52 protein-coding genes and 1 pseudogene (2 of these 53 cut by a window edge) are annotated in these 56,243 nt (G+C 71.2%); 25 read left to right on the top strand and 28 right to left on the bottom strand.

Translation table 11 applies throughout. The features are described 5' to 3' along the window. From SROS_RS38465 to SROS_RS38450, 4 genes are all read left to right on the top strand, one after another. Window positions 1-810: the 3' portion of a polysaccharide deacetylase family protein gene (locus SROS_RS38465; RefSeq protein WP_012894366.1), read on the top strand. Its footprint begins 54 nt before the window's first position; 810 of the gene's 864 nt are visible here — the last part of the coding sequence; its start codon lies beyond the left edge, outside the window; it ends in the stop codon at window positions 808-810. Window positions 811-847: 37 nt separating this feature from the next. Next, complete coding sequence (locus SROS_RS38460) at window positions 848-1,483, top strand: DUF2461 domain-containing protein (protein ID WP_012894365.1); 636 nt, start codon at window positions 848-850, stop codon at window positions 1,481-1,483. 103 nt (window positions 1,484-1,586) lie between these two features. Next, window positions 1,587-2,108: an RNA polymerase sigma factor gene (locus tag SROS_RS38455; protein ID WP_012894364.1), complete on the top strand. Its 522-nt coding sequence runs from the start codon at window positions 1,587-1,589 to the stop codon at window positions 2,106-2,108. Further along, entirely contained in the window at window positions 2,105-2,572 is a 468-nt protein-coding gene (locus SROS_RS38450; RefSeq protein ID WP_245564437.1) for a hypothetical protein, read from the top strand. Before SROS_RS38455 ends, SROS_RS38450 begins: the two co-directional genes overlap by 4 nt. Window positions 2,573-2,644: 72 nt before the next feature. On the opposite strand, the gene SROS_RS52465 is transcribed toward SROS_RS38450, so the two are convergent. The 4 genes from SROS_RS52465 to typA all read right to left on the bottom strand — a co-directional run bounded on the left by SROS_RS52465 (window position 2,645) and on the right by typA (window position 7,624). Continuing rightward, the gene (locus SROS_RS52465) at window positions 2,645-4,138 is read right to left on the bottom strand and encodes a YncE family protein (RefSeq protein ID WP_012894362.1); all 1,494 of its coding nucleotides are present in this window, start codon (window positions 4,136-4,138) and stop codon (window positions 2,645-2,647) included. A gap of 176 nt (window positions 4,139-4,314) precedes the next feature. Next, entirely contained in the window at window positions 4,315-4,557 is a 243-nt protein-coding gene (locus SROS_RS38440) for a DUF397 domain-containing protein (RefSeq protein ID WP_012894361.1), read from the bottom strand. 291 nt (window positions 4,558-4,848) lie between these two features. Continuing rightward, window positions 4,849-5,529, bottom strand: coding sequence for a superoxide dismutase family protein (locus SROS_RS38435; protein ID WP_012894360.1), 681 nt, complete (start codon window positions 5,527-5,529; stop codon window positions 4,849-4,851). A 241-nt stretch (window positions 5,530-5,770) separates the two neighbouring features. Next, window positions 5,771-7,624 carry a translational GTPase TypA gene (gene typA / locus SROS_RS38430; protein WP_012894359.1) on the bottom strand — a complete coding sequence of 618 codons (1,854 nt, stop codon included), beginning with the start codon at window positions 7,622-7,624 and terminating at the stop codon, window positions 5,771-5,773. Between the two features lie 342 nt (window positions 7,625-7,966). Between typA and SROS_RS38425 the strand changes: the two genes are divergently transcribed. The 4 genes from SROS_RS38425 to SROS_RS38410 all read left to right on the top strand — a co-directional run bounded on the left by SROS_RS38425 (window position 7,967) and on the right by SROS_RS38410 (window position 13,070). Continuing rightward, complete coding sequence (locus SROS_RS38425) at window positions 7,967-8,773, top strand: AMP-binding protein (RefSeq protein WP_169369473.1); 807 nt, start codon at window positions 7,967-7,969, stop codon at window positions 8,771-8,773. A gap of 81 nt (window positions 8,774-8,854) precedes the next feature. Then, entirely contained in the window at window positions 8,855-9,646 is a 792-nt protein-coding gene (locus SROS_RS38420) for an alpha/beta hydrolase (protein ID WP_012894357.1), read from the top strand. 69 nt (window positions 9,647-9,715) lie between these two features. After that, window positions 9,716-11,761, top strand: a complete 2,046-nt coding sequence (pta, locus tag SROS_RS38415; RefSeq protein WP_012894356.1) for a phosphate acetyltransferase — start codon at window positions 9,716-9,718, stop codon at window positions 11,759-11,761. Window positions 11,762-11,879: 118 nt separating this feature from the next. Then, window positions 11,880-13,070: an acetate/propionate family kinase gene (locus SROS_RS38410; protein ID WP_086012439.1), complete on the top strand. Its 1,191-nt coding sequence runs from the start codon at window positions 11,880-11,882 to the stop codon at window positions 13,068-13,070. A gap of 222 nt (window positions 13,071-13,292) precedes the next feature. Here the strand turns inward: SROS_RS38410 and SROS_RS38405 are convergent, their stop codons facing one another. Further along, window positions 13,293-14,726: an aldehyde dehydrogenase gene (locus SROS_RS38405; RefSeq protein ID WP_012894354.1), complete on the bottom strand. Its 1,434-nt coding sequence runs from the start codon at window positions 14,724-14,726 to the stop codon at window positions 13,293-13,295. 339 nt (window positions 14,727-15,065) lie between these two features. Here SROS_RS38405 and SROS_RS38400 point away from each other — a divergent pair, with 339 nt between their 5' ends. Continuing rightward, window positions 15,066-15,977: a coiled-coil domain-containing protein gene (locus SROS_RS38400; RefSeq protein ID WP_012894353.1), complete on the top strand. Its 912-nt coding sequence runs from the start codon at window positions 15,066-15,068 to the stop codon at window positions 15,975-15,977. Between the two features lie 150 nt (window positions 15,978-16,127). Here SROS_RS38400 and SROS_RS38395 read toward each other — a convergent pair whose 3' ends face one another. The 4 genes from SROS_RS38395 to SROS_RS38385 all read right to left on the bottom strand — a co-directional run bounded on the left by SROS_RS38395 (window position 16,128) and on the right by SROS_RS38385 (window position 19,493). Further along, window positions 16,128-17,300, bottom strand: a complete 1,173-nt coding sequence (locus SROS_RS38395) for a CU044_5270 family protein (RefSeq protein WP_012894352.1) — start codon at window positions 17,298-17,300, stop codon at window positions 16,128-16,130. After that, on the bottom strand, window positions 17,297-17,830 hold the full coding sequence (locus SROS_RS38390; protein ID WP_012894351.1) for an RNA polymerase sigma factor: 534 nt from the start codon (window positions 17,828-17,830) through the stop codon (window positions 17,297-17,299). Before SROS_RS38390 ends, SROS_RS38395 begins: the two co-directional genes overlap by 4 nt. A gap of 693 nt (window positions 17,831-18,523) precedes the next feature. Continuing rightward, window positions 18,524-18,655 (bottom strand): hypothetical protein, encoded by a 132-nt coding sequence (locus SROS_RS54090; RefSeq protein ID WP_012894350.1) that lies wholly within the window; start codon window positions 18,653-18,655, stop codon window positions 18,524-18,526. An 85-nt stretch (window positions 18,656-18,740) separates the two neighbouring features. Beyond that, window positions 18,741-19,493, bottom strand: a complete 753-nt coding sequence (locus tag SROS_RS38385; protein ID WP_245564433.1) for a hypothetical protein — start codon at window positions 19,491-19,493, stop codon at window positions 18,741-18,743. Between the two features lie 269 nt (window positions 19,494-19,762). On the opposite strand from SROS_RS38385, the gene SROS_RS46555 reads away from it, so the two are divergent. Next, the gene (locus SROS_RS46555) at window positions 19,763-20,239 is read left to right on the top strand and encodes a hypothetical protein (RefSeq protein WP_148269341.1); all 477 of its coding nucleotides are present in this window, start codon (window positions 19,763-19,765) and stop codon (window positions 20,237-20,239) included. An 855-nt stretch (window positions 20,240-21,094) separates the two neighbouring features. After that, window positions 21,095-21,733: a hypothetical protein gene (locus SROS_RS38375; protein ID WP_012894346.1), complete on the top strand. Its 639-nt coding sequence runs from the start codon at window positions 21,095-21,097 to the stop codon at window positions 21,731-21,733. 1,188 nt (window positions 21,734-22,921) lie between these two features. Here the strand turns inward: SROS_RS38375 and SROS_RS38365 are convergent. Beyond that, window positions 22,922-23,506 (bottom strand): TetR/AcrR family transcriptional regulator, encoded by a 585-nt coding sequence (locus SROS_RS38365; RefSeq protein ID WP_012894344.1) that lies wholly within the window; start codon window positions 23,504-23,506, stop codon window positions 22,922-22,924. A gap of 147 nt (window positions 23,507-23,653) precedes the next feature. On the opposite strand from SROS_RS38365, the gene SROS_RS38360 reads away from it, so the two are divergent. The 3 genes from SROS_RS38360 (at window position 23,654) to SROS_RS38350 (ending at window position 25,899) form a co-directional block, all read left to right on the top strand. Next, entirely contained in the window at window positions 23,654-24,469 is an 816-nt protein-coding gene (locus tag SROS_RS38360) for an NAD(P)H-binding protein (protein ID WP_012894343.1), read from the top strand. 137 nt (window positions 24,470-24,606) lie between these two features. Then, window positions 24,607-24,993: a pyridoxamine 5'-phosphate oxidase family protein gene (locus SROS_RS38355; RefSeq protein WP_043657796.1), complete on the top strand. Its 387-nt coding sequence runs from the start codon at window positions 24,607-24,609 to the stop codon at window positions 24,991-24,993. A gap of 27 nt (window positions 24,994-25,020) precedes the next feature. Beyond that, entirely contained in the window at window positions 25,021-25,899 is an 879-nt protein-coding gene (locus tag SROS_RS38350; RefSeq protein WP_012894341.1) for a haloalkane dehalogenase, read from the top strand. A gap of 76 nt (window positions 25,900-25,975) precedes the next feature. On the opposite strand, the gene SROS_RS38345 is transcribed toward SROS_RS38350, so the two are convergent. Together SROS_RS38345 and SROS_RS38340 are read right to left on the bottom strand one after the other, a co-directional pair. Next, window positions 25,976-26,494, bottom strand: coding sequence for an NUDIX hydrolase (locus tag SROS_RS38345; protein ID WP_012894340.1), 519 nt, complete (start codon window positions 26,492-26,494; stop codon window positions 25,976-25,978). After that, window positions 26,491-26,850: a MerR family transcriptional regulator gene (locus SROS_RS38340; protein WP_012894339.1), complete on the bottom strand. Its 360-nt coding sequence runs from the start codon at window positions 26,848-26,850 to the stop codon at window positions 26,491-26,493. The genes SROS_RS38345 and SROS_RS38340 overlap by 4 nt, the downstream gene beginning before the upstream one ends. Before the next feature lie 59 nt (window positions 26,851-26,909). On the opposite strand from SROS_RS38340, the pseudogene SROS_RS38335 reads away from it, so the two are divergent. Next, window positions 26,910-27,117 (top strand): annotated as a pseudogene (locus tag SROS_RS38335) (putative quinol monooxygenase); the annotation flags it as partial. Window positions 27,118-27,618: 501 nt separating this feature from the next. After that, entirely contained in the window at window positions 27,619-28,431 is an 813-nt protein-coding gene (locus tag SROS_RS38330) for an aldo/keto reductase (protein ID WP_012894338.1), read from the top strand. Window positions 28,432-28,468: 37 nt separating this feature from the next. On the opposite strand, the gene SROS_RS38325 is transcribed toward SROS_RS38330, so the two are convergent. Further along, on the bottom strand, window positions 28,469-29,782 hold the full coding sequence (locus SROS_RS38325; protein WP_012894337.1) for a GH1 family beta-glucosidase: 1,314 nt from the start codon (window positions 29,780-29,782) through the stop codon (window positions 28,469-28,471). Window positions 29,783-29,853: 71 nt separating this feature from the next. Between SROS_RS38325 and SROS_RS38320 the strand changes: the two genes are divergently transcribed. Beyond that, the gene (locus SROS_RS38320) at window positions 29,854-30,510 is read left to right on the top strand and encodes a TetR/AcrR family transcriptional regulator (RefSeq protein ID WP_012894336.1); all 657 of its coding nucleotides are present in this window, start codon (window positions 29,854-29,856) and stop codon (window positions 30,508-30,510) included. Between the two features lie 113 nt (window positions 30,511-30,623). On the opposite strand, the gene SROS_RS51445 is transcribed toward SROS_RS38320, so the two are convergent. Together SROS_RS51445 and SROS_RS38315 are read right to left on the bottom strand one after the other, a co-directional pair. After that, the gene (locus SROS_RS51445; RefSeq protein WP_012894335.1) at window positions 30,624-30,773 is read right to left on the bottom strand and encodes a hypothetical protein; all 150 of its coding nucleotides are present in this window, start codon (window positions 30,771-30,773) and stop codon (window positions 30,624-30,626) included. Next, a complete protein-coding gene (locus tag SROS_RS38315; RefSeq protein WP_148269339.1) occupies window positions 30,770-31,708 on the bottom strand; it encodes an aldo/keto reductase in 939 nt (312 codons plus the stop codon). Before SROS_RS38315 ends, SROS_RS51445 begins: the two co-directional genes overlap by 4 nt. Before the next feature lie 91 nt (window positions 31,709-31,799). Here SROS_RS38315 and SROS_RS38310 point away from each other — a divergent pair, with 91 nt between their 5' ends. Further along, a complete protein-coding gene (locus SROS_RS38310) occupies window positions 31,800-32,162 on the top strand; it encodes a MerR family transcriptional regulator (RefSeq protein ID WP_043657790.1) in 363 nt (120 codons plus the stop codon). Window positions 32,163-32,261: 99 nt separating this feature from the next. Continuing rightward, window positions 32,262-33,725 carry a peptidoglycan D,D-transpeptidase FtsI family protein gene (locus tag SROS_RS38305; RefSeq protein WP_012894332.1) on the top strand — a complete coding sequence of 488 codons (1,464 nt, stop codon included), beginning with the start codon at window positions 32,262-32,264 and terminating at the stop codon, window positions 33,723-33,725. 130 nt (window positions 33,726-33,855) lie between these two features. Here the strand turns inward: SROS_RS38305 and SROS_RS38300 are convergent, their stop codons facing one another. From SROS_RS38300 to SROS_RS38290, 3 genes are all read right to left on the bottom strand, one after another. After that, the gene (locus SROS_RS38300; protein ID WP_012894331.1) at window positions 33,856-35,757 is read right to left on the bottom strand and encodes an ABC transporter ATP-binding protein; all 1,902 of its coding nucleotides are present in this window, start codon (window positions 35,755-35,757) and stop codon (window positions 33,856-33,858) included. A gap of 157 nt (window positions 35,758-35,914) precedes the next feature. After that, on the bottom strand, window positions 35,915-36,499 hold the full coding sequence (locus SROS_RS38295) for an HD domain-containing protein (protein WP_012894330.1): 585 nt from the start codon (window positions 36,497-36,499) through the stop codon (window positions 35,915-35,917). A gap of 192 nt (window positions 36,500-36,691) precedes the next feature. Next, entirely contained in the window at window positions 36,692-37,141 is a 450-nt protein-coding gene (locus SROS_RS38290) for a hypothetical protein (protein WP_148269338.1), read from the bottom strand. Between the two features lie 126 nt (window positions 37,142-37,267). Between SROS_RS38290 and SROS_RS38285 the strand changes: the two genes are divergently transcribed. After that, window positions 37,268-39,742 (top strand): ATP-binding protein, encoded by a 2,475-nt coding sequence (locus tag SROS_RS38285; RefSeq protein WP_012894328.1) that lies wholly within the window; start codon window positions 37,268-37,270, stop codon window positions 39,740-39,742. A 410-nt stretch (window positions 39,743-40,152) separates the two neighbouring features. Then, on the top strand, window positions 40,153-40,926 hold the full coding sequence (locus SROS_RS46550; protein WP_012894327.1) for an AMP-binding protein: 774 nt from the start codon (window positions 40,153-40,155) through the stop codon (window positions 40,924-40,926). 131 nt (window positions 40,927-41,057) lie between these two features. On the opposite strand, the gene SROS_RS38275 is transcribed toward SROS_RS46550, so the two are convergent. Continuing rightward, window positions 41,058-42,779, bottom strand: a complete 1,722-nt coding sequence (locus SROS_RS38275; RefSeq protein WP_012894326.1) for an RICIN domain-containing protein — start codon at window positions 42,777-42,779, stop codon at window positions 41,058-41,060. 706 nt (window positions 42,780-43,485) lie between these two features. Between SROS_RS38275 and SROS_RS38270 the strand changes: the two genes are divergently transcribed. The 3 genes from SROS_RS38270 to SROS_RS38260 are packed head-to-tail and all read left to right on the top strand — an operon-like array spanning window position 43,486 to window position 46,626. Further along, window positions 43,486-44,772 (top strand): ABC transporter substrate-binding protein, encoded by a 1,287-nt coding sequence (locus SROS_RS38270; protein WP_012894325.1) that lies wholly within the window; start codon window positions 43,486-43,488, stop codon window positions 44,770-44,772. 52 nt (window positions 44,773-44,824) lie between these two features. Further along, on the top strand, window positions 44,825-45,712 hold the full coding sequence (locus tag SROS_RS38265; protein WP_012894324.1) for a carbohydrate ABC transporter permease: 888 nt from the start codon (window positions 44,825-44,827) through the stop codon (window positions 45,710-45,712). Continuing rightward, a complete protein-coding gene (locus SROS_RS38260) occupies window positions 45,709-46,626 on the top strand; it encodes a carbohydrate ABC transporter permease (RefSeq protein WP_012894323.1) in 918 nt (305 codons plus the stop codon). The genes SROS_RS38265 and SROS_RS38260 overlap by 4 nt, the downstream gene beginning before the upstream one ends. 105 nt (window positions 46,627-46,731) lie before the next feature. On the opposite strand, the gene SROS_RS38255 is transcribed toward SROS_RS38260, so the two are convergent. Then, entirely contained in the window at window positions 46,732-47,718 is a 987-nt protein-coding gene (locus SROS_RS38255; RefSeq protein ID WP_012894322.1) for an ArsR/SmtB family transcription factor, read from the bottom strand. Between the two features lie 66 nt (window positions 47,719-47,784). Between SROS_RS38255 and SROS_RS38250 the strand changes: the two genes are divergently transcribed. Further along, window positions 47,785-48,975 carry an MFS transporter gene (locus SROS_RS38250; RefSeq protein ID WP_012894321.1) on the top strand — a complete coding sequence of 397 codons (1,191 nt, stop codon included), beginning with the start codon at window positions 47,785-47,787 and terminating at the stop codon, window positions 48,973-48,975. Window positions 48,976-49,048: 73 nt separating this feature from the next. Here the strand turns inward: SROS_RS38250 and SROS_RS38245 are convergent, their stop codons facing one another. The 8 genes from SROS_RS38245 to SROS_RS38210 all read right to left on the bottom strand — a co-directional run. Then, complete coding sequence (locus SROS_RS38245) at window positions 49,049-50,008, bottom strand: LacI family DNA-binding transcriptional regulator (protein ID WP_043653781.1); 960 nt, start codon at window positions 50,006-50,008, stop codon at window positions 49,049-49,051. Window positions 50,009-50,095: 87 nt separating this feature from the next. Further along, the gene (locus tag SROS_RS38240) at window positions 50,096-50,899 is read right to left on the bottom strand and encodes an IclR family transcriptional regulator domain-containing protein (RefSeq protein ID WP_012894319.1); all 804 of its coding nucleotides are present in this window, start codon (window positions 50,897-50,899) and stop codon (window positions 50,096-50,098) included. Beyond that, window positions 50,883-51,281 (bottom strand): 4-carboxymuconolactone decarboxylase, encoded by a 399-nt coding sequence (gene pcaC, locus SROS_RS38235; protein WP_012894318.1) that lies wholly within the window; start codon window positions 51,279-51,281, stop codon window positions 50,883-50,885. Before pcaC ends, SROS_RS38240 begins: the two co-directional genes overlap by 17 nt. Before the next feature lie 52 nt (window positions 51,282-51,333). Next, on the bottom strand, window positions 51,334-52,692 hold the full coding sequence (gene pcaB, locus SROS_RS38230; RefSeq protein WP_012894317.1) for a 3-carboxy-cis,cis-muconate cycloisomerase: 1,359 nt from the start codon (window positions 52,690-52,692) through the stop codon (window positions 51,334-51,336). A 64-nt stretch (window positions 52,693-52,756) separates the two neighbouring features. Further along, window positions 52,757-53,932: a thiolase family protein gene (locus SROS_RS38225; protein ID WP_012894316.1), complete on the bottom strand. Its 1,176-nt coding sequence runs from the start codon at window positions 53,930-53,932 to the stop codon at window positions 52,757-52,759. Between the two features lie 58 nt (window positions 53,933-53,990). Further along, a complete protein-coding gene (locus tag SROS_RS38220; protein WP_043657779.1) occupies window positions 53,991-54,719 on the bottom strand; it encodes a CoA-transferase subunit beta in 729 nt (242 codons plus the stop codon). A 23-nt stretch (window positions 54,720-54,742) separates the two neighbouring features. After that, a complete protein-coding gene (locus SROS_RS38215; RefSeq protein ID WP_012894314.1) occupies window positions 54,743-55,564 on the bottom strand; it encodes a CoA transferase subunit A in 822 nt (273 codons plus the stop codon). A 156-nt stretch (window positions 55,565-55,720) separates the two neighbouring features. Beyond that, window positions 55,721-56,243: the 3' end of a Cmx/CmrA family chloramphenicol efflux MFS transporter gene (locus SROS_RS38210; RefSeq protein WP_012894313.1), read on the bottom strand. It continues 707 nt past the right edge of the window; only the last 523 of its 1,230 coding nucleotides appear in the window; its start codon lies off the right edge, out of view; it ends in the stop codon at window positions 55,721-55,723.

The raw sequence follows: 56,243 nt of genomic DNA, 5'->3' as shown, positions 1-56,243 counted from the left end.
GCGCCGGCCGCCCACCTGAGGTCCGAGGGGGTGCCGGTCTCCGTCGCCCCCGCCGCTCCCGAGCCGCCCGCGGCCCGGCGGCGGCCCCCGCCGATCGATCCCGAGAAGCTGGCCGAGAAGCTGGCCGCGATCCAGCCGCAGTGGCCGGTGGACAGATACCCCCTCCCGCCCGCCGCGCGCCACATCGACTGCAGGCGGGTCAAGTGCGTGGCACTGACCTACGACGACGGGCCCGGCGGATACACCGGGCAGCTGCTCGACATCCTCGCCCGGCACCACGCCAGGGCGACCTTCTTCGTGATCGGCCAGAAGGTGGCGGAGGACGGCCCGCACACCCTCCGCCGGATGGTGACCGAAGGACACGAGATAGGCAACCACACCTGGAGCCACACCCAGCTCACCGCGCTGTCGGACGCGGGGATCAAAGGCGAGCTGGGCCGTGCCCAGGGAATCGTCCACCACGTGACCGGGCGCTGGATGACCCTCATGCGCCCGCCGTACGGGGCCACCGGCAGGCGGGTCGCCGACGAGGCCCGCCGCAGGGGGCTCGCCCAGATCCTGTGGGACGTCGACACCCTGGACTGGCGCGACCGTGACAGCCTGATCGTCACGCAGCGCGCGGTCGCGGTCACGCCGGGGTCCGTCGTGCTCATGCACGACATCCACAGCACCACGGTCGAGGCCGCCACCCAGGTGCTGGACATGCTCGCCCTCCAGGGCTACACGTTCGTGACGGTCTCCGAGCTGTACGGCAAGACGCTCATCCCGGGCAAGGTGTATGCCGGGGAGGCGCGGTCCGCCGGGGGGTGACGGATTGTTGTCGGTCCCCGGTGGGAGCATGGGGGCCATGAGTTTCAGCGGTTTCCCCGACGAGGCCTTCCTGTTCTACGAGGGCCTGGAGGCGGACAACTCCAAGACCTACTGGACCCGCCACAAGCAGGTCTACGACGACATGGTCAAGGCGCCCATGGCCGCGCTGGGCGAGGAACTGTCCACCGAGTTCGGCCGGGTGCACCTGTTCCGCCCGCATCGCGACGTCCGCTTCGCCAAGGACAAGTCGCCCTACAAGACTCACCAGGGCGCCTACGCCGCCACCGCCGAGGCCATCGGTTACTACGTCCAGCTCGACGCCTCGGGGCTGCACGCCGGGGCGGGCCTCTACTCGGCCCAGGGCGACCAGCTCGCCCGCTACCGCCAGGCGGTCGACGAGGAGCTCAGCGGCGTCCCGCTGGAGAAGATCGTGGCCGGGCTCGCCGCGGCAGGCTACGGGATCGACGGCGACCGGCTGAAGACCCGCCCCCGCGGCGTCCCGGAGGGCCACCCCCGCCTCGATCTGCTCCGCCACAGGTCCCTGCACGCCGGCCTCCGTTTCGCCCCCGAGCCGTGGGTGCACACCCCCGAGGTCCTCGACCGCGTCCGCGCGGTCTGGCGCGACCTCACCCCGCTCGTCGAGTGGCTCACCGTCCATCTCCCGGCGGACTAGCCCCCCTCCCGCGAGCCCTGCCCGCGCCGGCCGATCGACCGGAGATCGCGGGACCGTGAACCCGGCAGGCCCGCCTCCCGACTGTGCTGGGTGAGGAGGCAGGGTGACTGACGAGCTACTTGTGATCCGCTGCCAGCTCGGCGAGCGCGAGGCGCTCACGGAGCTGGTCCGGGCCTGGCACGACCCGATATGGACCTACGTACGGCGCATGCTCGGGTCGGCGGAGGCCGACGACGTGAGCCAGGAGGTCTGGCTGGCCGTACTCCGCGGGCTCCCCCGGCTCAAGGAACCCGGCAGGTTCGCGCCGTGGCTTTTCACGATCGCCCGGCGCGCGGTGGCCAACAGGCTGCGGGAGGAGTACGGCAGGCCGGAGGCGGCGGCCGAGGGCGAGCCGGTGGCGCAGGACGCGGCGACCGCCCTCGTGGACCGCGCCGAGCTGGTCGCGGGGCTGTCCGGGCTGCCGGTCCGCGAGCGGGAGATCCTCGTGCTGTTCTACCTGGAGGACCTCTCGGTGGAGGACTGCGCCGAGATCTGCGCCGTGCCGGTCGGCACCGTCAAGTCACGCCTGTCCCGCGCGCGGCGCATGTTGCGCGACCACCTGACGGAGAAGGGATACCGACGTTGAACTCCAACGACATGATCGGCAGGCTGTCCGGGCCGCTGTCGCCGCGCAATCGGATCGGCGCCGTCGTGGCGCTGCTCGGCGGGCTTGTCGGCGCGGTGGGCGTGGGTCTGCTGTGGGCCACGGAGCCGGAGCTGCCGGGCCGTACGCACCTGGGCTTCGGAGCGCTCGTCGCCCTCTGCCTTGCCTGGACCGCCTACGGCGCCTGGACGGTGACGTGCAGGACACCGCTGTTCGCCCTCGACCGGGTGATCGCCGGCTGGCTGGCGGTGACCGCGACGGGCCTGCTGACGGCGGCCGCGATCGCGATCGCCGCCGTCAGGGGGACGTGGGTGGGCCTGGCGGGTGTCGCCGTCGCCGTGACGCTGGCCACGGCGGCCGTCGCCATCCTGGTACGGGCCCGTGCCCGGCGCGCCGCGCTGCTGCGCCGCAGGCGCGAGCTCGAAGACCGGGGGGATCCGTCGTGAGCGAGGCCGCTCCGGGCTGTGCGTCCCGGGGCCCGCGCGCGGCCGGCGTTCACGCCCCGGCGCAGCCGTACCTCACCGGAAGACCCCCGTGTGGCCGAGCGAGTAGCGTCCGGGCTGGGGGTAGACGGCCAGGCCGTGCGGGCCGGCGCCGACGTCGATCTTGCGGATGAGACGGCCGTCGCCGGTGTCGAACACGTAGACGACCCCGTCGTGGCGTCCCGACAGCCACAGGCGGCTGCCGTCGGCGGAGACCCCGCCCATGTCCGGTGAGCCGCCGCCGGGGACGCGCCAGGTGTCGACCGGGCGGCGGAGCGCGAAGGAGACGACGGTGACCGATCCGGCGCCGCTGTTGGACACGTACAGCACCTTCGAGTCCCGGCTGACGTGGAGCCCGTGAGCGCCCCGGCCGGTCCTGATGAAACCCGTGACGCGGAGCTTCCCGGCGTCGACCAGCCACACGCCGTGCTTGGCCATGTCGGCGACGTAGAAGGTGGTGCCGTCGGGGGAGAGCTTGACGTCCTGCGGCATGGTGGTGTTCCGCGTGGCGCCGTGACGCGTGGATCCGGGCGGCACGGTGGTGTTCCACGTGGATCCGGGCGGCGCGGTGGTGTTCCGCGTGAGGTCATGCCCCGTGGAGCCGTGCTGGATGAAGCCGTGTCGCGTGGAGCCGTGCTGGACGGAGCCGTGTCGCGTGGAGCCGTGCTTCACGCGGTGCGGCACGCCGCTGGCCCGCGTGCCGCGATGCCGGGTGCCGCCGTGCCGGATGTCCCTGCGCCGTGTGGTGCCGTCCGCCAGGTCGACGACCGCGCGGACCTTCCGGGCCCGCATGTCGACGGCCACCAGCCGCCCGGAGAGCTCGCAGCTGGCCAGCATGATCTTCCCGTCGGCGGTGAAGTCCGCGTGGTTGACCCCCTTGCAGGGCATGTGCAGCGATCGCCGGAGCCGCATGGTGCGCGGACTGAGGAAATCGAGCCGGTTCTCCCGCTCGGCCATCACCAGGGCGTTGCGGCCGTCCGGGGTGAAATACAGGTTGTAGGGGTCGTCGACGGACACCGGCCTGCCGGGCCGGCCGGTCATGGGGTCGATCGGAGTCAGGGAGTCGCCGCCGTCGTTGTTGACCCAGAGCGTCTTCAGATCCCACGACGGGACGACGTGCTGCGGCCGCCGGCCGACCTTGAGAGTACGGAGCACCCGGTAGGTGCGTGGGTCGATCACGGTGACGGTGTCGCTCCCGCTGTTGGGCACGTAGACCCGCTCGGGGAACTCCGCCACGGCGGGGCTGAGCATGCCGGGCCGGTCGTGGGCGTAGACGTCCGTCGGTGTGGTCCGGGGAGCGGCGCCGGGGAGAGCAGGGCGGGCGGAGGCGTCGCCCGGTGCGGCCGATCCGTCGGCCGGGGCGCTCGCCACGCCGCCGGGCGGCACCCCGCCGCCGGTCGCGGAGACCCGGCCGGGCGGGAGCGAGCCCGGTGCCGGCCCGCCCCCGCAGGCGGACAGGGCGCATGCCGCCAACCCGATCAGGAGGACGAGCACGACGTGCCGTTGCCGCCTACTTCTCAGCCGCTGCATGGCCCGCTCCTTCGGTCCGACTCCGGCCCCGGCCGGCTACGGAAACGCTAGGAGCAGTCGGGTCAGCAAATGCTCAACCCATGGTTAGCATGGTGTTCGCCTTTCCCGCCCCTCGCGATCAGACCGCCTTTCTCATGCTGAAACCGGACGGTCTTGGAGGAAATCGGGGGTTATGGTCAGGTCGGCTCTGGAAGGTCGAATTCGGATGCCTTGACGCCGCCGAGGAATGCTTTCCATTCGGCCAGGTCGAAGTAGAGGACGGGGCCGGAGGGGTCCTTGCTGTCACGGACGGCATGGGTGGCGTCCTGCTTGTGATCCGGCCGATAGGACGCGCTTCCGAGCTCGGCCACCTCGACGCAGTCGCCGCCGTTGCTGCTGCTGAAACTCGATTTCCGCCACGTGAGATTGCTCAGGTCCATCGCTCCTCTGCCATTCTCTAGATGAAGGCCGTTGACATGCTGAGCGGTAATGCCTCGACGCCGGCGGCCCCGAATAGCCGCACTGCTTCCGCGATCTCCGACAGGTCACTGGTGATGAGACCGTGAACGGCCGTACCTGGATACGCTACCTCGGTAACCATTTCAAAGAGGCCGGAAACCGCATTTACCTCGGCTCGGCCTGGCCTGGGCGGATCTGCCCGTCGTGAAGCCGGACGTCGACGGGCCCGGACGCCTCCGGGAACGCGCCGGTAGTGGTTGTGGGCGGTACGGCTAGCCCCTGGTGATCACACCGCAGGCGATGCGGGCACCCGAGTCGCCCGTCTTGAGCGTATCGGCGTCCGGGCCTGTCCGGCCGTCCTTGAGGCCGTAGCGCTTGGGGACGTTGGCCTGGTTGTCCGGCCGCGAGTGGACGATGATGGAGCTGCCGTCCCCGTCGAAGAGCTGCCGCACCCGGAAGCGGTCGGTCACGACGGTGGCTCTGCCGACGCCGTCCTTACTGACCAGGAGACTGGGCAGGTCACCGGAGTGGTTGGGGTGCGGGTCCGAGCCGAGGTTGAAGTGGACGCCCGCGCTGAAGAACGGGCTGCCGGTGGCGGGATCGGTCGACTTGGGATCGCAGACGCCCTTGTTGTGGAAGTGGATGCCGTGATAGCCGGGGGGCAGACCTCGGACGACGACCCTGATCCTGGACTTGCCGTTGTTCCTGGCGTCGATGCGCAGCAGGCCGACCGAGTCGCCCTTGGCGTCCTTGATGGTGGCACTGGCTGAGGCGCCCGCCGGACCGGACGGGCTCGCCGGGGCTGACGGGCTGGACGGGCTCGTTGGGACAGACGGGCTCGCCGGGACGGACGGGCTCGGCGCGGGCGTCGGGGAGGCCGCGGCGGCCGCGTCGACACCTGTCGCCCCCGCCCCGAGCACGAGGGCCAGTGCCAGATGAGACCTGCGAAGCATGAGAGTCCCCCTACGGTTCGTATCCCCCGTCACGGAGGAGAGGCGTGGATGGTTCTCCTTCTTCGAGTATCAGACGGCGGGCCTGCCGTACGGACGGGCGGGGTGGCCTACGGCGCCGGAGCGGGGGAGGCGGATGCCGGGGAGGGCGCCGGAGACGGCGAAGGCGCCGGACCGTGACGGTCCGGCGCCTTCGCCGTGCGGCTTCCCCGCGGAGGACCCTGTACGGCCTCCCCGCGGAAGATCAGTTACTGCGCTTGGCCCGGGCGGCGGTGCGGCCACGGGTCGAGGCGTCCAGGACGACCTTGCGGATGCGCACGGTCTCCGGGGTGATCTCCACGCACTCGTCCTCGCGGATGAACTCCAGCGCCTGCTCCAGCGAGAGCTGGCGCGGCGGGATCAGGGTCTCCGTCACGTCCGCCGTGGAGGAGCGCATGTTGGTGAGCTTCTTCTCCTTGGTGATGTTCACGTCCATGTCGTCGGAGCGCGAGTTCTCACCGATGATCATGCCCTCGTAGACCTCGGTGGTCGGCGTGACGAACAGGATGCCGCGCTCCTGCAGGTTCGTCATCGCGAAGGCGGTGACCGGGCCGGAGCGGTCGGCCACCAGCGAGCCGTTGTTGCGGGTGCGCAGCTCGCCGAACCACGGCTCGTAGGCCTCGAAGACGTGGTGCACCAGGCCGGTGCCGCGGGTCTCGGTCAGGAACTCGGTCCGGAAGCCGATCAGGCCGCGGGCCGGGACCACGAACTCCATCCGGATCCAGCCGGTGCCGTGGTTGGTCATGTGCTCCATGCGGCCCTTGCGGACGGCCAGGAGCTGGGTGACGGCCCCGAGGTAGTCTTCCGGGCAGTCGACGGTCAGCCGCTCGACCGGCTCGTGCACCTTGCCGTCGATGGTCTTGGTGACGACCTGCGGCTTGCCGACGGTCAGCTCGTAGCCCTCGCGGCGCATCTGCTCGACCAGGATGGCCAGCGCCAGCTCGCCACGGCCCTGGACCTCCCAGGCGTCGGGACGGTCGGTCGGCAGGACGCGCAGCGACACGTTGCCGATGAGCTCCTTGTCGAGCCGGTCCTTGACCATGCGGGCGGTGACCTTGGAGCCCTTGACCCTGCCGACCAGCGGCGAGGTGTTGGTGCCGATGGTCATCGAGATGGCGGGCTCGTCCACCGTGATCAGCGGCAGCGGGCGCGGGTCCTCGGGGTCGGCCAGGGTCTCGCCGATCATGATGTCCGGGATTCCGGCGATCGCGATGATGTCGCCGGGGCCGGCCTGCTCGGCGGGCTTGCGCTCCAGGGCCTCGGTCATCAGCAGCTCGGTGATCTTCACCTTCTGGATGCTGCCGTCGGTGCGGCACCAGGCGACCTGCTGGCCCTTCTTGATGGTGCCCTGGTGGACGCGGCAGAGCGCGATCCGGCCCAGGTAGGACGAGGCGTCCAGGTTGGTGACGTGCGCCTGCAGCGGGGCGGTCGGGTCGTAGACCGGAGCCGGGATCGTCTCCTTGATGACCTGGAACAGCGGCTCCAGGTCCTCGGAGTCGGGCATGCCGGCGTCCTCGGGGCGGTTCAGCGAGGCGCGACCGGCCTTGGCCGAGGCGTAGACGATCGGGAAGTCGATCTGCTCCTCGGTGGCGTCCAGGTCCATGAAGAGCTCGTAGACCTCGTCCACGACCTCCTTGATCCGGGCGTCGGGGCGGTCCACCTTGTTGATGCACAGGATGACGGGCATCTTGGCGGCGAACGCCTTGCGCAGCACGAACCGGGTCTGCGGCAGCGGGCCTTCGGAGGCGTCCACCAGCAGCACGACGCCGTCCACCATCGACAGGCCGCGCTCGACCTCGCCGCCGAAGTCGGCGTGACCCGGGGTGTCGATGATGTTGAGGGTCATGTCACCGTGCTTGACGGCGGTGTTCTTCGCGAGAATGGTGATGCCCTTCTCGCGCTCGAGGTCGTTGGAGTCCATGACACGGTCGTCCACGTCCTGGTTGGCCCGGAAGGCTCCGGACTGCCAGAGCATGGCATCCACGAGAGTGGTCTTGCCGTGGTCGACGTGCGCGATGATCGCGATGTTCCGCAGGTCATCGCGGCTGTTCAAAGGCATGATGGAATCTCACTCTGTGATCGTGGAGGCTGGCCGCGGACGGTGCGGCCTTCCCATTTTAGTTGATCCGCACAATCACTCTCACGTGTCCGCCTCACGAAGTACGCCAATTCACCTCCGAGACACTCTTTCGGCGGGTGATTCGCGACTGTTCCCCTGTGGGCGGAACTGCCGGTATCCACCTGCGCGGGCCTCCGCGCGGATCACGCGGGACTCCTGAGATCTCCGGGGCGGGTCTGGCGATGAGGGCCGCCATGACCGCGGAGGGCCCGCCGTGAATGGTCAGCTCTCTGCATATTCCTGGCCATGCGCGCGGGCGCCGGAGTCCCTATCTTCGGAGCCATGCCGACATGGACCGAAGTGGTGTTGCGGGCCTCCGGGCACCGCGGTTGCCGGCCCGCGGTCACGGACGTGCGCACGGGAGACGTCCTCACCTACGACATGCTCGCCAAGCAGGTGGGCCACGCGGCGGCGGCGCTGCGCGCCCGCGGCCTCCTGCCGGGAGAGCCCGTGATCGTCCACCTTCCGCCCGGCCACGACTACCCCCTCGCCCTGCACGCGGCCGCCGCGGCCGGCGCGCTGGTGATCCCGCTCGCGGCCGACATGGATCGCGACGCCTTCTACGAGCGCCTGTCGTCCAGCCGCGCGCGCATGATGATCACGGATGCGACGCTGGCGGAACGGGCGGCGGAGGCCGTCGGCGACTCCCGCATCCGGCGGATCCTCACCTTCGCCGAGGTGGCGGAGACCGTCTGCCCCGACGGCGTGGACGACCCGTCCGGGCCGGGCCCGGACGCGCCCGCGCTCACCTTCGACGGCAGGCGCGGGCTCAGTCACGCCCACGTGGTCGCCGAGCTGGGACGGCTGGTCCCGGAGGCGATGATCAGGGAGCGCGACTTCGTTCTCGTCGGCACCTGCGAGCCGCGCGAGCAGGCCGCCGTCTTCGACCTGGCGCTGATGGGCGGGGCGCACATCGTGGCAGCCCCGGGAGCGACCGCCGGCGAGTGCCGGAGGCTGATCGAGGAGTACGGCATCACCGTCGCCGCCGTGCCGCAGGGGATGGTCAGGGAGCCGGCCGAGAGCCAGTGGCTGCGCGTCCCCGTCTCGGTCTACGGGCACACCATGGACCTGGTCATGCCCAGGCGCTGACCGGCGCGGCCTTCCGTCCGGACCCGGTCATGCCCAGGTGCTGACCGGCGCCGCCGATCAGCACCGTCCTAAGCTCGGGGCATGTCTTTAGCGCCATCGTTCGCCGCGACGCTCGTGACCGAGGACGACGTCCGGATCGACGCCGCGCACACCCCCTCCCGCGGGCCGGACGATCTGGGGATCGTGCTGGCGCACGGGTTCACCGGATCGCTGCGGGAACGCCCCACGCGGCGGATCGCCCATGTGCTCAGCGGGTTCGGCGGGGTGATCTCGTTCGACTTCCGGGGGCACGGCCGGTCGGGGGGAGAGTCGACCGTGGGAGACCTGGAGATCCTGGATCTGGACGCGGCGGTGCGCCACGCGCGGGCGATCGGCTACTCCAGGGTCGCCGCCGTCGGGTTCTCGATGGGCGCGGCGGTGGCCGTACGGCATGCGGGGTGGCACGGGCGGGACGGGGGTCCGGACGGGCGAGGTCCCCGGCGGGGCGGGCCGGACGCGGTGGTCGCGGTCAGCGCGCCCGCGCGGTGGTACTACCGGGGGACCCGGCCCATGCGCCAGGTGCACTGGGCGATCGAGCAGCCGCTGGGGCGGTGGGCCGCGCGGGTGGGCAAGAGGACGCGGATCAGGAAGGGCGTGTGGGACCCGGTGCCGTCGGCGCCCCACGAGGCGGCCGCGCACATCGCTCCGACGCCGTTGCTGGTCGTGCACGGCGACGCGGACGGCTTCTTCCCGCTCGACCACGCCCACCAGATCTACGAGGCCGCCCGGGAGCCGAAGGAGCTGTGGATCGAGCCCGGATACGGCCACGCGGAGTCGGCGGCCACGCCGGGGCTGATCCGCCGGATCGGGGAATGGGCCGTCGTCAACACCTGATCCCCCGTAGGTGTTTACTCCTACTGACGAGGCATGACAGAGGATGTGTCGACACGAGGGGTAATGCGCATGCGGAGCATCTACGTGGCCGGTCTCGGGCGTGGTGACGGCAGGCAGATCGTCGAGCTCGGCCTGATGGAGCTGCTCACCCGTCACGTGGATCGGGTCGGGGTGTTCCGGCCGATCACGGGGGAGGGTGACGACCGCACGCTCGAACTGCTCAACGCCAGATACCGCCCGGCGGCCTCGGCGATCGGGGTCACGGCCGAGGACGCCGCGGAGATCTACGCGCAGCGGGGCAACGAGGAGCTCATCGCCCGGCTGGTCGCCCGCTTCCACACGCTGGAGCGGGAGTGCGACGCGCTGCTGGTGCTGGGCAGCTCCTTCGACACCGACGACCTCCCGCGCGAGCTGGCCCTCAACGCCCGCCTCGCCGCCGAGTTCGGCGCGCCGGTCATCGTGGTGGTGGGGGCGCACGGCGAGCAGGCGGCCGAGATCGCGATGGAGATGCGCACCGGCTACCAGGTCTTCTCGGACCTGGGCAGCACGGTGCTGGCGGTGATCGCCAATCGGGTGCCGCGGGGGATGGTCGTCGAGCCCGAGCTGCCGGTGCCCTGCTACGTCATTCCCGAGCATCCATCGGTGTCGGCGCCGACCGTCGGCCAGGTGCTGCAGGCCGTGGACGCCAAGCAGATCCAGGGGGACGAGGACGGGCTGCGCAGGGACGTGCTCGGATTCGTGTTCGGCGGGGCCACGCTCCCGGTGTTCCTGGAGCACCTGGTCGACGGAGCCCTGGTGATCACGCCGGGCGACCGGGCGGACCTGCTGCTGGTCTCGGTGGCGGCCGAGACGGCGGGTACGGCGAGGCCGTCCGGCGTGGTCCTGACGGTGGGGCAGGAGCCCACGGAGGCCGTCAGGGCCCTCACCGCCCGCCTGGCCCCCGGCATGCCGGTGCTGTCGGCCACGGCGGACAGCTTCACCGTGGCCACCACCCTGGGCGGGCTGGAGGGGCGGCTCACCGCCGACAACCCGCGCAAGATCGAGACGGCCATCGGCCACTTCGAGAGCCACGTGGACACCGCCGACCTGGCCGACCGGATCGAGCTGGCCCGCTCCGACCGGGTCACCCCGATGATGTTCGAGCACACCCTGCTGGAGCGGGCGCGGGCCGACCGGCGGCACATCGTGCTGCCGGAGGGCGAGGAGGACCGGATCCTCCGGGCCGCCGACATCCTCCTGCGGCGCGGCATCGTGGACCTCACCCTGCTGGGGCGGGAGGAGGTGATCCGGCGGCGGATCGGCGACCTCGGGCTCGACCTGGCCGGGGTGACCGTCGTCGACCCGCTGACCTCGCCGCTGCGCGACTCCTACGCCGAGGAGTACGCCGCGCTCCGGGCGCACAAGGGGATGACCCTTGAGCGGGCCATGGACGTGGTCACCGACGTCAACTTCTTCGGCACGATGATGTTGCACCGAGGCGTCGTGGACGGCGTGGTCTCCGGCGCCGCGCACACCACCGCCGCCACGATCCTGCCCGCGTTCCAGATCATCAAGACGGTCCCGGGCACCTCGATCGTCTCCTCGGTGTTCTTCATGTGCCTGGCCGACCGGGTGCTCGTCTACGGCGACTGCGCGATCAACCCCGATCCGGACGCCGAGCAGCTCGCCGACATCGCCATCTCCTCGGCCCGTACGGCGGAGCGGTTCGGCATCGAACCGCGGATCGCGATGCTGTCGTACTCCACCGGCCACTCCGGCAGCGGCGTCGACGTGGACAAGGTCCGCGCCGCCACCGCCCTGGTCATGGAGCGGGCGCCGGACCTGCTGGTCGAGGGGCCCATCCAGTACGACGCGGCGGTGGACGCCAGGGTCGCCGACGCCAAGCTGCCCGGCTCCCGGGTCGCGGGCCGGGCGACCGTGCTGATCTTCCCCGACCTGAACACCGGCAACAACACCTACAAAGCCGTGCAGCGTTCCGCCGGGGCCGTCGCGGTCGGGCCGGTTCTGCAGGGGCTCCGCGGACCGGTCAACGACCTGTCGCGAGGCGCGCTGGTCACCGACATCGTGAGCACCGTCGCCATCACCGCCGTCCAGGCGCAGGAGGCCGCCCGATGAACGAGCTGTCAGCGCCGCGCGGCATGGCGGGGCGGCGTCCCGGGCGCCACCGGGAGGACGGGCCGACCGGCCGGGGACGTCCGGCCGGTCGGTGGGACGGTACGGCGGGCCGCCGGAGATGTTCGGCGGGTCACTCGGAAGGCTCGGCGAGCCGTCAGGGCGGGGAGGCGTGTTGAGTCGCGTACTGGTGCTCAACAGCGGATCCTCTTCCGTGAAGTACCGGCTTCTGTCCGGTGACGAACGGCTCGCGTCCGGGACGGTCGAGCGGATCGGCGAGGACTCGTCCCCGGTCCCCGACCACGAGGCGGCCCTGAAGGTCGTCGCGGCCGAGCTCGCCGACAGGGGCCTCGGACTCGACTCCTCCGAGCTGACCGCGATCGGGCACCGGGTGGTGCACGGCGGCAAGACCTTCACCGAGCCCACGCTGATCACCGACGAGGTGATCAGGAAGATCGAGGAGCTCGTCCCGCTCGCCCCCCTGCACAACCCGGCCAACCTGACGGGCATCGAGGTCGCCCGCCGGCTCCGTCCCGACCTGCCGCAGGTCGCGGTCTTCGACACCGCCTTCCACTCCACGATCTCCCCGGCCGCCGCGACCTACGCCATCGACCGCGAGGTGGCCGAGCGGCTGAGCATCCGCCGCTACGGCTTCCACGGCACCTCGCACGCCTACGTCTCCCGCGAGGCCGCCCGCGCGGTGGACAGGCCGCTGGGCAACGTGATCGTGCTGCATCTCGGCAACGGGGCGAGCGCCTCGGCGGTGTCGGCCGGGCGGTGCGTGGACACCTCCATGGGCATGACCCCGCTGGAGGGCCTCGTCATGGGGACCCGGAGCGGAGATCTGGACCCGGCGATCGTGCTGTACCTAGGCCGGACGGGAGGGATGTCCCTGGAGGAGATCGACGTGCTGCTCAACCGGCGCGGCGGGATGCTCGGCCTCTGCGGCGACAACGACATGCGCGCGGTGCAGGAGCGGCTGGCCGCCGGCGACCCGGACGCCGAGCTCGCCTTCTCGGTCTACTGCCACCGCCTGCGCAAATACGTCGGCGCCTACTACGCGGTGCTCGGCACGGTGGACGTGATCGCGTTCACCGGGGGTGTGGGAGAGAACTCGCCGCTGGTCAGGGAGACCGCGCTGGCCGGTCTGGAGGCGCTCGGCATCGCTGTGGACCCGGTGCGCAACCGGCGCGGGGACCGGCTGATCTCGCCCGACGACGCGGCCGTGAAGGTTGCGGTGATCCCGACGGACGAGGAGCTGGAGATCGCCCGCCAAACTCTTGAGGTTATTTCGCGAACCAATCGCGGATAAACGTCGTCTACCTACAGCGGATGGATGAAATCCGCCGGGAGAAGTCCACGGGACACGAACCGCCGCCTAGCGGTGGTCGTGGGACATACTTCCTGTAGTTAGGCGGTTGCCCAGCGTCGCGGGGGCGTGCTGGGCAGTCCGTCCGCTGTCGTGCTTGTACGGCTCCGCGGAGCCGTACAAGCACGTCTCGGGGGTCTGCGGCCCGACGGTCCGGAAGGATCGTCAGCCCAGGCGGGCGATCGACTTGTACTCCAGGTAGGCCGACAGGCCCTCGGGGCCGAGTTCGCGGCCGAGGCCGCTGCTCTTGAAGCCGCCGAACGGGGAGCTGGACTCGATCATGTAGAGGTTGACCCCGTAGGTGCCGGCGCGCACCTGGCGGGCGATGTCCATGCCGTGCTCGGTGTCGGCGGTCCACACCGTCCCGGCCAGTCCGTAGTCGTTGTCGTTGGCGATGCGGACCGCGTCGGCCTCGTCCTCGTAGGGGATCACCGCCAGGACCGGGCCGAAGATCTCCTCGCGGGCGATGCGCATCTCGTTGGTGGCCCCGGCGAAGACGGTCGGAGCGACATACCAGCCCCGGTCGTAGGGGCGGTCCAGGCCGCCGACGACCGGCTTGGCGCCCTCGTCGATGCCGATCCTGATGTAGTCCTGGACCCGCTCCTGCTGTCGCTTGGCGACCAGCGGGCCGATGCCGGTGGCGGGGTCGGCGGGGTCGCCGACCGGCATGCCGCGGACCATCGTGGCGACCGCGTCCACGACCTCGTCGTAGCGGTTGCGCGAGGCCAGGATGCGTGTCTGGGCGACACAGGCCTGGCCGTTGTTCATCAGGGAGGCGATCGACAGGAAACCCATCGCGGAGGGCAGGTCGCAGTCGTCCAGGATGATCGCGGCCGACTTGCCGCCGAGCTCCAGGGTGCACCGCTTGAGCTGCTCGCCGCAGATCGCGGCGATGCGGCGGCCGGCCGCGGTGGAGCCGGTGAAGGCGACCTTGTCCACGCCGGGGTGGGAGACCAGGTGCTCGCCCGCCTCGCGGCCGGCGGCGACGATGTTGACGACGCCGTCGGGGATGCCCGCCTCCTTGACCATCTCGGCCAGCAGGTAGGAGTCGAGCGGGGTCTCGGGGGCGGGCTTCACCACGATCGTGCAGCCGGCGACGAGGGCGGGGGCGAGCTTGATCATGATGACGAACTGCGGGACGTTCCACGGGACCACGGCGGCGACCACGCCGACCGGCTCGCGGCGGACGGTCACCGGGCCGAAGGTGCCCGGCCGCTCCTCCTCGACGGGGAAGGTCCTGCCGAGCTCGGCGTAGTACTGCAGCATGCCGAGCGGCTGAGGGGCCTGCGCCATCTGCGAGAAGGTGATGGGGGAGCCCATCTCCAGCGTGATGATCTCGGCCATCTCGGACTGGCGGGCCGCGTAGATCTCGGCGAGCCTGCCGACCACGGCGGCGCGTTCCGCCATCGTCATCCGGGGCCAGGGGCCCTGGTCGAAGGCCTGGCGCGCGGCGGCCACCGCGCGGTCCATGTCGGCGGGGGTGCCGTCGGGGACGCGGCCGACGACCTCCTCGGTGTGGGGCGAGACGACGTCGATGGTCCCGGTGCCCGCGGGGGCCACCCAGTCGCCCCCGATGAACAGCGTGTCGTGCTGGCGCATGATGTGTTGCCTCCTGGTGGGCGGGCCGGAGTCAATATCTGAGCTAGTGCTTGCTTGGATAGTGTCGTCCGCCGAGGAGGGCTTCACAAGGCCCCGCACCGATGAGACCGAATCATGTTCTGTCGGCGATGGCAAGGGGCCGTCCTGTGCGAGGATTCCTCCGGTGGATCTCCCATGACGGCGGTGCCGCGGCCCGTGCGGCGGCATTTGTTTAAAGCACCGCAGACTGGTAGATAGTTCGTCAATGGTGCGTGGTTTCCGCCGTTCCGGTGGCGGGCACCAAGATCGTCTTCTATAGTTTCGCTCCGTCCATGAGGGGGCTCTGGAGGTGAGCGAAGCGTGAGAGCGACTCGCGCGGCCACGCTGGGCGCCGTGCTCGCCGCGCTGCTCCTGACCCCTGTCATGGCCGGAGCCGCCGTCCAGCGCGCCGCCAAACCCGACCCCGAGGCCGAGCTCCGCAAGCTCACCCGCGAGGCGAGCCAGCTCAACAAGAACTACCGCGGTCAGGTGCAGAGCCTGGAGGAGACCCGGGTCCAGGCCAGCAAGGCCGCCGCCAACGCCAAGAGCCTGAAGCGGGCTCTGGCCACCGCGCAGGTCGACGTCGTCCGGTTCGCCCAGACCGCCTACATGGGTGGCACGCTGGACAGCACCAACCTGCTGAGCTTCGAGGGCGACGCCACCACCGTCCTCAACCAGGCCGCCACCATGTCCTACCTGGCCAGCCAGCGCGCCACCCAGCTCAACCGGATCCAGGAGCTGATCAAGAAAGCCAAGGTCGCGGAGAAGGCGGCGGAGACGAAGGTCGTCAAGCTCAAGAACGACATCGCGGCCCTGAAGAAGGACCGGGTCCGGATCGAGGGACTCCTGGCCAAGTACGGCTTCCAGACCCCCTCCGGCAGCGGCGGCCTGACCGCCCGCACGGTCGCCATGCGCAACATGGTGCTGCAGGCCTTCCCGATGCCCTACAGCTACGGCTGCCTGCGCCCCGGCGACCCGGGTGACCACGGCAGCGGCCGGGCCTGCGACTTCATGATGAGCACCGGCGGCCGGGTCCCGACCGCCGAGGCCAAGGAGCGCGGCGACCGCCTCGCCCAGTGGGCCATCACCAACGGCCCCCGGCTCGGGGTCATGTACATCATCTGGCAGCAGAAGTACTACGACGTCCGGACCGGCGCCGGCTGGAAGATGATGTCCAACCGCGGCGGCAACACCGCCAACCACATCGACCACGTCCACATCTCGATGTTCTAGCTGCCAGGCCGCTGACCTTTGGCGATCTCGTTGCGGAAGGCTGTCGGGGCGCAGGGCCGTTCAGGCTTGGCGGGTGATCACCCTTCCGTCGCCGGGGCGCGAGCCCGGGCCCGGTGCCGCACACCGGGCCCGGGCCGGGGACGGAGGGGGTCAATCGCGCTTGGCGGGCAGCGACGGTTCGGCATCGGTCCAGCCCGTCTGCTGGTAGGCCGTGAAACTGGTGGTTTTCGCGGTACGGCCGCCGCTGAGCTCGACAGTGGTCGTCCACCACTGTGCGAGCGGCAGGCCCGTCGTGGGGTCGATCACCCGCACGGCCTCATAGGCGTTCTCACGCCCGGAGCCGGGGGCCACCCGGTAGCCGAACGCCTCGCCCATGCGGCCCAGTGGATCCTTCACCCTGCCCAGGGACTTCAGCTCGGGCATGGTGGCCAGGATGCGGTAGGCGGAGGCGCGGACGGCGGGTGAGACGGGCAGACCGAAGACGATCTGCGTGCAGGCTTCCTGCAAGGCCGGCTCCGGCCTCCGCGAGTCCTGCCCGGAGCCGCCCTTCGCCTGGGTGGTGAGGCGCTGTTCGAGATAGGCGCGCAGCTCCCGCTCGCCGCTCGGAATACGGCGGATCTCGTCCCAGGTGAGGGGTCCCTTGCCCAGCGACCCGCCCGAGCCCTTCCACCCGCCGCGCAGCCGCGAGGCCACCTTCTCCTCCGCCTCGGCCCGCAGCACCTCCGACGAGTTGACTCCGACGTATCCGGTCATGTCCACCGGGTACTTCCACCGGGTCGGCGAGCCCGCCTTCCGCCAGGCGGCCTGGTCCTCAGGGGTGAGCGGTTTCGCGCCAAGGGATTGCGTGATCCACCAGCTCTGCGCCCCGGGGCGACGCGCCAGCCATTGGTCTTTGGAGAAGAGCCGTCTGATGACGTAGCCGCGATCCGGCGAGATCGCGTCCATGCCCCAAGTCGTGGTGGTACGCCAGTAGGCGCCCGACACGGGAGCCTTCGTGGCAGCGGTAACGGCCGTGGCGGCGGCCAGCAGCATATGGCGCGCCGACGGCTGCGCGCCGGGCGAGGCCGCCGGCGGAGGGGCCGGCCGCTGCTCACCCGGCGCCGTCACCATGGTGACCACCAGAACCGTGGCGGCCACGCTCGCCGCCGAAGCCAGCCACGGCACCGGCCCGCGCAGCCATGTGGCGCGTGGTCTGTCGCCACGCCCCGGCGGCTCGGACATGATCGATGCCAGCAGCGTCTGGGCCCCCGCTCCAGACGCCTGCCCGGCCGGCTCGCCGCTCAGGTCGTCGTCATGCACTCTGGCGAGATCATCCAGGTTCACAGTGCGGTCCTCTCGAAGAGCGGAAGGTCGATCCCCGCGCTGTCCAGGGCGCGCGCGAATCGCTTGCGCGCCCGGTGCAGCCGGACACGTACGGCGTTGCGGGTGATACCGAGCGTGCGCGCCACCTGCTCGGTGTCGAGCTTCTCCCAGGCGACCAGCGACAGCAGCTCCCTGTCGTCGTCGTGCAGGCTCCTGAAGACCTGGCCGAGCTGCGTGTACTCGGCCGGTGGCGGCCCTGCCAGCGCGGGGGAAGCGGTGATCTGCTCGCGCAGCGCGGCGGTGCGCCGCTCATGCCGTCGTTCGCCGCGGCGGTGGTTGGCGAGAGCCTTGCGGGCCACGCCGTACAGCCAGAGCCTGGCCTCGTCTCCCGGCGGGATCTCGTTGATCCGCCGCCATGCGATGGCGAACGTCTCGGCCACCACGTCGGCCGCGTCGTCGGGATCCTGGCACCGGCGCAGGACGTACCCGAGTATGGGGCGATAGGCATGTTCGTATATCTGCACGAACCGGCCGTGGGGATCGAATCCCATCCGGCCTCCTCACATGAATCATCGGTCCCCCATCCATGTCCGGAATATCGGAAGCATTACCGATCGCCGACCAGTTCCTGATGATCTCCTGAGGACCTCGTCAGGGCCCTCAGCCGCAAAGCCACCCCAGGAGCTCGGCTGTCAAGCGGCGCGGGGTCTGGTGTGGTGTGGCGGTTGCTCCGTCGTGGAGCGGGCCGGTCTTGAGGCATCCTGCTCGTGTCCGGGGGACTGGCGAGAGAGCGACCGTACGCGGGGTCCACCGCGGTGCCGACGATCAACGCCGGTGTCAAGGACGGCGCAGCCGACAGCGGTTCGGAGAGGTAGCCGGCTGTACGGCTCGCCTCCACGAGGCCCCGGCGGCCGGTCGTGCATGTGTTGTCAGTGGCAACCCGCGTACCACTCCATAATGCTCGCGAGCCCTTCCCCAGTGCGTATACGAGCACAGGAGAGAGTCGAACCGCTCGTCTCCAGGGCGCGGCTGAAGCACGCCCGCCAAAGGTTCGAAACCGAGTGCGCGGTAATCGGGGTCCTTCTTGCGATGCACCGCCACCCGGAAGACCGTCGCGTTCATCACCCCGTCAACGGGGATGTCCAACGGGCAGGAGCCATCCACCGCATCCGGGAGCCGGTCGAGCTCCTGCTGCGAGGGCAGCGCATCGCCCAGGTATCCCCTCATCCGGATCGACGAGCGCGTCACCGACGCCCGTCCAGCACCCGGCGGGCGGCCTCCTCGTCATCGACCCCGTCTTCGATCAACTCCCGGTAGGTGTCCCGTACATCGCACGCCGTATCGTCCGAGAACAGCGCAACTCCCCACGCGCTCATGAGAGACCTCCGGCACCCTTCCGAATCGGCTCAGGACAAGCTACAAGATCGTCGGTGGCACACCTTGGACGGGAGGTGCTTCGGGTCAGGCTCCGGCCGTGGGGTCCGATAGCGGTTCAGCGCTGCTGGTGTGAAGGGTAAGGCCGCCACCGTTCGCGGGCCGGAACCCCAGTCCATGAAGTTCGGGATCGTCGATCGCGGTGACCACGCGCAGGGCGCCGGCCTCGGCCACCTGGCAGACCGTGAGACGCACCAGCGCATCGCGTACCTCTGATGGGATGTCGGGCCGGATGTGCACCAGGTCGAGACGGGCGGTGGTGCGCTGCCTGTCCTCCCAGGATGCGGCTGCATGACCGACAAAAGGTCTCCCGCGGGCGTTGTCGACGTAGGCCTGAAGCCAGCAGGCCAGCTTCGCCTCGACGATCAGTTGTCTGGGAATGGCGACATCCATCCCCGCCTTGGCCAACCAGTAGCCGGCCTCGGACGCAAGCGTAGAAACCGATGCCGAAGGCGATCCATAAGCCCTCTTCCGATCGTCCCTCTGCAACAGCGAGAGCACGACGTCGTCGAGTGGAACCGAACTGATGGAGAACCCGGCGGGGCAGACATCTGGAGCATCGCGGGTGTCCAACAGGACGTACCCATCTCGGATCGTCCGGCGGCTTCGACGGACGAGCCCGGTCTGGAGTTCCTCATCCAGGCGAGCCGCGACGTCTGCGGCCCATTCATCCGCCGAGGTGACTGGCAGGCCAGTCCAGGGACTCTTCGGTGCCGTCGGGAACTCGACCTTGATGGCGTATATGTTCGGATCTCGCCGCCAGCGGAAGATCGCTAACATGCTGTCGGGCTCCGCCACGACATCGACGGCGGAATATCCGTCCGTCACAGCGCTCGCACGTAGCAAGCACGACCTGACCGCTCTGAGGACCTCCTGCCGGGACCACTCAATCGCCACATGTCCAGACTCCCACACCCTTCCCCAGCCGGATGGGACTTGTCGCTGAAGATCGTGGGGGTCTCCCTTGGCCGACTTCTCCGCAGACTGAAGCGATCACTCTTGTACAGTCGCCCCGATCAGGTGGATATATGGACGCTAGGCTCTGGATCATGAAGCGTTCGATCATCGCGATGGTGGCACTTGTCTGGGTGGGCATCGTCATGATCGGCGCTGGTGCAGCCGCTCGTGCCGGCATCTTCCCCTACGGGTGCACCGCTGACGATGACCGGCTCGCCGCCTCCCTGAACACTCTCGGCATTCTCGACGCCCATCCGGCGAGCGCGACACCGCAGAAGGGTCGCGGGAGCTCCTGTGACAGCGATGATCGGATAACGACCGTCGGGCAGACGTATCGGCCCTCGGGGCCGCGAGCCGACGTGCTGTCCTTCTACCGTGACGTTGCGATCAAGGATGGGTGGACGCCCCCTCCGGGGGACGACGGTGAAGGGGTGAGTTGCTTCACCAAGTCCGTCGGCGGGAGAGGGGTTGAACTCTCGGTGCGGTTCCTGGACGAGCTGGGAGAGGAGTACGGCGATGACTACGACGTGGACGTGACCTCTTCCCTGGACGGAGGAGGCTGGTGTTGACACCTGGATGCTCCGAACGCTTCGAGCCTCACCACCGGCTGCGAGTTGCGGGGCTGACGACAACGGTGACGACGACCTCGGCCACCGCGGACACACGGCGGCAGGCATCCACAGTCCTCTGACCTCGTGTCTGTTGAGCGGAGCAGGGGTGATCCGCCTGGCTCGAAAAGCGGACGGTCGTGCTGCCGCCGGGCCTCCAGCGCTCGTTCCCGGCCGGCCGGTGCGGTCGGTGAACAGCACATCGTTCACGCCCCGACGAGGGCAGCCCCCCGGGATCGGGCCGACGCCTCAACCGACGTCGTGTGACCCCTGATCCTCTGCTCCGTCCAGCCGGCGCCGATACCAACGGGCGAACCCGAGCGGCTTTCCGTGCCAGGCCCGGGGCGGCGATGTCCAGCAGGGTCGCGCCGAAGGCGAACCTGTAGGTGGCGGAGTTGGCGCCGTACAGCACGATGGCACGCCATACGCTCTCACCGGTGACCACGCCGCGTCGGTAATCGACACGCGCAGTATCGGCCAGGAAGGCGACATTCTGCGTCAAAATCGGACAATCATCTACGGCAAGCTGGTCCGTGACCGGATCCCGGAGATCATCGAGGCCGACGGCCTGACGGCCAAGACACGCGTCCTCGACGAGTCGGAACCGGTCCCCGCGCTGACAGCCAAGCTCGCCGAAGAGGCCGAAGAGCTGCGCCAGGCCGAGCCCGATGATCGCCTGGAGGAACTGGCCGACGATCAAGGGCCGGCATGCGGCCGGCCACGTCCCGGTCGTGCCCGTAGGCGACATCGGTGGCCTGCGCCGTCTCATCGGCGCTCATTGATCGTCTGGGGCGTGAAACTCTAGGATGCCGGTTCATGCCCTCCGTGATCTTGGGCGGCCTCGCCGCCGCCCTCCTGCTGGCCCCCACCACTCCCGCCATGGCCGCCCCCGTCAAGCCCCTGACCCCGGCCCAGCTGCGCGCCGCCCTCGTCACCCCTGAGGACCTGGGCGATGGTTTCGTCCCCAACACGAAGCGCAACCGCGAGGTACTGGACGCCAAAGCGGCCCGCACGAAGAAGTGTGTGAAGGCGATCAAGGCGCTGAGCCCCCTCCTCAGGAGTAAGGCGGCGGTCTTCATCGACAAGGAGGGCAAGCCGTCGGGCATCAAGCAGTTCGCCATAAGCGGCGCCCCCGCGCGGATGGCCTCCTGGCAGACGGTGGGCAAGGTCATGGCCCGTGACTGCGTCAGGGGCAACGCGAGTGCCGATGACGTCGGGGAGACCATCACCAAGCTCTCCGTCGGCAAGCTCGGGGACTGGGCGTACGGGATCAGATACACCAATACGGTTCCCGAGGCGAACCTCAGTCCGGTCCACGCGGCGGACGTTGTGCTCATCAGGGTCAAGAACACCGTCACGCTGCTGGTGAGCGACGGTTTCTTCTCGACGTTCGATCCCGGCCTGAGCAAGCGGGCCGCGCGGGTGGCAGTGCCGAAGCTGCGGGACGCCCAGTAAACGGTCTCGGAGTAAGGGCGGCCGTTCCGTAGCGGATTCGCCGTGCTCGGGGCTGAGGCCCGCTGTGTCAGGCTCAAGTGGGACGCGTGCGGGACCGTGTCGTCACGGACGTGCACCGGCCAACGGCGAGATTCCTGCCGGGTGGATACACGTGGACGCCAGGCTCTGGACCGTTAAGCGTTCAACCATCATGGTGTCCGCACCTGTCCGCGTGAACATCGCAATGATCGGTGCCACTGCGGTGGGCGGGACTTCAGGCGGAAGCCCAGGTCATCGGTGTGATGGCCTGGGCTTTTTCGGCCGGCGACTCAGCTTTCGGCCCGCTCCGCCTCATCCCGCGCGGTGCTCGCCGACGCCAGATCCGGGAGCTGCTGACAGCGCTGCTCCCCGAGGGGGCCGTCGTCCGTCAGCTGTGCCGGTAGGGCGGCCGTGGCACCTGATGCGGCTGCGGCACCGGGTGCGGGGGCCGCCACTGGCCCGGGTACGAGCCCGGGTACGGGGGCCGCCACTGGCCCGGGTATGAGCCGGGGTACGAGCCGGGGTACGGAGGGCGCCACTGGCCCGGGTAGGGAGGCCAGTGACCCGGATAGCCCTGCGGGTACGGGGGCCGCCACTGGCCCGGGTAGCCGCCCGGGTAGGGAGGCCAGTGACCCGAGCCGGGCACCGATGACACGGGCACGCAGTCGTACTGCGGGCACGGTGTGGTGAAGCACTGCTTGGGCGAGGGTACGCAGACGCGGCCTGGCCCGCAGTTGACCGCCGCGCACGGCGATCCGGGCCTGCAGGAACCGGCCGCCTGTGCGGCCGACGCGGAGGCGGTGACCGCCCGTACCGCCGCGGTGGCCGACGACCCCTCCGCCCTGGCCGCGGGGGTGGCGGCCGGTGATCCGGCCACCACCGCCGCGACCAGGATCGGGACCAGTTTTCGGAGCATTTTTCCCCCGGTTGTCATGATCGCTTCTGTCTCTTCGGCGATGCTCGCACCGGCCGTTCCTGCTAACGGCAAAACGACGCTCAGCAAGTCGGATGGCTTGCCGGGAGTCAGGTGGCGGCGCTGCCGCATGGAGGTCACGCCCCGCGCGGGGACACGGAGGTCATGCCTCGCGGGAACGGGATCAGCGGTGCCGGGGGTGGGAGAAGCGGGGCCCGAGGACCGGGACCCAAGGGCCTGCCGGCTGGTGGGGCCGCTCAGGCGAGCGAGTCGATCCACTCCTCCAGGCGGTGGATCTGGCTGGTCATGAGCTCGGGGTCGCGAAAGGTGTTGGTGAGCAGAGAGATCCCCTGGTAGGTGGCGACCAGGGTGATCGCGAGGTCATGGGGGTCGTCCCGGCCCATCGTCCGGAACTGCTGCTCGACCCAGTCGACCAGGAGCCGCATGACCGCGGCGGTGGCGTGGTCGAGGCCGTCGGTGCGTTTGCCGAGCTCGGAGGAGAGGGTGCCGAAGGGGCAGCCGTAGCGTGCGGCGAGCTCGCGCTGCTCGGTCCAGCCGCCCAGGAGGGCCTTGAGCCGCTCCTGCGGGCTGGGGAGCTGGTCGAGGTGGGCGGTCACCGCCCGCAGGCCCTGCGCGTGCGCCTCGATCGCCGCCTCGACGAGCTGGTCCTTGGTCTTGAAGTAGTAGTAGACGTTGCCCACGGGGACGTCGGCCACTCGTGCGATGTCGGCGAGCGTCGTCTTCTCGACGCCCTGCTCATGCAGCACCCGGGAGGCGGCGGCCACCAGCCGCTCCCGCTTGCCCGACTTCGCCGCGGCCGGGCCGCCACGATCGATCTTCATCGAGTTAGTCATCTCACTTAAAGAGTGTAGACAGCCGGGCCGTCGTTGGCTAATGTCATCACCAAGTCAGTTAGCTAACTAACTCAGTCGGATGATCGAAGGCCTCCCGGCATGAGCGACGACATTCGGTAACGAACGGAGCAGGTCATGATCGTGGTAACAGGAGCGACCGGGAACGTGGGGCGGTCGCTGGTGCAGGCGCTGGCGGCGGCAGGCGAAGAGGTGACGGCCGTTTCCCGAGGGGCCTCGCAGGTGCCGCAGGGCGTGTCGCATCGACAGGCCGACCTGGGCGAGCCCGAGAGCCTCAAGCCGGTGCTCGACGGGGCCGGCGCACTGTTCCTGCTGGTCGCCGGTGAGGACCCGCAGGGCATCGTGGAGGCCGCCAGAGCCGGCGGGGTCGGGCGGGTGGTCCTGCTGTCCTCCCAGGGCGCCGGGACTCGCCCGGAGGTCTACCGCCACCCCCGGGCCTTCGAGGACGCCGTCCAGCAGTCAGACCTGGACTGGACGATCCTGCGGCCGGGAGGCTTCGACTCCAACGCGTTCGCGTGGGCGGAGACGGTGCGCTCGCGGCGTACGGCCGCCGCGCCGTTCGGCGACGTCGGGCTGCCGTCCATCGACCCGGCCGACATCGCCGAGGTCGCGGCCGCGGTCCTGCGCGACGGCGGTCATGCCGGCCGTACGTATGAGCTCACCGGTCCGGCGCTGATCACCCCGCGCCGGCGGGCGCAGGCGATCGGTGAGGCGCTGGGAACGCCGGTGCGGTTCGTCGAGCAGAGCCGAGAGGAGGCCCGGGCGCAGATGCTGCAGTTCATGCCCGAACCGGTGGTGGAGGGCACCCTCGCCATCCTGGGTGAGCCGACGCCCGCCGAACAGCGGGTCAGCCCCCACGTCGAGCAGATCCTCGGCCGCTCGCCCCGCACCTTCGCCGAATGGGCGGCGCGCAACATCGCGGCCTTCCGGTGAGCCACCCTGAGCGACCTTCCGGAGAGCCGCCCGGAGCGGCTTTCCGGAACCAGCCGGCGAGTGACCCGCCGCCGGGCTCTTCCCCTACGGGAGCGCGGGACGGTGGCCGCCCACGTCCGGAGGGGCGGGTGCGCGCGATGTCGTTGCCGGCCTCGATGGAGGCGTTCCTGTCCGAACCGCACCTGGCCACGCTGACCACTTTGCGGCCCGACGGCTCTCCGCACGTGGTGGCCGTGCGTTTCACCTGGGACGGCCAGGAGGGGCTGGCCCGGGTCATGACGGTCGCCTCCTCGCGCAAGGCCCGCAACCTGGTGGCCGGCCCGGGCGGCCGTGCCGCGCTGTGCCAGGTGGCGGGCGGGCGCTGGATCACGCTCGAAGGCGTCGCCACAGTGTCCGGCGATCCCCGGCGCGTGGCCGAGGGGGTGCGCCGTTACACCGGTCGCTACTGGTCGGCGCCGCCCGATCCGCCCGGCCGGGTGGTGGTCGAGATCGCGGTGGACCGCGTGATGAGCCTCAACAACTGATTCGCATTCGACGGAGAGAGTTCTGCCATGCCTGTTCAACCTGTTCTCGACTCGACGATCTCCTACCGGGAGGCCGGCACCGGGGTGCCGATGGTTTTCCTGCACGGCAACCCGACGTCGTCACATCTGTGGCGGCACATCATGCCGGCCATGGGAGACTCCGGCCGGCGTCTGGCGCCGGACCTGATCGGCATGGGCGAGTCCGGTAAGCCGGACATCGCCTACACCTTCGACGACCATGCCCGATATCTGGACGCGTGGTTCGACGCGCTCGGCCTCGACGACGTCGTGCTGATCGGACACGACTGGGGCGGGGCCCTCGCCTTCGACTGGGCCGCCCGCCATCCCGGACGGGTGCGCGGCATCGCGTTCACCGAGACGATCGTGAAGCCGATGTCCTGGCAGGAGTTCCCCGAGGGCGGCCGCGGGCTGTTCGAGGCGATCAAGACGCCCGGGGTGGGCGAGGCGATGATCCTGGACGAGAACATGTTCATCGAGCAGGCGCTGCCGGGCACCGTCGTCACCCCGCTCGGCGAGGAGGACCTCGACACCTACCGCAGGCCGTACCCCACCCGCGACAGCCGCAGGCCGCTGCTGCAGTGGCCGCGAGCGATGCCCCTGGGCGGGGAGCCGGCCGACGTGGTGGCCAGGATCGAGTTCTACGACGAGTGGCTGGCGGCCAGCGTCGAGGTGCCCAAGCTGCTGATCACCTTCGCGCCCGGCCCCGGGGCGATGATGGGGCCGGAGATCATCGACTGGTGCGCCGCCAACATGGCCGGCCTCGAGATCGACGAGCATCCGATGCCCGCCGGCCACCACACCCCCGAGGACCAGCCCGAGGCGATCGCCGCCTCCATCGTGACCTGGGCGGACAAGCACGACCTGCGCTCGGACGCCCGGAGCTGAGGGGCGATGAGCCCGATCGGGCGACACGGGTCGGCGACGTGATCGCCGACCGGGACGCCAGCGCGCCCGGCGCCGCTCACCGCTCCCCGGGGCCTCCGTCCGCCACCGGTCGTGCTGCCCCGCTCCCGCCGGATGCCGTCCGGGCCAGAGCGGCCAGTGTGGTGTCGAGAACCTGTATTCGGCCGGGGAGCTCCTGCCCGTGCCACCACGTGACCTCCCCGATCTCCTCGTTGGGGGTGAACGTGCCGTGAGCGTCGGCTCCGTCCGCCAGGTAGACGGCCGCGTACTCGACGCGGCGCTCGGGGCCGAGGACGTACTCGGCGTATCCGGAGAAGGACAGCCGGGGGACCTGGAGGCCGGTCTCCTCCCGGAGCTCGCGCAGTGCGGCCTGCCGAGGTGTCTCTCCCGGGTCGATCATCCCGCCGGGGAGCTCCCATTCCCGGCGGTGGCGGTTGAACGCCAGCAGCAGGCGGTCGTGGGACCACAGGGCGACCAGGGCCAGGGGGAGCGGGGCGTCGCCGGGAGGCGGGTTCTCCGGGACGCGGTGGAAGGCGGTCAGCTCGTCGCCGGCGCCGTTGACCGCGAGAGGACTCAACCGCCGACCCCCGCCCGTTCGGTGGTCTCCAGGAGGGCGGCGAGGGCGGTGCGTGTCTCCTGGAGTCCGGAGATCCGTTCGTCGAGGCCTCCGAGCTGCTCCCGGAGATGGTCGATCACGCATGGTTCGAGCTCGGGGCCGTCGCCGGCGACGCACGGCAGGAGGTCGCGGATGACCCTGGTGGGCAGCCCGGCCGCCAGGAGGGTCCGGATGTGCCGGACCACGGCGGCGGCGTCGGCCGCGTACCGGCGGTGGCCACCGCCGGCCCGTTCCGAGACGAGCAGCCCCTGCTCCTCGTAGTAACGCAGCAGGCGCACGCTCACGCCGGTCTCGCGCGCCAGATCACCGATCTTCATGTGATCCACCCCACAATGACTTGAATCTCACATCGATGTGAGATTCTAGCGTTGGCGTCATGACGGACACGATCACGACGCCCGAGCAGCGGGCGACCACCGGCATCATCTCGCTCTACGGCTTCGCCCACGCCCGGCCCGAGCGGGCCGCCGAGCTCGGGGAGCTCCTGCTGTCCTTCGTCGGACCCACCCGTCGTGAGGCGGGGTGCCTGGAATATCACGTCCACCAGGAGGGGGGGCAGGACCTTCTTCCTCTACGAGGTGTGGCGCTCCCAGGAGGATCTTGACCGGCACATGGAGCTGCCGCACATGAAGGCCTTCATGGACCGGCGGATGGACTATCTCGAACGCGAGCTCGACGCCCACTCCGGCGCGATGCTGAGCCCCTACCCGCGGTAGGAACGGGGGTGGGCCCCGGTCGGCGGCCCTGGAAGTCGTACGGCGGGAGCGGGGTCCCGGTCGGCGGCTCTGGAGGCCGTACGGCGGGTGCGAGGGTCCCGGTCGGCGGCCCTGGAAGTCGTACGGCGTGGCCGGGGAGGGGCGGCCGCGCGACGTCACTGACGTCGCACGCCCCGCGCATGGGTGGGGAACACCCCATTTCAATGATCATGTAATGAAATTTCCCCATATTGGTGATACGCGTGCCATGTCATGTGATCCCTGTCCCCGCCCGGGCATCCTCCGTAGGCATATGGTCAAGTAACTAGCGTCTGCAACTATTGCATACACTTCTATTTGCTGACGCCATCCATAGGGGGAGGACCGCATATGATCACCCTGAACAACGGGGTCTCCATGCCGCAGCTCGGCTTCGGCGTGTTCCAGGTGCCCGAGGACGAGACCGCCCGGGCGGTGACCGGCGCGCTCGAAGCCGGTTACCGGAGCATCGACACCGCCGCGATCTACGGCAACGAGCGGGGCGTGGGCCAGGCACTGGCCGCCTCCGGCCTGCCCCGCGAGGAGCTGTTCGTCACCACCAAGGTGTGGAACAGCGACCAGGGCTACGACTCCACCCTCGCCGCCTTCGACGCGAGCCTCGCCAAGCTGGGGCTGGACCATCTCGATCTCTATCTCATCCACTGGCCCGCGCCGGCCAGGGACCTGTACGGCGAGACCTGGAAGGCGATGGAGAAGCTTCTCGCCGACGGCCGCGTCCGCGCGGTCGGCGTGTCCAACTTCCAGCCCGCCCATCTGACGCGCCTCATCGAGGCCGGCGGCGTCGTCCCGGCGGTCAACCAGATCGAGCTCCACCCGGCCCTGCAGCAGGCCGAGCTGCGCGACTTCCACGCCCGGCACGGCATCGTCACCGAGGCGTGGAGCCCGCTGGCCCAGGGGGCCGTGCTCAAGGACCCGGCGATCGTCGAGATCGCCGAGCGGCACGGCAAGACCCCGGCCCAGGTCGTCCTGCGCTGGCACGTCCAGCTGGGAAACGTCGTGATCCCCAAGTCGGTCACCCCGGCGCGGATCAGGGAGAACATCGACGTCTTCGACTTCTCCCTCACCGATGGCGACATGGAGGCGATCGCCCGGCTGGACGCCGGCACCCGCACCGGCCCGGACCCCGACACCTTCAACGGCTGAGGCGGCGGCCGGGCGGGCACCGCCCGGGAGCCGGGCCCTACCGGGTCCCGGCGTGCTCGGCGATCCGCCTCGCGAGCCAGTGGTAGGAGGCCTTCGGGGTGCGCTCCCCGGTGGCGAAGTCGACGTGGACCAGGCCGAAGCGCTGGTGGTAGCCCTCGGCCCACTCGAAGTTGTCCAGCAGGGACCAGACGTAGTACCCGCGGACGTCCACGCCCTCGGCCCGCGCCCGCTGGAGGGCGTCGATGTGGCCGTCGAGGTAGGCGATCCGGGCCTGGTCGTCGACCACCCCGTCCGGGCCCGGCACGTCGGGCTGGGAGCAGCCGTTCTCGGTGACGTAGACGGGCGGCAGGGCGTCGCCGTACCGCGCCTTGAGGCCGGTCAGGAGTTCGCGCAGGCCGTCGGGGACGACGGGCCAGCCGAAGGCGGTGGTGGGATGGCCGGTGATGCCGGTGTCGGCGAAGGGGAGTCCTTCGGCGGTGGGGGCCGCGATCCGGGTGGGGTTGTAGTAGTTGATGCCGATGCCGTCGAGGCGGGCGCCGATCAGGTCGAGGTCGCCGTCCTGGACGCAGTCGAGGGTCACGCCGTACGCCGACAAATCCGGATATTTCCCGATCAGCACGGGGTCGTTGAACAGCCGGTTGTGCAGGGTGTCGTAGGCGTCGGCGGCGGCGAGGTCGGCGGGATCGTCGGAGGCGGGCCAGACGGGGGTGCAGTTGTTGGTGATCAGCACCTTCTCCGCCCCCCGCTCACGCAGGGCCGCCGCGGCCAGGCCGTGCCCGAGCAACTGGTGGTGGGCCACCGGGAGCGCGTCCAGGAACAGGGCCCTGCCGGGGGCGTGGCTGCCCATGGCATAGCCGAAGACCATGTGCACGAAGGGCTCGTTCAGGGTGATCCACATCGGGATCCGGTCGGCGAGCCGGTCGGCCACGGCGGCGGCGTACTCGGCGAACCGGTAGGAGGTGTCGCGGTTGAGCCAGCCGCCCTCGTCCTCCAGTGCCTGCGGCAGGTCCCAGTGGAACAGCGTGGCCGCCGGGACGATGCCCCTGTCGTGGAGTGCGTCCGTCAGCCGGTCGTAGAAGTCCAGGCCGGCCTGGTTGATCCGGCCCCGGCCCTCGGGCTGGACGCGGGGCCAGGCGATGGAGAAGCGGTAGGAGTCCACCCCGAGCCCGGCCATCAGGGCGACGTCCTCAGGCCAGCGGTGGTAGTGGTCGCAGCTCACGTCGCCGGTGTGCCCGTCGCGGACACGGCCGGGCTCATGGGCGAAGGTGTCCCAGATCGACAGGCCCCGGCCGTCTTCGGCGACGGCGCCTTCGATCTGGTAGGACGCGGTAGCCGTACCCCAAAGGAACATCCTGACCTCCAGATAGCATGAGTGAGGCTCATGTTAGTCCTTGAGGGGCCCAGGTAGGGGATGATGGAGCGATGACGAACGTTTCCGGGGGGACGCTCCGCCGCCGTCCCGCCCAGCGGCGCAGCCTGGAACGGGTCGAGCGCATGCTGGACGAGTGTGCGCGGCTGCTGGACGAGGCGGGTTACGAGGCGCTGACCACCAAGGAGGTCGCGCGCCGCGCGGAGGTGCCGATCGGCACCTTCTACCAGTTCTTCCCCGACAAGCAGGGGCTGGTCCGGGCGCTGGCGCTGCGCAACCTGGAGGCGTTCCTCGGCCGGATCACCGCCCGGCTCTCGGCCGTGCAGCTGTCGGACTGGACCGAGATGGTGGATCTGGCGATCGACGAGTTCGTCGCGATGAAACGCTCGACGCCGGGCTTCGCCGTGGTCGACTTCGGCGAGGTGCTGCCCTCGCCGGGAGGCCCGGCGCTCAAGGGGACCGAGCGGATGCTCGACACCGCTCTGGAGAACAACGTCATCGTGGCCGACCGGCTCCGCGCGATCACCATCGAGCTGCTCGGGGCCCCGATCGGGCCGGCGCTGGACCGGGCGCTGGTCGTCGCGGTCGAGGCCGCCGACGCCGTGCTCAAGCTCGCCTTCCGCTCCCGGCCCGACGGCGACCCCGAGCTGATCGACGAGTGCAAGCGACTGGTCCGCCGCTACCTGTCGGAGCACCTGCCCCAGGAGTGACGCCGCCCGCCCGGCTCCACGCCCGCCCGTCCGGCTCCACATCCACCTGCCGGTTCCGCGTCCGCCTGACCCGCGGAGGACGCCGCCCGCCCCGGCCCGCGGGGGACGTCGCCCTACCTCCGCCTGACCGCGAAGAACGTCGCGGAGGCGATCCGCGCCCGCAGGGAAGGGTGCGCTCCGGACCTCCTGGGCCGGGCGTTCTCGAAGCGCCACACGCCCAGCGGCGTGGGCGTCAGGAACCACAGCTCCTCCCGCGCCCTCATCGGACGGAGTCCAGGCGGGCACGGAGCTCGTCGTCGAGCTTGAGGTCCACGGCGCCGAGAGCCTCCTCAAGCTGGGCGAGGGAGCTCACGCCGACGATCGGGACCGTCGGGAGGTCGCCGCCGATCAGCCAGGCCAGCACCACCTGGTTGACGGTCACGCCCAGCTCGTCCGCCGCCTCGCGCAGTACGGCGAGCCCGCGCGTGGTGCCCGGGTGGTCGTAGATCTCCGGGACCGGCCGGTCCTGCCGGGTGTAGGCGCCGGCCATGAGCGTGTTGTAGGCCCACAGGGTCAGGCCGGATTCGGCGCGCAGGTAGTCCATCATGTCGTCCTGCACGATGACGTGGGCCGACTCCACCGGCCGCACTCCCGGCCGGGGCCGGAGGTAGGTGTGGCGGAGCTGCACCTTGGTGTAGGCGGGCCAGCCGTTGGCCTCCGACAGGGCGCGGGCGCGCTCCAGGCGCCAGGCCGTGACGTTGCTCGCCCCGATCTCGCGTACCTTGCCCGCCCCGGCCAGCTCGGCGAACGCGCCGAGGGTCTCCTCCAGCGGGACGGACCGGTCCTCGATGTGGGCCCAGTAGACGTCGATGTGGTCGGTCCCCAGCCTCCTCAGGCTGCCCTCGGCGGCCGAGCCGATCGCGGCGGCGGACAGGCCCTCGGCGGAGCCCATCGTCCGGTCGCCGGGGACCGTCGGCCGGGCGCCGCACTTGGTGCTCAGCACGATCCGGTCGCGGTTGCCCCGCGCGGCCAGCCACCGGCCGATGGCCAGCTCGCTCTCGTCGCCGGTCGCGCCCTCGTTCCAGAAGGGGTAGTTGTTCGCGGTGTCCAGCATCGCGCCGCCGGCGTCGGCGAACCGGTCCAGGATCGCGAAGGTCGCCTTGTCGTCCAGGACGGTGCCGAACGGGATAGTGCCCAGAGCCAGGGGAAGGTGTGTCATGGGCACCACCATGGAAGATGGAGTGCACTCCAGGTCAAATAGGGCTTTTCCGCTTGACCTGGAGTGCACTCCAGGTGGGATGCTGCCAGGCGTGAGTGTGTACACGCCTGGACAGGTGGTGGAGGAGACCGGCTTCAGTCTCGACACCCTGCGCTACTACGAGCGGATCGGCCTGCTGGCGCCGGTCGGCCGCAACGCGGCCGGGCAGCGCAGGTTCACCCAGGACGACGTCGGCTGGCTCGGCACGATCCGCTGCCTGCGGGACACGGGGATGCCGATCGCGGAGATGCTCCGCTTCGCCGATCTGGTCCGGCAGGGCGACTATACGATCCGTGACCGGATCGCGCTCCTCGAAGCCCATGACCGGCGGGTGGAAGCCCAGGTCGACAACCTGCGCGAGAAGCAGACGGCCGTCCAAAACAAGATCAATTACTACCGGTCGGTGGTTGATTAGAAGCCGTACGGCCGCTTTGCCCCAGGACGGTGCCCCCTTTTCGGTCTGGCTGTTAAACCGGTAAATCGGTGACCGGTAGCGCGATCGGGGGAGGGGCCCATGGCCGCACCACGCGCTCGCCGGATCAACATCCCGCTCCGGCACGTCGCCCTGGTGTGCGGGGCCATGCTGTTCGCCCTGCTCGGCAAGGTGACCTACATCCAGGCGCTCGACGCGGACCGGCTCAACGCGGACCCGCGCAATCGCCAGACGATGATCGCGCGGTTCGCCGGCCCGAGAGGCGAGATCCTGCTCCGCGACGGCACGGTCATCGCGACCAGCCGGGACAGCGGGGGCGCCGACTACAGATACCGGCGGGTCTACCCCGCGGGGCCGCTCTACGCGCCGGTGACCGGACACGTCTCGCTCTACGGCGGAGCCGGCATCGAGCAGGCCGAGAACGCCGTGCTGTCCGGCGGGGATCCCCGGGTCAAGGTGCGCTCGCTGGTGTACGGCACCGAGAGCGGAGCCACGCTCAAGCTCACCATCGACGGGCGGGCGCAGCGGGCCGCCTACGAGGCGCTGCGCGCCACCGGGCTGCGCGGGGCCGTCGTCGCGATCACCCCCGCCACCGGCGCGATCCTGGCCATGGTCTCCCTCCCTTCCTACGACCCGAACCTCTACGCGACCTTCGACGGCGCCCAGCTCGACAGGGCCGACAGGCGGCTGCGGGCGGATCCCGGCCGGCCGCTGCTGAACCGGGCGATCCAGCAGAACTACCCGCCGGGATCCACCTTCAAGGTCGTCACCAGTGCGGCCGCGCTCACCTCGGGGAGGTACAGCCCGACCACGAAGGTCGGCGCCCCCGAGGCGCTCCGCCTCCCCGGCACCGACACCTACCTGCACAACTCCGGCGGAACGGCCTGCGGGGACGGCAACCCGCCGCTGGCGTACGCGTTCAAGACCTCGTGCAACACGCCCTTCGCGAAGATCGGCATCGACCTCGGCCAGGACGCGCTGCGCGAGCAGGCAGAGGCGTTCGGGTTCGGCGCCGACGACCTCACCGTTCCCATGCCGGTGGCCAGGAGCGTCTATCCGCCGGAGATGGACCGGGCGCAGACCGCGATGTCGGCGCTGGGGCAGTTCGACGACCGGGCCACCCCGCTCATGATCGCGATGATCTCCGCGGCGGTGGCCAACGACGGCGTGCTGATGCGCCCCTACCTGGTGGAGGAGGTCCGCCTCGCCGACGGCACGGTGATCGACGAGACGGAGCCGTCGCGCTACCGCCAGACGCTCGACGAGAACGAGGCCAACCGGCTCACCGCGATGATGGTCACGGTCACCCGGGATGGCGGCACCGGTACGGCCGCCGCCATCCCGGGCGTCGACGTGGCGGCCAAGACCGGCACCGCCGAAAACACCGCCTCCGGGCAGGACCACGCGATCTTCACCAGCTTCGCCCCGGCGGCCGACCCCCGGGTGGCCGTGGGAGTCCTCGTGGAACACGGCGGCTTCGGCGGCCGGGTGGCGGCTCCCATCGCGAAAGCCGTCATGCAGGCCGTGCTCGGGGATCGGGGCTGAACGAGGGGCCGGGCTGAACGGGGATCGCGACCGGACCGGGGGATGGGGCCGACGGGGACGGGGACACGGGGGCGGGGTGGCGGATCCGGCCCGGAGGGAGGGGAGGCCGTCCGCGGGCCGTACCCGGGGGTCAGACCGAGTAGGCGCGGGCCTGCAGGCTGTAGAGGTCGGCGTAGAGGCCGTCGACCTCGATGAGCTGGTCATGGGTGCCCTCCTCGGTGACCCTGCCGTGGTCCAGGACGTAGATCCGGTCGGCGTAGCGGACACTGGCCAGCCGGTGGGTGATCAACAGGACGGTGCGGCCGTCGGCATGCCGCCGGATGCGTTCGAAGAGGGCGTGCTCGGCGCGGGCGTCGAGGGCGGCGGTCGGCTCGTCGCAGATCAGCAGGGGAGCGTCCCGGTGAAAGCCGCGCGCGACCGCGATCCGCTGCCACTGGCCGCCGGACAGCTCCTTGCCGTCCTTGAACCGCCGGTCGAGCAGGGTCTCGTAGCCGTGGGGCAGCTCGGCCACGACCTGGTCGGCGCCCGCCACCTCGGCCGCCGAGAACAGCGCGGGCTCTCCCTTGCTCTCACCCATCGTGATGTTGTGCCGGACGGTCAGCGGCCAGTGGCTGTGATCCTGGGCGATGACCGCGATACGGCGGCGCAGCAGGTCGGGGTCGACCGTGGCCAGATCCACCGCGTCCCAGCGGACGTGCCCGCTGTCCGGCAGGTAGAGGCCTGACAGGACCTTGGCCAGCGTCGTCTTGCCCGAGCCGTTCTCTCCGACGAGGGCGATGACCTCCCCGCGGTCGAGGCGGACCGACACCCCGCGCAGGGCCGGGGTGTCGGAGCCGGGATAGCTGAAGGTGATCTCCTCGGTGGTGATGCGCTCGAACGCCTGGGGAGCCGGCCCTGGCCGGCCCTGGGGGATGTGCCGGTCGGCCAGCGCGCAGAACGCCAGGAAGTCGGCGAAGTAGAGGCCCTCCTCGTAGAGGCGGTTGGTGGCGTACATCAGGTTCTCCAGGGAGCCCTTGCCGGAGCGGATGGCGAGCACGGCGGTGCCCGCCACCGCCAGCGGGACGGTGCCGAAGAACAGCAGCAGGCCGAGCGCCGTGTAGACCGCCAGCGTGCCGAGGCCGCCGAGCGCCTCGCCGACGATCCGGGCGACGGCCTGGCGCCTGGCGAGCCCCAGCATGATGTCCTGCTCGCCGCGGGCCACCGAGTCGTACATCCGCATCAGGAAGCCTCGCATGGTGAACGACCGCGACTCCGCGGCCGTGCGCCGGTCGGCCATCAGGTCGGTGAGGATCCACTTGCGGCGGCGGGCGGGGATCAGCGCGTAGTCGGTCGTGTAGCCCATCCTCGCCGCGCGCACGGCGGCCCAGGCGTCCGGGATCACGGCCAGCACCAGCAGCGGCAGCAGGACGGGGTGGAGCAGGCCGAGGACACCGGCGGCCGCGGCGATCCCGATCAGCCCGGTGAGCGTGTCGATCGCGGTGTCCACCACGGTGTCGGCCGTGCGCATCCCGCGTGTCCGGGCCCGCTGGAGCGCGTCGTGGAACTCCGGATCGTCGAAGGCGACGAGGTCGACCCGGCTGGTCAGCCCGTAGAGCCGCTCCTCGGCGATCCGGCCGACCTGGGGGCCGAGCCTGCTCTGGGCCCAGCCGGCGCCCGCCTGCAGCGTGGTGCGCAGGATCGCGGCCGTGGCGACCAGGATCAGGCCGGGCAGTGCGGCCCTGACCCGCTCGGGTGTGGGGCCCGTGCTGAACAGGGCCTCCAGCACGCCGGTGGTCGCCAGCAGGCCGAAGGCGGTGAACACGCCGCCGAGCAGGTTGAAGGCGACGGCGGCGACCGTGTCACGGGGACTAGCCTGCCAGGCCATGCCCAGAGCCTGACGGACCAGGGCGGGGAGCCGCCGGGCGACGGTGAGGAACCCGATCCCGGCCAGCTCGCCGGAGAGGGCGAACCACTCCGGCGTGTTGAGCTCGGCGAGGCCGGGGGCGTCGTCGTCTTCCAGTGCGGATCCGGATTCGGGGGAGTCGGCTGCCATGGTTGCAGTGTGAGTCGCCCCACCGACAGTCCGCCATCGGATGGCCACGTGCGGTCAGATCCGTCCCGTCGCACCGCCGGAGCCGACTCCCCTTACGGCCCGCCGTACGGCCGCGGGGAAGCGCCGCCACGGCCGGCGGTTCGGGCGCGGGCGGGCGTCAGGTGGCCCGGTCGCCGCCGAGGGCACGGCTCACCCACTCCAGCGACCCCGTGCCGAGCGCCTCGTCCGCGAGGCGCTTGGCGGACGGCGTCTTCAGCGCGGCGAGGGAGCTGTCGATCCACGGTTGCACGTTCTGGTGTCCCTGCTCGCGGTACTCGACGGCCTGGATCAGGCATTCCAGCTTGTCGGCGTCGCGGGCGCAGACGGCTTCGAGGCTGGTCTTCTCCTCGTACTCGCCGACCGCGTCGATCACCATCTCCGCCACGGACCGGGGGACACCGCCCACCTGGTCGGCGGTGACCTCCTCGTTCGGCGCCGCCTTCAGGTAACGCTTGCCGAGGTAGGGGATGTCGGTGATCCGCGTCTCCTGCGTGTCGTGGAACAGGCTCAGGAACGCCGCGCGCTCGGGGTCGCCGCCTTCCAGCGCGGCGATCACGCTCGCGATGATCGCCGTCCGGAAGGAGTGGTCGGCGATGCTCTCGGGGTCCCGCACCCCCGCGACCAGCCAGCCCGTGCGCCTGTAGCGCTTGAGCAGCCCGAGCTCGTACAGCAGACCCGTCAGCTTCGACAGTTCCTCCGCCATGGAAGTCCCCTCTCATCCTCGGTGGGTCATGCGCAGAGCGTGACGACCGCCCCGGCTCCCGCCGGGACGGCGGTGACACGACGGTCTCGTCCAGCGTACGGACGGTCGCCTCTCCGAGGACATCCGCCGTCCGGATCTCCGGTGCCGGGGGACGTCGCGCGGCCGTACGGCTGCCGCGGGGCCGGGGTGTGCTCAGACCTGGCCCGCCGGGGCCGGGGCGTGGCGGGCCAGGGCGGTGGCGAGGTCGGGGCGGGCGGAGACGAAGTCGCGGGTGACGGGGTCGGAGCCGGAGAGCCAGGCGAGGTGGCGCAGGGCGTGGGCGGCCACGTCGTCCACGGTGACCGTGGGCGGGGAGGGGCGGTCCGGCGCGGTCGCGACGGCGCCGGGGCCGGGGAGGATCGGGACGGCCGGCAGGTGGTGGTGCGGGTCGGGGCAGGCGGCGTAGGTGAGCACGATGTGGCCCTGGTCGTCGTAACGCCAGCTCGTCGAGTGGAGCAGGATCTCCCCGGCGTCCGCGAGCACGCGGGCGGCCTCGTCCGGGTGTGTCCCCCCGGCCAGCCGGTCCTCGGCCCTGCGATACCCGAATCCGCCCGACCCGTCGAGCCGGAGCATCAGCACTTCCACCATCACGTGCGAACTCATTGCAACAACATATTAGGCGCAGCCCCGTTAATCCGAGCGTGCGAAATGGGGCTAAGCCTGGGCACGGCACGGTAATTGGTGCCACACTTTCTGTGACGGCTGGCCCGCGACCTCCCCTAAGAGCCGATGACCCAGGACACCGCGCACGTATCCCTTACCGGCGGCAACCTTCCTCTCGAACCCAACGCCTTCGTCGGTCGTGAGGGCGATGTGGAGGAGCTTGTCGAGCTGCTGGGCGTCGCCCGGTTGGTGACGCTGTGCGGTGCCGGCGGCATCGGCAAGAGCAGGCTGGCGGTCCGGGTGGCGTCCCAGGTGGCGGCGGGGTTCCCCGGCGGCGTCTGGCTGGTGGAGCTGGCGGAGGCGGTCCGCGGCGACCTGGTCGAGCCCCGCGTGGCCGCCGTGCTCGGGGTGAAGGCCGAGCCGCCACGCCCGCTGTCCGACACGCTGATCGACGCGCTCGGTGACCGGAACCTGCTGATGATCATCGACAACTGCGAGTCGCTCATCGAGGAGTCGGCCCGGTTCTGCCGGGCGGTGCTCACCGTCTGCCCGGCCGTACGGATGCTCACGACCAGCCGGGAGCCGCTGCGGGTGGCGGGGGAGACCGTGTGGCGGGTGCCGCCGCTCTCGCTGCCCCGGACCGGGGTCCACGAGCTCGCCGGCAGCGAGGCGGTGCGGCTCTTCGTCGACCGCGCCGGCGCGGCCTCGCGCGGTTTCGCCGTCACCGAGCAGAACGCCGGCGAGATCGCCAGCCTGTGCGAGGCGCTCGACGGGATGCCCCTGGCCATCGAGCTGGCCGCGGCGCTGTGCAGGGTGCTGACGGTGGAGCAGATCCACGCCCGGATCAGGGACCGGTTCCGTCTCCTGTCCGCCGGCGACAGGATGGCCCCGGCCAGGCACCAGACGCTCCGCGCGACCGTCGACTGGAGCTACCAGCAGCTCAACGAGCCCGAGCGGATCCTGCTGCGGAGGCTGGCGGTGTTCACCGGGGGATGGACGCTGGACATGGCCGAGCAGGTCTGCGCGGGCGACGGCCTGTGGGCGGACGACGTCCTGCGCGTGCTCTGCGACCTGGTCGACAAGTCCCTGGTGCTGGCGGACGCGGAGGTCGCGGGCGAGACGCGTTACCGGATGCTGGAGACGATCCGCCAGTACGCCGCCGAGCAGCTCGACACCTCCGGCGAGGAGGCCGCGCTGAGGCGGCGGCACCGGGACCACATGATCGAGGTCGCCGGCCGCATCCACCAGACGATCGTCCGGCGCCCCCGGCCGACCTGGGACGAGATCTGCCCGATGCTGGTCCTGCTGGACGAGCTGCAGGCCAACGTGTGGGCGGCGGTGCGCTGGTCGGCGGAGGCGGACGACCCCGAGAGCGCGCTGCGCCTGCTGGTCCTGCTCCGCTGGCCGACCATCGCCGGCGGCAGGTTCACCCCCGCCGACGAGTGGCTGGACCGCCTGCTCGCGGCGGATCCGGCGGAGCTGCCGCCGAGCGTGCGCGGCGACGCCCTGGTGCTGCGCGGTCAGGTGGCCTTCGGGCAGGGCGACCCCGACACCGCGCGGGTCGCCTGTACGGCCGCGGCCGAGCTGTGCCGGGCGACGGGCCTGCACGGACCGCTGAGCGGGGCGCTCGCCATCCTCGCCTGGGTGGCCATCTACCAGCGCCGGCCGGAGAGGGCCAGGGCCTTCCTGGACGAGGCGCTGGAGGCCGTGCGCAGGGTCGACGACCCCTGGCACGAGATGGTGATCCGCTCCATGGAGGGGACGTTCGCGCTGTCGGAGGGGCGGGCCAAGGAGTCGCAGCGCTCCTTCGAGGCCGCGCTGGCCATCGCGCACGAGCTCGACAACCACTGGGCGGCCCCGGTCGCGCTCATCGGCCTGGCCCAGGTCGCCTGGCTCCGGGGCGACCTGGCGGAGGCCCGCACCTACTACGAGCAGGCACTCGACCTGCTCCAGGACATCACCGCCCACTGGCAGACCATCACCTGCCTGGCGGGCCTGGGCCGGATCGCCCTGGCCCAGGGCGACCTCGCCACCGCGCGCGTCAGGCTGATCGAGAGCCTGCGTCTGTGCCAGGGGACGGGCCAGCGGCTCGGTGTGGCCCGGCGGATCGAGACGCTCGCGCAGCTCGCGCTGGCCGAGGAGGACGACCGCCGGGCGGTGCGCCTGGCGGGGGCCTCGGCCGCGATCCGGAGCGCGATGAGCGGCGCCGTCCTGCCCTCCGGTTTCGGCGCGCGGATGGAGGAGCTGCTCCAGCCCGCCCGTGCCCGGCTCGGAGACGCGCTGGTCGCCCAGCTCTGGGCGCTCGGCAAGGAGATGTCCCAGGACCAGGCGGTCCGCTACGCGCTGCAGGGTGACGATCAGTCCGACGCGCCCCTGATGGTCGGCAGGCATCCGGTCGCCGCCCCGCTCACCACGCTCACCGGCAGGGAGTGGGAGATCGCCGGGCTGATCGCCAGGGGCCTGAGCAACAAGGCCATCGCCGACGAGCTGGTGATCAGTCCCGCGACCGCGGCCCGGCACGTGGCCAACATCCTGGCCAAGCTCGGCTTCTCCTCACGGACCCAGGTCGCCACCTGGGTCATCGAGCAGAACCGCGGCTGAGACCGCTCCGTCTACACATCGGCTCTACACATCGGCGGTGGCATAGATACATCTCCGGATACGCACTCCGGAGCATGTGCCGGGACCGCCGCCCGCCGTACGTTTCCCTCGTGTTCGACCGATGACGCCCAGCCTTCCGCACCGCGCCCGCCACGACGGCGGTCCGGTACGGCGGGCCCACACCATCCCCGGCGTCTCGGTCGAGCACACCGGAAGCGTCGCGTGTCCCTCCCAACGGCCGAGGTCTCCTCGGAGGGGTGGGGACTTCAGGGCCACGGGCCACGCGACAGCGGGCCCGAGTCGCGCAGGGCTCGGGCCCGCCCTCCGGAGGGGGACGGATCCCGAATACACACCCATCTACATACATCTGCCGATGTCCGGGCGGAGAGCCCGGCCGTACCGTCGGCGGAATGAGACCCACCTCCTCCATCAAGGGCACCGTCACCGAGGCGGTGTTCGGTTGCGCGCACGAGCGGGGTGACCGGCCCGCGCTGATCGACCTCGGCGCGGGAGTGGTGTACGGCTACCGCCGCCTGGCCGAGGAGGTGACGCGGGGAGCCTCGGGGCTGGTCCGGCGTGGCGCCCGGCGGCGTCAGGTGGCGGGGGTCCACGTCGACAACGCCGCCGCCCAGACCCTGGCGGTGCACACCATCATCGCGGCGGGCGGGGTGGCGGCGCCGCTCGCGCCCGGGAGCAGGGAGACGGCCGGGCTGCTGGTCCGGTGGGACGCCCGGCTGATCATCACGACTCCCGGTCTGGCGGAGGCGTCGTTGCAGGCCGCCGAGGCCTCCCGGGTCCGGCAGGTGATCACTTTCGGTCAGGCGCGCGACACCGTCGACTTCGCCGATCTGCTGCTGCTCGACCCCGGCCCGCTGCCGCTGTTCGACCCGTCGGTCCAGCCCGCGCTGCTGACCGAGGACGAGGGGCTGTTCACCCATCAGGATCTGATCGTGCGCATGCACGAGCTGGGCAAGCTCACCGTGCTGGAGAAGTCGGACGTCCTGCTGGTGACCTGGCCACTGGCGTGCACCCTGGCCATGACGACCCTGATCGGGCTGGCGCTGATGCGCGGCGCGCTGGTCGTGGTGGCCCCCGGCCTCTCGCCCGCCGAGCTGTCGGCGACCATCCACGACTTCGGGGTCACCGTCGTGGCCCTGCTCGACGGAGCCGTCCAGCGCGTCTAGGCCCCGCCGGCCCTGACCCGCGGCTCCCGCCGCGGCGGCAGCGGGGCGGGCGCCCTTCCATGGAAACGCGCCGCCCGGCACGGGAGCCGGGCGGCGCGTCATAGGGAGGGGCGAACGTCGCCCGATCGGTCCTAGACCTGCTTGAGCGCCCAGAAATGGTTGCTGTTGTCACCCGCGAGAACCTGCTGGGTCAGGACGGACAGCGAACCGGTGGTCATGTTGAGCGCCCGCTTGCTGTACTTGTTGACGATGACGTACGTCCTGTCCGCCACCCGCTGCAGCTGCCACTTCTGCCTGCTGGATGTGGTGGAGCAGGTCGTCTGGACGATCTGGGTCCCGGCCGCGGTGCTCGTCGTCTTCAGATCCAGGCACTTACCGCTGTTGGCGTTGACCAGTTGCCAGTCAGGGGAGGTGGTCGAGCTGGGGTTGCGCAGCACCCACTGCTGGTTCTTCGCACCGGAATGCGGCTTGTGCGTCACCGATGCGCCGGACGTCAGCGCCCCGTTGAGGACCTCGACGTTCTCCCGGTTTCCGACGCCCGTCAGGTAGTAGCTCGCACCGTTCCCCGGACCGACGGAGTTGATGAGCCGGTTGAACTTCCAGCGCTGGTTGGTCGCGCCGGTGTAGGGACGCTGCTCCAGGGGGGCCGGGTAGGCGCCCGTGACCGTCAGGGCCAGCCCGGACAGCCAGTTGACGATCGCGTAGCTGCCGTCCGCCTGTGGCAGGTAGGCCCACCGCATGCCGTCCGTGCCCTTGCAGTTGTACTGCAGGGTCTGGGTTCCCGAGGCGGTTCCGCTGTAGGCGCTGTCGGCGCACATCCGGCTGTTCATGTTGACGAACTGGAGGCCGGTCTTGTAGCCCATCAGCCAGCTCTGGCTCAGGGTGTTGGTACGGGCACGCTGGCTGAGCTTGACCAGTCCGGTGGCGGAGCCGCCGATCGGCTCGATGGCTCCACCGGTCGACACACTGGTGATCACGTAGGTGAGGCCGACGGTGGGGTGGGGGACGACGTCGCTGGTGTCCCCCTTGACGAGGAACTCGCTGTCGGCGGTGTTCCAGTGGGTGGCGAGGTAGCTGCCGGCCGCCGGGCTGACGTTGAAGTAGTCGTCGCGGTTGCAGTCGGGGAGCCGGTAGTCGTCCCACTTCAGGCAGGACCACGACGGGGTCCCGCCGTAACACATGAGGTCGAACTGGTCCGAGCAGTGCGAGGTCTGGAAGTGCGGGGCGCTCTCCTGCACCGCGCCGAACGTGTGGCCCAGCTCGTGGGCGATGGCGTTGGCCCCGAAGCAGTTGGGGACCGCGTCGACCCGCGCGTAGGCGCGGAGGTTGTTGTAGTTGGTAGCGCCGGGCCGATCGTCCACATACCTCTGGCCCACTCCGCAAACGACGGTCGCCTCGGTGAGCATGAGGTATTTGCGGTCCGCGCGGTTGTAACCCAGCGCCTGCACCGCGGTGACGCCGCTGTCGAAGGTGGCCAGGGACTCCGCGGGCACGACGACCTCGCGGACCGCGATCTGGCATCCCCCGGAGACCGCTTCGGTGACGTAGCGGATGTGACGGCTCTTGCCGCCCGCCGCGGCGGCGTCGTTGAAGGAGTCGTCGGCGTTGGAGAGCCACGCCTGGAACATGGGCAGCAGCCGGCTGTAACGGTCGGGCATGCTCGGCTCGCGGACGTACAGCACCTCGACGCGCTTGCCGCTCACCCCGTCGCCGTCACAGAACACCCGGGCGGGCGCCACCTCGGCCGCGGCTTCGGCCTGGGCCGCTGTGAGCCGGGCTATCTCGCCCTGCGGCCCGGTCCGCTCCCCGAGCCGCGCGCCGGGGAACACGTCCTTATCGGTGGTGCAGGCCACCGGCTCGGGCGGTGCGGTCGTGCGGGCGCCCGGCTGGGGAGAGGCCGTCGCAGGGGCACTCGGCTGAGGCGAGGCCGTCGGCTGGGCGCTCGGCCGGGCTGATGCCGCCGGCCGGGCACACGGGTCGGCCGGTGCCGCTTCCGCGGGGGAGGCGTCCAACCCCCCGGAGACGAGGCTCGCGGCGGCGAGGACCCCTGCCGCGGCTAGAAGGGTTATTCGTCTGACAAACACGTAAGAGGCTCCCCGATTGCGGATTTAGCTCGCCTTGACGGCAGTGCGGATCAAGATAGCGGATCAAGATATATGCCGACTTGGGCGTGATCAATCCGAATGGTCCGATCCTTCCGTGCGCCGGGAGAGCTGACCCGGACCCGTTCCGCGGACCGCGGGAGCCGGCTCAGGGCGGTGATCGGCGCGGTCCGCGCGTGGTGGACCGCGGCGCGTCCGGTGTGGCGGCGACCCGGTGGCCGCGTCCCCGTCGGTGGTCGCGTACCCGCCGGCGGTCGCCGGGGGCCCTGCCGGTGATCACTCGCGACTACCGGCCACGGCGGGATCCGCGAGTCAGGGTCCGGATCGGGATGCGCAGAAGTTATCCGCGCACACCTTGACGTCGCTCGGTGCCAGGTGGGTTGATTGATCTACTGACAACGTTGTCATCTTTCTCGGGGGAATCTGTGAAACCTCGACCCCGAAGGGACGGGAAGCTATGCGACGACGGTGGATGGCGGCCGTCGCGGTCACCGTGGCGGGCCTGCTCACCCTGACGGCCTGCGGCGACGGCGGCGGCGCCGCGCAAACCCCGCAGGCCGGCGGAGAGAAGAAGGTTGAGGTCTTCTCCTGGTGGACGGGACCGGGCGAGGCCGACGGCCTGAAGGCCATGAAAGAGATCTTCGAGAAGCAGAACCCCGGCCTGACGTTCTTCGACGCGGCCGTGGCGGGCGGTTCCGGCGACAAGGCGCGCGCCCTGCTGGCCACCAAGCTGCAGGCCGACACCCCGCCGGACACCTTCCAGGGGCACGCGGGCGCCGAGCTGCAGGGCTACATCAAGGCCGGTGACCTGGAGCCGGTCAACTCCCTCTACGACGAGCTCAAGCTGAAGGACGTCTTCCCGCAGCAGCTCGTCGACCAGATCAGCGTGCAGGGCCAGATCTACTCGGTCCCGGTGAACATCCACCGCTCCAACGTGATGTGGTTCAACCCCGCCGTGCTCAAGGAGGCGGGCGTCACCGAGGTGCCCAAGACGATCGAGGAGTTCACCGCCGCCCTGGAGAAGGTCAAGAAGACGGGCAAGATCCCGCTCGCGATCGGCTCCGAGTGGACGATGGTGCACCTGCTGGAGAGCGTGCTGCTCGGCTCGCTCGGCACCGAGGCCTACAACCAGCTCTGGACCGCGGGGTCCGACTGGTCGGGTCCGGCGATGACCAAGGCGCTCAACGACTTCAAGACGGTCCTGTCCTACGCCGGGGACCCGGCCGACGACTGGCAGCCCGCGGCCAAGCAGGTCGCCGACGGCCAGGCCGCGTTCACGATCATGGGCGACTGGGCGTACGGCTACTTCCACAACCCGCCGGACGGCGGCCTGGGCAAGAAGTCCAAGACCGACTTCGACTGGGCGCCCTCGCCCGGCACCGGCGGCACCTTCATGTGGCTGTCGGACAGCTTCACCCTGCCCAAGGGCGCGCCGAACCGCGCCGGGGCGGTGGCCTGGCTGAAGGTGGCCGCGAGCAAGGAGGGCCAGGACGCCTTCAACCCCAAGAAGGGCTCCATCCCGGCCCGCAAGGACGCCGACACCTCCCTCTACACCGACTACCTCGCCGACGCGCTGAAGGACTGGGGGAGCAACAAGCTCGCCGGGTCCATCCAGCACGGCGTCACCGTCAACGACGCCTGGCGGGTCTCGATCAACGAGGCGGTCGGCCTCTTCCACACCGACAAGGACGTGGCCGCGCTCCAGGCCGCGCTGGCCGAGGCCGCCAAGAACTCGGGTCAGTGACGTCCGGTACGGCCCGCGGCGACGCGGGCCGTACCCCGTGGAAGGGGTGTCAGTGACACGGGTGCGCAGGTGGCTGCCGGGGCTGCTGCTGGTCATGCCGTCGATCATCGCCATCGCGGTCTTCGTGTACGGCATGCTCGGCTGGAACTTCAGGCTGGCCATGACCGACAGGCACGATGAGATCTCCGAGGGGAGCTTCGTCGGCCTGGAGAACTTCGTCTCGCTCTGGGATCAGAAGCGCTGGGGCATCTCGGTCGATCACGCGATCGTCTTCACCGTGGTGTTCGTGGTCGGGGCGCTGGCGCTGGGCTGGCTGCTGGCGTTCCTCATGGAGAAGGGGATCAGGGGAGAGGGGACCTTCCGGGCCGTCTACCTGTTCCCGATGGCGATCTCGTTCGTGGCGACCGGGGTCGTCTGGCGCTGGCTGATGAACTCCGGCCAGGACGAGCGGGCGGTCGGGCTGAACCGGCTGTTCGACAGCCTGGGCCTGGACTTCCTGCAGTGGGAGTGGTTCCGGAACCCGGACTGGGGGATGGCAGCCATGGCCATCCCGGCGATATGGCAAATGTCTGGATATGTCATGGCGCTGTTCCTGGCGGGTTTCCGGGGCGTCCCCGAAGACCTCCGGGAGGCCGCCCGGGTGGACGGCTGCACCGAGTGGCAGGTCTACCGGCACATCGTGCTGCCGCTGCTCCGCCCGGTGACCCTGTCGGCGCTGATCATCCTCGGGCACATCTCGCTCAAGGTCTTCGACCTGATCGTCGCGGTGTCCGGCAAGCAGATCATCACCGATGTCCCCGCCGTGTTCATGTGGGTCGCGGTCTTCGACTCCCACGACCCGGCCAAGGGCGCCACCATCGCCTCCTACATCGTGCTCGCGGTGAGCGTGTTCGTCATCCCCTACCTGGTCTGGACCCTTCGCAAGGAGAGGCGGTCATGACGGTTACCGAGACCCCCGTCCCGCCCGCGCGGGCGAAGGACCCGGGCGGCCGGGCCAGGCGGCGGGCCGGCCGGGCGCGCGGGATCCGGCTGGCGCTGCTGGTCGCCTTCCTGGTGATCTTCCTGATCCCGGTCTACGTCCTGCTGGTCACCAGCTTCAAGCCGCTGACCGAGGCCGACCCCGGCCGGGCCTGGGCGCTTCCGGAGGTGTGGACGGCACAGCCGTGGCGGGTGGCCTGGGAGAAGCTCGCCCCCGGCATCTGGAACAGCGTGCTGCTGGCCGTACCCGGCGCGCTGATCTCGGCGGTCCTGGGCTCCATGAACGGCTACGTGCTGTCGAAGTGGCGCTTCCCCGGCGCCGACGTGCTGTTCACGCTGTTCCTGTTCGGCATGTTCATCCCCTACCAGGGGGTGATGATCCCGCTGGTCCAGCTCCTGGTGAAGCTGAACGAGATCACCCAGTCCCTCACCGGGGTGCCGGGCGTCTTCTACGGCGCGATCCCGGGACTGCTGCTGGCACACGTGGTCTACGGCATCCCGATCTGCACGCTGATCTTCCGCAACTACTACGTCACCATCCCGGACGAGCTCATCGAGGCCTCCCGGGTGGACGGCGCGGGGATGCTGCGGACCTACTGGTCGGTGGTGCTGCCGGTCTCCGGGCCGGCCTTCGCGGTGGTGATCATCTGGCAGTTCACCTCGATGTGGAACGACTTCCTGTTCGCCGTCTTCCTCACCGGCCCGCAGAGCTGGCCCACCACTGTCATGCTCAACAACATCGCCGGAGCCCAGACCGTCCCCTACAGCCAGCAGATGGCCGCGGCCCTGCTCGCGTCCGTCCCCACGATGGTCGTCTACGTCCTGCTCGGCCGCTTCTTCATGCGCGGGCTGATGGCCGGGGCGCTGAAGGGCTGACCCGCCCGCCGTCCCACGGCAGGGCGCCGGAGGGCTGACCCGCGCACGCCGTCCCAGGGCAGGGGCGCCGGAGGACCGGCCCGTGCCCGGGGCGCCCGCGCCGGCTCAGCGCGGGGGCGCCGGAGGGCTGACCAGGGAGTCGCCCAGCGCGGTGCGGTGGTAGAGGACACCGCGGCCGGTGCGGCTCCCGGTGACCAGGCCGGCCCTCCGCAGCGCGGCCAGATGGCCGCCGACGGTGCCCAGGCTCAGGCCGAGCAGGGTGACGAGCTGGGTGGTGGTCGCCGGGCCGGCCAGCTCCAGCAGGACGCGGGTCCTGGTCCGGCCGATCAGCCCGGCGAGGCCGTCCGGCGCCTCCTGGGCGATCCCGGCGCCCCGGGCCGGATAGCTGATCGCGTACGGCCACGCGTGCTCAAGATAGGAGCCCACCCCGGCCTCGAAGGGGGACGGCACGAAGAGCAGGCCGCGTCCGCCGAGCCGGTATGTCTCGTCCGGGCTCTCCGCCCGGACCTCGATGACGCCGTCCGGGCGCCAGCGCACCCGGGGGCTGAGGTCGGCCAGCGCCGCCGCCCAGCCGTAGGTGGCCAGGCGGCCCGCCCGCTGGATCACGTCCCGCTCCAGGATCACGTGGAAGCGCGGCCACGCGGGTGCGACGATCTCGTCCCAGACGCCCTGGAGCGCGTCGGCGAACAGCTCCACGACCTCCGGTGAGAGCAGCACGTCCATGACGGCGTCCGGGAGACGTGCCATGCCGTCCAGGTTCCTGGCGATCTCGTGGTGCGCCTGGGCTACCGGGGTCGCCCGCACGGTCGCGAGCTCCACCTCGAACGGGGTGTTCACCCCGGCCGGCGGCGGCGCGGGGAAGTCGGCGTTGTACCGCCGCTCCCGGAACAGCGTCACCATGGCTCCCAGGCCCGGCCGTCCGGCCAGCAGGTTCCCGTACGGCTCCCGCGCCCGGTCCACCCAGGCGCGCCATACTCCGGCCTCCCTCTTGCCGGACAGCATCCAGAGCGCGTGCTTGGTCACGATGAGCGGGGAGATGGCGAACCTGCTCGCCACGATGTCCTGCGGGCTGACCTCGATCAGGTTGACCATCAAACGACCTTTCGGATATATCCGAAAGCTTAGCCAGCCGCCTCCGGCTCCCCGAGCATGGCGCGCATGACCACCACACAAGAGCGCGCCGCGACCTACGGCGAGGTCTTCGCGAGCCGTGAGTTCAGGGTGCTGTTCGGGAGCTTCACGCTCCTGGTGGCCGGAGACCAGGTCAAGATGCTGGCCCTGGCGGCGCTGGTCTACGCGCGGACCGGCTCGCCGGGCCTGTCGGCCGCGGCGTACATGCTGGGCTTCCTCCCCTACGTCGTCGGCGGGACGTTCCTGCTCTCGCTGGCCGACCGGATACGGCCGCGCGCGCTGATGATCGCCGGCGAGCTGGTCCGGGTGGCGACCTGCCTGCTGCTGGCCTTCGCCGGGCTGCCCGTCTGGGCGATGCTCGCGCTGGTCCTCGTCACCGGCCTGTTCTCGCCGGTCTTCATGGCGGCCCGTACCGCCCTCCTGCCCGACCTGCTGCCGGGCGACGCGTTCGTGCTGGCCAGGTCCGTGCTGTCCATGACCTCGGCCGGGGCGCAGATCGGCGGGCTGGCCGTGGGCGGCGGCGTCCTCGCGGCCGCGGGCCCCGCCGGGGCGCTGGCCGTCACCGCCGGACTGTCCGCCGTGGCTGCCCTGGTGCTCCGGACCGGCCTGCCCGACCTCCCCGCCCGGGGCGCGGGGGAGGGCGGTGCCGTACGGGAGACGCTGCGGGTCAACCGGAGCCTGCTGGCCGACTCGAGGGTGCGCGGGCTGCTGCTCGCCCAGTGGCTGCCGGTGTCGTTCGTGACGGGCGCCGAGGCGATGCTCGTCCCCTACCTGGGCGGCACGGCCGGGATCGCGCTCGCCGCCGCGTCCCTGGGCATGGCGGCCGGCAACCTCGCCGTCGGCCGGTTCGCCTCACCCCCGGTGCGCGAGCGGCTGGCGCTGCCGCTGGCGGTGCTGTCGGGCGTTCCGCTGCTCGGGTTCGCCCTCCAGCCGGGCTTCGCGTGGGCCGCCCTGCTCGCCCTGCTCGCCACGGTGGGCAGCGCCTCCTACCAGCTCGGCCTGCAGCGGGGGTTCGTGGCGGCGGTGCCCGAGCCGGTCCGGGGACAGGCCTTCGGCCTGGCGGGGGCGGGGGCGATGACCGGCCAGGCGGCGGGCGCCGCCCTCGTGGGCCTGGCCGCCGAGCTGACCGCACCGCACCTGGCGATCGTCCTCGCCGGAGCCGTGACCATCGGCTGTTCCCTCGCCCTGCACCGGTCCCTGCGCCCGGAGCTCTCCTGACCGGACCACGCCCCGGTCCCCGCGTCCGGCGTCCTCCCGACCGGACCACGCCGCGGTCCCCGCGCCCGGTGCCCTATGGCCGGAGCTCCCCCGATCCGCGGGGGATGAGACGGGTGGGCAGCTCGATCCGCTCGGCGGCGCCCGGTCCGCCCATGATGCGGCGGAAGAGCAGCTCGGCGGCGGCGCGGCCGAGCCTGGCCGGGTCCTGGGCCACCACGGTCACGCCGGGCACCAGCAGGTCGGCGAGCTCGAAGTCGTCGAAGCCGACCATGGCGAGCCGGTGGCCGGTGCGCAGCGTGGCCACGGTGATCCGGCCGTTGCCGGTGAACACCGCCGTGGGCGGGTCGTCCCCGGAGAGCATCCGGGTCAGCGCGGTCCCGGCCTGCTCCGGAGGGCCCATCGCCACCAGCGACTCGTCGAGCGGCAGGCCCGCGTCCTCGACGGCGCGGCGGTAGCCGTACAGGCGCTCGGCGGCGGTGAAGATGGAGGCGCTGTCGCCGAGGAAGGCGACGCGGCGGTGGCCGTGCCGGATCAGGTGGGTGACCCCGGTGTGCGCCCCGCCGTTGTTGTCGCAGATCACGGTGTCCACGTCCAGCCCGCCGGGCCGGTCGGCGAAGACGGCGGGGGTCCCCGCGTCGAGCTCGGGCCTGAGGTATCCGTGGTCGGCCCCGGCCGGCACGATGATCAGGCCGTCCACCCGGCGGGAGCAGAAGGTGAGGACGAGCTCCCGCTCGCGCCGCGGCTCCTCCCCTGAGGAGCCGCTGAGCACCAGCGACCCGTGCCGGAGCGCCACGTCCTCGACCGCGCGGCTGATCCCGGAGTAGAACGGGTCGGCCACGTCCTCGATCACCAGGCCGATGCTCGCGGTCCGGCCCCGGCGGAGCACCCGGGCGCTCTCGTTGCGCCGGTAGCCGAGCCGTTCGATGGCGGACAGGACCCGCTCGGCCGTGGCGGAGTTGACCCCGGGCTCCTCGTTGACGACCCGGGAGACGGTCTTGAGCGCCACCCCGGCCGCCGCCGCGACATCTTTCATGGTGGGACGTCCACGGACACTGTCTGTCACGGCCCGATCATCGCCCAAGTCCGCCCTGTTGACAACGTTGTCATCGGACCCGGTGGGTCAGCGTGAGAGCGCGGTGCCCGTCACGCCCGTCGCGTGCAGGTCGGTCTCCACCCGCGCCGCGGCGGCCAGCAGGGGCGGCAGCAGGTCGCTCCGGACGGATTCGACGGTCGTCCGGCTCGCGTGGGAGGAGATGTTCATCGCGGCGACCACCCGGCCGGAGCGGTCCCGGACGGGCACGGCGACCGAGCGCAGCCCCTCCTCCAGCTCCTGGTCGACCATCGCCCAGCCCTGGGAGCGGACGCGCTCAAGCTCGGCCCGGAGGGCGGAGGGCGTGGTGACGGTCCGGGCGGTGAACCCGCGCAGCCCGGCGCGGCCGAGACCGGCGTCCAGCTCGCCGGCGGGCAGCCCGGCGAGCAGCACCCGGCCCATCGAGGTGCAGTGGGCAGGGAAGCGGGTGCCGATGTCGATGGACACCCGCATGATCCGCGTGGTCGCCACCCGGGCCACGTAGACGATGTCCTCGCCGTCGAGCACCGCCATCGACGCCGACTCGCGCACCTCTGCGACGAGCCGCGCCAGGTGCGGCTCGGCCACCTCGGGCAGCGAGAGCCCGGACAGGTAGGCGTAACCGAGCTCCAGGACGCGCGGGGAGAGCGCGAACAGCCGCCCGTCGGTCCGGACGTAGCCCAGGTCGACCAGGGTCAGCAGGAACCGCCGGGCCGCCGCGCGGGTCAGGCCGGTGGCGCGGGCGACCTCGCTGAGCGTCAGCTCGGGAGTGGCCGCGCCGAACGCCCGGATCACCGACAGCCCCCGGGCCAGCGACTGCACGTGGTCAGAGCCGCGGTCAACCGGTCCGTCCATCCCCGTCCTCCTCGTTCCGGTCGAACTCTAGTGCCGCCTGCGCCACCGCGAACGCGCGGTTGGCCGCGGGCACTCCCGCGTAGACCGCGGTCTGCAGCAGCACCTCCTTGATCTCCTCCTCGGTGAGACCGATGCGGAGCGCCGCCCTCACGTGCATGGCCAGCTCGTGTTCGTGCCCGAGCGCGGTGAGCAGGGCGAGGGTGACACAGCTACGGGTGCGCCGGTCCAGGCCGGGACGGGTCCAGATCTCCCCCCAGGCGTACTTGGTGATGAGCTCCTGGAAGTCCGCGGTGAACGGCGTGGCGCCCGCGCCGGCGCGGTCCACGTGCTCATCACCCAGTACGGCCCGGCGCGTCGCGTCTCCGGCGCTCCACATGTCCATCCTTCAGCTCCTTGTCGTGTTCACCCGGGTGGCCCCCTCCGGGGCGCCGTGCTCAGCCGGGCGGGTTCAGGTGGGCGGCGAGCGCCCGGTCGACGAAGATCCCGGCGGAGCCGAGGTAGCCCGCCGGGTCCAGGGCGGCGTCCAGCTCCTCCGGCGTCAGGCTCACGCCGGGAGCGGCCGGCAGTGCCTCCCGCAGCCACGGAGCGGCCAGCGCCTCCCGCAGCGACAGACCCTCGTCGACCGCCCTGGCGCAGGCGGCGTCCACCAGCCCGCGCGCCTCGGGGGTGCCGCCGAGCCGGGCGACGACGTGCTCGGCCATCGGCAGCCCCCTCGTCGCGTCGAGGTTGGCCCGCATCCGCGCGGGGTCGACGGTCAGGCCCTCCAGCACCTCGCGGAGCCAGGACGCGGCGCTGCCGGTGAGCCGGAGCAGCTCGCTGAGCGTCTCCCACTCGGCCTGCCAGGGGCCGGCGGCGCGCTCGTGCTCCTGGACCATGCCCGCGAGCACCGAGGCCACCAGCCCGGGGACGCGCTGGACGCAGGCGAGCACGGACATCGCGCCCACCGGGTTGCGCTTGTGCGGCATGGCGCTGGAGCCGCCCCGGCCGGGGGTCGAGGGTTCGGCGGCCTCTCCCACCTCGGTCTGGGCCAGCAGCTTCACGTCGGTCGCGATCTTGCCGAGCGTCCCGGAGGCCATGCCGAGGGCGCAGGCCAGCCGGGCCACCGGGGTGCGGTCGGTGTGCCAGGGCAGGACCGGCTCGGCCAGGCCCAGCCCGGCCGCCAGGCGCGGCAGGACCTCGTGGCCCCGCTCGCCGAGGACGGACAGGGTGCCCGCCGCCCCGCCGTACTGGACGGGCAGGTCCAGCTCGGCCAGCTCCGCCCGCGACCGGTCCAGCGCGCGCAGCCAGCCGGCCGCCTTCAGCCCGAAGGTGACCGGTACGGCGTGCTGCAGGACGGTGCGCCCGGCCATCACGGTGCCGCGGTGCTCGCCGGCCAGCCGCGCGCACGCGTCGGCGCAGGCGGACAGGTCGGCCAGGAGCGGGGCGAGGGCGCGGCAGGCGACCAGCATCGCGGCCGTGTCGTTGATGTCCTGGCTGGTCGCGCCGTAGTGCACGAACCGTCGCAGCTCGGGCTTGACCCGTTCGCGCAGCGCGGCGACCAGGGGGATCACCGGGTTCCCCGCCGGCGCGGCCCTGCACCCCAGCTCGGCCAGGTCGAAGAACTCCGGCCGGCAGGCCTCCTCCAGCGCCGTGGCCGCCGCCTCCGGGACCAGCCCGATCCCCGCCTGGGCGCCGGCCAGCGCGGCCTCGACGTCCAGCATCGCGGCCAGCCACGCCGCGTCCGACACCTCGGGCGCGGCCCCGCCCCTGGCGAACATCCCGGAGAACAGTCCGTCGCGTGCCGACAAGGTCATTCTCACCTCCAGTTTCATGATGTCGACAGAGTGTCACGTAGGTGGGCGAGGGGTGCGGCGAACGTCAAACCCCTTCCAAAACGACGGCCAGCCCCTGTCCCACCCCGATGCAGATGGCGGCCAGGCCGTAGCCGCCGCCCCGGCGGTGCAGCTCGTGGGCGAGGGCGCCCAGGACGCGGGCGCCGGAGGAGCCGAGCGGATGGCCGAGGGCGATCGCGCCGCCGTTGACGTTGACGATCTCCGGGTCGAGGTCGGGCCACTCGGCCAGGCAGGCCAGGGACTGGGCGGCGAAGGCCTCGTTGAGCTCGACCACGCTCAGGTCGGACCAGGTGATGCCCGCGCGGGAGAGCGCCGTGCGGGCGGCCTCGACCGGCCCGATGCCGAACAGGTGCGGTTCCACGCCGGTCACCGCCCGCGCCGCGATCCGTGCCAGCGGCGTACGGCCGGCCCGCCCGGCCCCCGCCTCGTCGCCGACGAGCAGGGCGCAGGCGCCGTCGTTGAGGGGGGAGGCGTTGCCGGCGGTGACGGTGCCGCCGGGACGGAAGACCGGCTTGAGGCGGGCGAGGGAGGCGGGCGACGCGTCGGTCCTGACGGACTCGTCGTGGTCCAGCGCGTCGAGCACGGCCACCTCGCCGGCGAAGACGCCCCGCTCCCAGGCCGCCGCCGCGCGCCGGTGGCTGCGCAGGGCGAAGCCGTCCTGGGCCTCGCGGGTGATCCCGTAGCGGTCGGCGAGGATCTCCGCGCCCTCACCCAGGGCGACCGTCCACTCGGCGGGCATCAGAGGGTTGACCATGCGCCAGCCGAGGGCCGTGTCGTGCAGGGTCTGCGCTCCCCGGTCGAAGCCGCGCGACGGCTTGGGCATCACCCACGGCGCCCGGCTCATCGACTCCGACCCGCCGGCGATCGCCAGGGAGGCGTCGCCCACGGCCACGGCGCGGGAGGCGGCGACGACCGCCTCCAGCCCGGACCCGCACAGCCGGTTCACGGTTGTGCCGGGCACCGTGACCGGGAGCCCGGCGAGCAGGACGGCCATCCGCGCCACGTCGCGGTTGTCCTCGCCGGCGCCGTTGGCCGCGCCGAAGAACACGTCGTCGACGGTCGCCGGGTCGAGGTCGGGGGAGCGGCCGGCCAGTGCCCGGACCACGTGCGCGGCCAGGTCGTCGGGGCGGACGCCCGACAGCGCCCCGCCGTAGCGGCCGATGGGGGTGCGGACGGAGTCGAGGACGAAGACGTCATTCATGATCTTGAGCTCCTGGTCGACGGATGCCGGTGTCCCGCGCTCGCCGCGGCAGGCTGCTTCACGGCCTGCTCCCGGTGAGGCGGCGCAGGGCGTCGAGCTCCGCGGGAGTGGGGGGAGTGGTCTCGCGCAGGTCGGGGGCCGTGGCGAGGTCCCATCCGGTGGCCGCGCGGGCCTGGTCGAGGGTGACGCCGGGGTGCAGGTGGGTGACGACCAGCTCGCAGCTCGTCGGGTCGGGCTCCAGGATCGCCAGGTCGGTGATGACGGTGCGGGGGCCGCCGCCGCGCAGGCCGAGGCGTTCCCGGTCGCCGGGGCCGGAGCCGAACCCGACGGAGGTGACGAAGTCCACGCGGTCGACGAACGCGCGGCGGCTCTGCCGTACGATCACGGTCACCTCGCGGCAGGAGGCGGCGATCTCGGGGGCCCCGCCCGCGCCGGGGAGGCGGACCCGAGGGTTGGCGTAGGGGCCGATCACGGTGGTGTTGATGTTGGCGAACCGGTCGATCTGGGCGGCGCCGAGGAAGCCGACGTCGATGCGGCCCGGCTGGAGCCAGTAGTTGAAGATCTCCGGCACGCTCACGACGGCGTCGGCGGTGTCGGCCAGCACGCCGTCCCCGATGGACAGGGGCGGCAGGTCCGGCCGGGCGCCGATGGTCCCCGACTCGTAGATGAGCACGAGGTCGGGGGCGTGGGTGCCACGGGCGAGGTTGGCGGCGGTGCTGGGCAGGCCGATGCCCACGAAGCACGACCGGCCGTCACGCAGCCGCCTGGCCGCCGCCACGGTCATCATCTCGTCGGAGGTGTAGGCCGCGGTCACCGGCGGGCCTCCGCGCCGGCGAGGACGTGCTCTTCCATCCAGGCGGTGAAGGTCTCGCGGCTACGGCTGATCTCGTCCCAGGCGAGGTAGAAACCGTTGTCCCGGGTGGAGTAGCCGGCGCTGTAGGAGGGGTGGGAACCGCCGGGGACCTCGGAGACGTGGGTGATCGCCCAGCCGGGCAGCACGATCGCGCCGGGACGGGGCTCCAGCTCCTCGACCATCTCCTCCACGGTGACCAGCGAGCGTCGCGCCGCCAGGAGTGCCTCCTTCTGCACCCCGGTGATCCCCCAGAGCTGCACGTTGCCCCGCCGGTCGGCGCGCTGCGCGTGCACGACGGCGACGTCGGGGTTGATCGCGGGGACGGCGGTGAGCTCCTCGCCGGTGAACGGGCAGGTGATCGGCCTGACCGTGGCGGTGTGGCCGGGCAGGTCGGTGCCCCGGTAGCCGCGCAGCACCGCGAAGGGCAGCCCGGACGCGCCGGCGACGTAGGCGTTGGCGATGCCCGCGTGGCTGTGCTCCTCGATCTCCAGCGGCGCGGGCCAGCGGTTCTGCACCGCGTCGCGGAAGCGGTGCAGCGACCCCACCCCCGGGTTGCCGCCCCAGGAGAAGACCAGCCGCCGGGCGCAGCCCATCCCGATCATCTGGTCGTAGATCAGGTCGGGGGTCATCCGGATCAGCGTGAGGTCGCGGCGCCCCTGCCGGATGATCTCGTGTCCGGCCGCGTAGGGGATCAGGTGGGTGAAGCCCTCCAGCGCCACACTGTCGCCGTCGTGCACGAGATCCGCCACCGCGTCGGCGAGCGAAGTCACCGTGGCCATCGCACCCCCTCATGTGTATGTTCGTCATGCGGACAAACGTTCTGCATGCGAACATAGTGACCCTGCCCGAGGCAGGTCAATCTCTGGACCGCCACGTCGTGACGGCCCAGGGCTCCCGAAGCTCCGGCGAGGGGCGAGGTGGCGATGAGGTGAATCTCAGCCTGGCGAACTCCCCCCGTCCGCTGTCATCCGTGACCGGCGACGTGAGATCGTCCGGTCGAGAAGGACGGCCGGCACGATGGCCGCTGCCAGGCCGGCGCCGATCCATGTGACGGAGATGATGCCCGCGCCGGCGTTCAGGGCGGCCCCGGCGAGCGCCGGGACGAGGCTGATGCCGAGCTGGAACGCGGAGACGGTGGTGGCCCCGGCGAGTGTCGGCGCCTCCGACGCGATGGTGAACACCCGCGCGTAGATGGCCGGGTTCAGCACGAATCCGGCGATCCCGAGAAGCAGGACGAGGGGGACCACGGCCAGCGCATGCCGGGCGAGGACCGCGAGCAGGACAGAAGCGGCCAGAATCCCGATCGCCCCGATCAGGAGCGCGTGAAAGGGCCGCCGATCGGCGATCCTGCCTCCGACGGACAGGCCGATGAAGGCGCCGGCGCCGAACAGCGCGAGGATCGCGGGGACCCAGACGCCGGGAACGCCGGTGATGTCGGTCAGGAACGACGCGAGGTAG

The organism is Streptosporangium roseum DSM 43021 (assembly GCF_000024865.1).
In the GTDB taxonomy this organism is placed as follows: domain Bacteria; phylum Actinomycetota; class Actinomycetes; order Streptosporangiales; family Streptosporangiaceae; genus Streptosporangium; species Streptosporangium roseum.
This window is presented reverse-complemented; position numbering and strand designations above follow the sequence as displayed.

Coding starts and splice junctions, on each gene's coding strand:
- SROS_RS38460 (WP_012894365.1), top strand. CDS start 848: ATGAGTTTCAGCGGTTTCCCCGACGAGGCCTTCCTGTTCTACGAGGGC.
- SROS_RS52465 (WP_012894362.1), bottom strand. CDS start 4,138: ATGCAGCGGCTGAGAAGTAGGCGGCAACGGCACGTCGTGCTCGTCCTC.
- SROS_RS38440 (WP_012894361.1), bottom strand. CDS start 4,557: ATGGACCTGAGCAATCTCACGTGGCGGAAATCGAGTTTCAGCAGCAGC.
- SROS_RS38435 (WP_012894360.1), bottom strand. CDS start 5,529: ATGCTTCGCAGGTCTCATCTGGCACTGGCCCTCGTGCTCGGGGCGGGG.
- typA (WP_012894359.1), bottom strand. CDS start 7,624: ATGCCTTTGAACAGCCGCGATGACCTGCGGAACATCGCGATCATCGCG.
- SROS_RS38425 (WP_169369473.1), top strand. CDS start 7,967: ATGCCGACATGGACCGAAGTGGTGTTGCGGGCCTCCGGGCACCGCGGT.
- SROS_RS38420 (WP_012894357.1), top strand. CDS start 8,855: ATGTCTTTAGCGCCATCGTTCGCCGCGACGCTCGTGACCGAGGACGAC.
- pta (WP_012894356.1), top strand. CDS start 9,716: ATGCGGAGCATCTACGTGGCCGGTCTCGGGCGTGGTGACGGCAGGCAG.
- SROS_RS38410 (WP_086012439.1), top strand. CDS start 11,880: ATGTTCGGCGGGTCACTCGGAAGGCTCGGCGAGCCGTCAGGGCGGGGA.
- SROS_RS38405 (WP_012894354.1), bottom strand. CDS start 14,726: ATGCGCCAGCACGACACGCTGTTCATCGGGGGCGACTGGGTGGCCCCC.
- SROS_RS38390 (WP_012894351.1), bottom strand. CDS start 17,830: ATGGGATTCGATCCCCACGGCCGGTTCGTGCAGATATACGAACATGCC.
- SROS_RS54090 (WP_012894350.1), bottom strand. CDS start 18,655: ATGAGCGCGTGGGGAGTTGCGCTGTTCTCGGACGATACGGCGTGCGAT.
- SROS_RS38385 (WP_245564433.1), bottom strand. CDS start 19,493: ATGTTAGCGATCTTCCGCTGGCGGCGAGATCCGAACATATACGCCATC.
- SROS_RS46555 (WP_148269341.1), top strand. CDS start 19,763: ATGAAGCGTTCGATCATCGCGATGGTGGCACTTGTCTGGGTGGGCATC.
- SROS_RS38375 (WP_012894346.1), top strand. CDS start 21,095: ATGCCCTCCGTGATCTTGGGCGGCCTCGCCGCCGCCCTCCTGCTGGCC.
- SROS_RS38365 (WP_012894344.1), bottom strand. CDS start 23,506: ATGAAGATCGATCGTGGCGGCCCGGCCGCGGCGAAGTCGGGCAAGCGG.
- SROS_RS38360 (WP_012894343.1), top strand. CDS start 23,654: ATGATCGTGGTAACAGGAGCGACCGGGAACGTGGGGCGGTCGCTGGTG.
- SROS_RS38355 (WP_043657796.1), top strand. CDS start 24,607: ATGTCGTTGCCGGCCTCGATGGAGGCGTTCCTGTCCGAACCGCACCTG.
- SROS_RS38350 (WP_012894341.1), top strand. CDS start 25,021: ATGCCTGTTCAACCTGTTCTCGACTCGACGATCTCCTACCGGGAGGCC.
- SROS_RS38340 (WP_012894339.1), bottom strand. CDS start 26,850: ATGAAGATCGGTGATCTGGCGCGCGAGACCGGCGTGAGCGTGCGCCTG.
- SROS_RS38330 (WP_012894338.1), top strand. CDS start 27,619: ATGATCACCCTGAACAACGGGGTCTCCATGCCGCAGCTCGGCTTCGGC.
- SROS_RS38325 (WP_012894337.1), bottom strand. CDS start 29,782: ATGTTCCTTTGGGGTACGGCTACCGCGTCCTACCAGATCGAAGGCGCC.
- SROS_RS38320 (WP_012894336.1), top strand. CDS start 29,854: ATGACGAACGTTTCCGGGGGGACGCTCCGCCGCCGTCCCGCCCAGCGG.
- SROS_RS51445 (WP_012894335.1), bottom strand. CDS start 30,773: ATGAGGGCGCGGGAGGAGCTGTGGTTCCTGACGCCCACGCCGCTGGGC.
- SROS_RS38315 (WP_148269339.1), bottom strand. CDS start 31,708: ATGACACACCTTCCCCTGGCTCTGGGCACTATCCCGTTCGGCACCGTC.
- SROS_RS38305 (WP_012894332.1), top strand. CDS start 32,262: ATGGCCGCACCACGCGCTCGCCGGATCAACATCCCGCTCCGGCACGTC.
- SROS_RS38300 (WP_012894331.1), bottom strand. CDS start 35,757: ATGGCAGCCGACTCCCCCGAATCCGGATCCGCACTGGAAGACGACGAC.
- SROS_RS38295 (WP_012894330.1), bottom strand. CDS start 36,499: ATGGCGGAGGAACTGTCGAAGCTGACGGGTCTGCTGTACGAGCTCGGG.
- SROS_RS38290 (WP_148269338.1), bottom strand. CDS start 37,141: ATGAGTTCGCACGTGATGGTGGAAGTGCTGATGCTCCGGCTCGACGGG.
- SROS_RS38285 (WP_012894328.1), top strand. CDS start 37,268: ATGACCCAGGACACCGCGCACGTATCCCTTACCGGCGGCAACCTTCCT.
- SROS_RS46550 (WP_012894327.1), top strand. CDS start 40,153: ATGAGACCCACCTCCTCCATCAAGGGCACCGTCACCGAGGCGGTGTTC.
- SROS_RS38270 (WP_012894325.1), top strand. CDS start 43,486: ATGCGACGACGGTGGATGGCGGCCGTCGCGGTCACCGTGGCGGGCCTG.
- SROS_RS38260 (WP_012894323.1), top strand. CDS start 45,709: ATGACGGTTACCGAGACCCCCGTCCCGCCCGCGCGGGCGAAGGACCCG.
- SROS_RS38255 (WP_012894322.1), bottom strand. CDS start 47,718: ATGGTCAACCTGATCGAGGTCAGCCCGCAGGACATCGTGGCGAGCAGG.
- SROS_RS38250 (WP_012894321.1), top strand. CDS start 47,785: ATGACCACCACACAAGAGCGCGCCGCGACCTACGGCGAGGTCTTCGCG.
- SROS_RS38245 (WP_043653781.1), bottom strand. CDS start 50,008: ATGAAAGATGTCGCGGCGGCGGCCGGGGTGGCGCTCAAGACCGTCTCC.
- SROS_RS38240 (WP_012894319.1), bottom strand. CDS start 50,899: ATGGACGGACCGGTTGACCGCGGCTCTGACCACGTGCAGTCGCTGGCC.
- pcaC (WP_012894318.1), bottom strand. CDS start 51,281: ATGGACATGTGGAGCGCCGGAGACGCGACGCGCCGGGCCGTACTGGGT.
- pcaB (WP_012894317.1), bottom strand. CDS start 52,692: ATGACCTTGTCGGCACGCGACGGACTGTTCTCCGGGATGTTCGCCAGG.
- SROS_RS38225 (WP_012894316.1), bottom strand. CDS start 53,932: ATGAATGACGTCTTCGTCCTCGACTCCGTCCGCACCCCCATCGGCCGC.
- SROS_RS38220 (WP_043657779.1), bottom strand. CDS start 54,719: ATGATGACCGTGGCGGCGGCCAGGCGGCTGCGTGACGGCCGGTCGTGC.
- SROS_RS38215 (WP_012894314.1), bottom strand. CDS start 55,564: ATGGCCACGGTGACTTCGCTCGCCGACGCGGTGGCGGATCTCGTGCAC.